The sequence below is a fragment of the Pantoea sp. T14 genome (genome assembly GCF_036663535.1).
Lineage (GTDB): Bacteria > Pseudomonadota > Gammaproteobacteria > Enterobacterales > Enterobacteriaceae > Pantoea > Pantoea phytostimulans.
In genome coordinates, this window is sequence record NZ_JAWUEB010000015.1 from 115344 (window position 1) to 173014 (window position 57671).

At 51.5% G+C, this 57671-nt stretch carries 56 protein-coding genes and 1 other RNA gene (2 of these 57 cut by a window edge); 30 read left to right on the plus strand and 27 right to left on the minus strand.

Features of this window, described 5'->3' with window-relative positions; translation table 11 throughout:
* The 3 genes from SC127_RS06450 to SC127_RS06460 form a co-directional block, all read left to right on the plus strand.
* Positions 1-2130, plus strand: partial view of an ATP-binding protein gene (locus tag SC127_RS06450; protein WP_332625822.1) — the 3' portion only. The gene continues 1491 nt to the left of window position 1, outside the view; the window shows 2130 of its 3621 coding nt (coding positions 1492-3621); its start codon lies off the left edge, out of view; the stop codon is at positions 2128-2130.
* Between the two features lie 136 nt (positions 2131-2266).
* A complete protein-coding gene (locus SC127_RS06455) occupies positions 2267-2890 on the plus strand; it encodes a response regulator transcription factor (RefSeq protein WP_243078872.1) in 624 nt (207 codons plus the stop codon).
* A 323-nt stretch (positions 2891-3213) separates the two neighbouring features.
* The gene (locus SC127_RS06460) at positions 3214-5235 is read left to right on the plus strand and encodes an oxidoreductase (RefSeq protein ID WP_442955739.1); all 2022 of its coding nucleotides are present in this window, start codon (positions 3214-3216) and stop codon (positions 5233-5235) included.
* Between the two features lie 3 nt (positions 5236-5238).
* Here the strand turns inward: SC127_RS06460 and rlmG are convergent, their stop codons facing one another.
* A complete protein-coding gene (rlmG, locus tag SC127_RS06465; protein ID WP_332625825.1) occupies positions 5239-6357 on the minus strand; it encodes a 23S rRNA (guanine(1835)-N(2))-methyltransferase RlmG in 1119 nt (372 codons plus the stop codon).
* Positions 6358-6439: 82 nt separating this feature from the next.
* Between rlmG and SC127_RS06470 the strand changes: the two genes are divergently transcribed.
* Complete coding sequence (locus SC127_RS06470) at positions 6440-6943, plus strand: M48 metallopeptidase family protein (protein ID WP_215845529.1); 504 nt, start codon at positions 6440-6442, stop codon at positions 6941-6943.
* Here the strand turns inward: SC127_RS06470 and SC127_RS06475 are convergent.
* Entirely contained in the window at positions 6940-8628 is a 1689-nt protein-coding gene (locus SC127_RS06475; protein ID WP_332625826.1) for a chloride channel protein, read from the minus strand. The two genes, SC127_RS06470 and SC127_RS06475, sit on opposite strands and share 4 nt — an antisense overlap.
* A 144-nt stretch (positions 8629-8772) precedes the next feature.
* On the opposite strand from SC127_RS06475, the gene SC127_RS06480 reads away from it, so the two are divergent.
* The 3 genes from SC127_RS06480 to sstT all read left to right on the plus strand — a co-directional run bounded on the left by SC127_RS06480 (position 8773) and on the right by sstT (position 12446).
* Entirely contained in the window at positions 8773-9753 is a 981-nt protein-coding gene (locus tag SC127_RS06480) for a Gfo/Idh/MocA family protein (RefSeq protein ID WP_332625827.1), read from the plus strand.
* 257 nt (positions 9754-10010) lie between these two features.
* Complete coding sequence (locus tag SC127_RS06485) at positions 10011-10979, plus strand: TerC family protein (protein WP_215845528.1); 969 nt, start codon at positions 10011-10013, stop codon at positions 10977-10979.
* 234 nt (positions 10980-11213) lie between these two features.
* A complete protein-coding gene (gene sstT, locus SC127_RS06490; RefSeq protein ID WP_332625828.1) occupies positions 11214-12446 on the plus strand; it encodes a serine/threonine transporter SstT in 1233 nt (410 codons plus the stop codon).
* Between the two features lie 40 nt (positions 12447-12486).
* Here sstT and SC127_RS06495 read toward each other — a convergent pair whose 3' ends face one another.
* Genes SC127_RS06495 through uxaC form a run of 3 tightly spaced genes read right to left on the minus strand, consistent with a single transcriptional unit; the run spans position 12487 to position 16848 of the window.
* On the minus strand, positions 12487-13977 hold the full coding sequence (locus tag SC127_RS06495; RefSeq protein ID WP_332625829.1) for a UxaA family hydrolase: 1491 nt from the start codon (positions 13975-13977) through the stop codon (positions 12487-12489).
* Between the two features lie 4 nt (positions 13978-13981).
* Complete coding sequence (locus SC127_RS06500; protein WP_332625830.1) at positions 13982-15430, minus strand: tagaturonate reductase; 1449 nt, start codon at positions 15428-15430, stop codon at positions 13982-13984.
* A gap of 2 nt (positions 15431-15432) precedes the next feature.
* Complete coding sequence (gene uxaC, locus SC127_RS06505) at positions 15433-16848, minus strand: glucuronate isomerase (RefSeq protein WP_215845525.1); 1416 nt, start codon at positions 16846-16848, stop codon at positions 15433-15435.
* A gap of 399 nt (positions 16849-17247) precedes the next feature.
* On the opposite strand from uxaC, the gene SC127_RS06510 reads away from it, so the two are divergent.
* The 10 genes from SC127_RS06510 to SC127_RS06555 all read left to right on the plus strand — a co-directional run bounded on the left by SC127_RS06510 (position 17248) and on the right by SC127_RS06555 (position 24043).
* Positions 17248-18552: an MFS transporter gene (locus SC127_RS06510; RefSeq protein WP_243078867.1), complete on the plus strand. Its 1305-nt coding sequence runs from the start codon at positions 17248-17250 to the stop codon at positions 18550-18552.
* A gap of 105 nt (positions 18553-18657) precedes the next feature.
* Positions 18658-19431 (plus strand): transcriptional regulator ExuR, encoded by a 774-nt coding sequence (gene exuR / locus SC127_RS06515; protein ID WP_243078866.1) that lies wholly within the window; start codon positions 18658-18660, stop codon positions 19429-19431.
* Positions 19432-19755: 324 nt separating this feature from the next.
* Positions 19756-20430 carry a DedA family protein gene (locus SC127_RS06520; protein ID WP_215845522.1) on the plus strand — a complete coding sequence of 225 codons (675 nt, stop codon included), beginning with the start codon at positions 19756-19758 and terminating at the stop codon, positions 20428-20430.
* Complete coding sequence (gene mzrA, locus SC127_RS06525) at positions 20430-20777, plus strand: EnvZ/OmpR regulon moderator MzrA (RefSeq protein WP_215845521.1); 348 nt, start codon at positions 20430-20432, stop codon at positions 20775-20777. The genes SC127_RS06520 and mzrA overlap by 1 nt, the downstream gene beginning before the upstream one ends.
* A gap of 202 nt (positions 20778-20979) precedes the next feature.
* Positions 20980-21354 carry a DUF1090 domain-containing protein gene (locus SC127_RS06530; protein ID WP_215845520.1) on the plus strand — a complete coding sequence of 125 codons (375 nt, stop codon included), beginning with the start codon at positions 20980-20982 and terminating at the stop codon, positions 21352-21354.
* Positions 21355-21389: 35 nt separating this feature from the next.
* Positions 21390-21695, plus strand: coding sequence for a DUF883 family protein (locus SC127_RS06535; RefSeq protein ID WP_215845519.1), 306 nt, complete (start codon positions 21390-21392; stop codon positions 21693-21695).
* Between the two features lie 2 nt (positions 21696-21697).
* A complete protein-coding gene (locus SC127_RS06540; protein ID WP_215845518.1) occupies positions 21698-22093 on the plus strand; it encodes a phage holin family protein in 396 nt (131 codons plus the stop codon).
* Entirely contained in the window at positions 22093-22377 is a 285-nt protein-coding gene (locus tag SC127_RS06545) for a YqjK-like family protein (protein ID WP_215845517.1), read from the plus strand. Before SC127_RS06540 ends, SC127_RS06545 begins: the two co-directional genes overlap by 1 nt.
* A 204-nt stretch (positions 22378-22581) precedes the next feature.
* Positions 22582-22992 (plus strand): DoxX family protein, encoded by a 411-nt coding sequence (locus SC127_RS06550; protein ID WP_215848215.1) that lies wholly within the window; start codon positions 22582-22584, stop codon positions 22990-22992.
* Between the two features lie 76 nt (positions 22993-23068).
* The gene (locus SC127_RS06555; protein WP_215845516.1) at positions 23069-24043 is read left to right on the plus strand and encodes a glutathione S-transferase family protein; all 975 of its coding nucleotides are present in this window, start codon (positions 23069-23071) and stop codon (positions 24041-24043) included.
* Between the two features lie 8 nt (positions 24044-24051).
* Here the strand turns inward: SC127_RS06555 and SC127_RS06560 are convergent, their stop codons facing one another.
* The 3 genes from SC127_RS06560 to rsmI all read right to left on the minus strand — a co-directional run bounded on the left by SC127_RS06560 (position 24052) and on the right by rsmI (position 25596).
* Positions 24052-24282 (minus strand): hypothetical protein, encoded by a 231-nt coding sequence (locus SC127_RS06560; protein ID WP_332625831.1) that lies wholly within the window; start codon positions 24280-24282, stop codon positions 24052-24054.
* 38 nt (positions 24283-24320) lie between these two features.
* Positions 24321-24699, minus strand: an RNA gene (gene rnpB, locus SC127_RS06565) — RNase P RNA component class A.
* A gap of 33 nt (positions 24700-24732) precedes the next feature.
* Positions 24733-25596 (minus strand): 16S rRNA (cytidine(1402)-2'-O)-methyltransferase, encoded by an 864-nt coding sequence (gene rsmI / locus SC127_RS06570; RefSeq protein WP_215845513.1) that lies wholly within the window; start codon positions 25594-25596, stop codon positions 24733-24735.
* Between the two features lie 62 nt (positions 25597-25658).
* On the opposite strand from rsmI, the gene SC127_RS06575 reads away from it, so the two are divergent.
* The 4 genes from SC127_RS06575 to dolP are packed head-to-tail and all read left to right on the plus strand — an operon-like array spanning position 25659 to position 29237.
* Positions 25659-27692 (plus strand): penicillin-binding protein activator, encoded by a 2034-nt coding sequence (locus SC127_RS06575; protein ID WP_332625832.1) that lies wholly within the window; start codon positions 25659-25661, stop codon positions 27690-27692.
* Positions 27650-28045, plus strand: coding sequence for a YraN family protein (locus SC127_RS06580; RefSeq protein ID WP_243078862.1), 396 nt, complete (start codon positions 27650-27652; stop codon positions 28043-28045). The genes SC127_RS06575 and SC127_RS06580 overlap by 43 nt, the downstream gene beginning before the upstream one ends.
* A gap of 14 nt (positions 28046-28059) precedes the next feature.
* Positions 28060-28647, plus strand: a complete 588-nt coding sequence (gene diaA / locus SC127_RS06585; protein ID WP_215845510.1) for a DnaA initiator-associating protein DiaA — start codon at positions 28060-28062, stop codon at positions 28645-28647.
* A 17-nt stretch (positions 28648-28664) separates the two neighbouring features.
* Positions 28665-29237, plus strand: a complete 573-nt coding sequence (dolP, locus tag SC127_RS06590; protein ID WP_215845509.1) for a division/outer membrane stress-associated lipid-binding lipoprotein — start codon at positions 28665-28667, stop codon at positions 29235-29237.
* A gap of 106 nt (positions 29238-29343) precedes the next feature.
* Here the strand turns inward: dolP and SC127_RS06595 are convergent, their stop codons facing one another.
* Positions 29344-30048, minus strand: a complete 705-nt coding sequence (locus SC127_RS06595; RefSeq protein WP_243078861.1) for a pirin family protein — start codon at positions 30046-30048, stop codon at positions 29344-29346.
* 128 nt (positions 30049-30176) lie between these two features.
* Between SC127_RS06595 and SC127_RS06600 the strand changes: the two genes are divergently transcribed.
* The gene (locus SC127_RS06600) at positions 30177-31079 is read left to right on the plus strand and encodes a LysR family transcriptional regulator (RefSeq protein WP_243078860.1); all 903 of its coding nucleotides are present in this window, start codon (positions 30177-30179) and stop codon (positions 31077-31079) included.
* A 36-nt stretch (positions 31080-31115) separates the two neighbouring features.
* Here the strand turns inward: SC127_RS06600 and SC127_RS06605 are convergent, their stop codons facing one another.
* The 11 genes from SC127_RS06605 to pmbA form a co-directional block, all read right to left on the minus strand.
* A complete protein-coding gene (locus SC127_RS06605) occupies positions 31116-33026 on the minus strand; it encodes a BglG family transcription antiterminator (RefSeq protein ID WP_243078859.1) in 1911 nt (636 codons plus the stop codon).
* Positions 33027-33150: 124 nt separating this feature from the next.
* The gene (dagF, locus tag SC127_RS06610; protein WP_332625833.1) at positions 33151-33891 is read right to left on the minus strand and encodes a 2-dehydro-3-deoxy-phosphogluconate aldolase; all 741 of its coding nucleotides are present in this window, start codon (positions 33889-33891) and stop codon (positions 33151-33153) included.
* Positions 33888-35009, minus strand: a complete 1122-nt coding sequence (locus SC127_RS06615) for a DgaE family pyridoxal phosphate-dependent ammonia lyase (protein ID WP_332625834.1) — start codon at positions 35007-35009, stop codon at positions 33888-33890. The genes dagF and SC127_RS06615 overlap by 4 nt, the downstream gene beginning before the upstream one ends.
* Positions 34993-36123 carry an amidohydrolase/deacetylase family metallohydrolase gene (locus tag SC127_RS06620; RefSeq protein ID WP_332625835.1) on the minus strand — a complete coding sequence of 377 codons (1131 nt, stop codon included), beginning with the start codon at positions 36121-36123 and terminating at the stop codon, positions 34993-34995. The genes SC127_RS06615 and SC127_RS06620 overlap by 17 nt, the downstream gene beginning before the upstream one ends.
* Before the next feature lie 43 nt (positions 36124-36166).
* Positions 36167-36808: a DUF4310 family protein gene (locus tag SC127_RS06625; RefSeq protein ID WP_215845505.1), complete on the minus strand. Its 642-nt coding sequence runs from the start codon at positions 36806-36808 to the stop codon at positions 36167-36169.
* Between the two features lies 1 nt (position 36809).
* On the minus strand, positions 36810-37586 hold the full coding sequence (locus SC127_RS06630) for a DUF4311 domain-containing protein (RefSeq protein ID WP_243078857.1): 777 nt from the start codon (positions 37584-37586) through the stop codon (positions 36810-36812).
* A 143-nt stretch (positions 37587-37729) separates the two neighbouring features.
* Positions 37730-38029: a DUF4312 family protein gene (locus tag SC127_RS06635; RefSeq protein WP_215845504.1), complete on the minus strand. Its 300-nt coding sequence runs from the start codon at positions 38027-38029 to the stop codon at positions 37730-37732.
* A gap of 2 nt (positions 38030-38031) precedes the next feature.
* Positions 38032-38388, minus strand: a complete 357-nt coding sequence (locus tag SC127_RS06640; RefSeq protein ID WP_031376389.1) for an SFCGS family glycine-rich protein — start codon at positions 38386-38388, stop codon at positions 38032-38034.
* A 93-nt stretch (positions 38389-38481) separates the two neighbouring features.
* Positions 38482-38814, minus strand: a complete 333-nt coding sequence (locus SC127_RS06645) for a glycine dehydrogenase (RefSeq protein ID WP_243078856.1) — start codon at positions 38812-38814, stop codon at positions 38482-38484.
* A 294-nt stretch (positions 38815-39108) separates the two neighbouring features.
* Positions 39109-39495, minus strand: a complete 387-nt coding sequence (gene cybC, locus SC127_RS06650) for a cytochrome b562 (protein ID WP_215845503.1) — start codon at positions 39493-39495, stop codon at positions 39109-39111.
* 66 nt (positions 39496-39561) lie between these two features.
* Positions 39562-40902: a metalloprotease PmbA gene (gene pmbA / locus SC127_RS06655; RefSeq protein WP_215845502.1), complete on the minus strand. Its 1341-nt coding sequence runs from the start codon at positions 40900-40902 to the stop codon at positions 39562-39564.
* A 115-nt stretch (positions 40903-41017) separates the two neighbouring features.
* On the opposite strand from pmbA, the gene yjgA reads away from it, so the two are divergent.
* Positions 41018-41560, plus strand: coding sequence for a ribosome biogenesis factor YjgA (yjgA, locus tag SC127_RS06660; RefSeq protein WP_215845501.1), 543 nt, complete (start codon positions 41018-41020; stop codon positions 41558-41560).
* A 52-nt stretch (positions 41561-41612) separates the two neighbouring features.
* On the opposite strand, the gene mpl is transcribed toward yjgA, so the two are convergent.
* Positions 41613-42968 (minus strand): UDP-N-acetylmuramate:L-alanyl-gamma-D-glutamyl-meso-diaminopimelate ligase, encoded by a 1356-nt coding sequence (mpl, locus tag SC127_RS06665; protein ID WP_215845500.1) that lies wholly within the window; start codon positions 42966-42968, stop codon positions 41613-41615.
* Between the two features lie 168 nt (positions 42969-43136).
* On the opposite strand from mpl, the gene fbp reads away from it, so the two are divergent.
* On the plus strand, positions 43137-44144 hold the full coding sequence (gene fbp, locus SC127_RS06670; RefSeq protein WP_215845499.1) for a class 1 fructose-bisphosphatase: 1008 nt from the start codon (positions 43137-43139) through the stop codon (positions 44142-44144).
* Positions 44145-44179: 35 nt separating this feature from the next.
* On the opposite strand, the gene SC127_RS06675 is transcribed toward fbp, so the two are convergent.
* Positions 44180-45739: a methyl-accepting chemotaxis protein gene (locus SC127_RS06675; RefSeq protein WP_243078854.1), complete on the minus strand. Its 1560-nt coding sequence runs from the start codon at positions 45737-45739 to the stop codon at positions 44180-44182.
* A gap of 175 nt (positions 45740-45914) precedes the next feature.
* On the opposite strand from SC127_RS06675, the gene SC127_RS06680 reads away from it, so the two are divergent.
* The 3 genes from SC127_RS06680 (at position 45915) to ppa (ending at position 47477) form a co-directional block, all read left to right on the plus strand.
* Positions 45915-46325: a lysozyme inhibitor LprI family protein gene (locus tag SC127_RS06680; protein ID WP_332625836.1), complete on the plus strand. Its 411-nt coding sequence runs from the start codon at positions 45915-45917 to the stop codon at positions 46323-46325.
* A gap of 71 nt (positions 46326-46396) precedes the next feature.
* Positions 46397-46846 (plus strand): DUF441 domain-containing protein, encoded by a 450-nt coding sequence (locus SC127_RS06685; RefSeq protein WP_215845496.1) that lies wholly within the window; start codon positions 46397-46399, stop codon positions 46844-46846.
* Between the two features lie 100 nt (positions 46847-46946).
* Entirely contained in the window at positions 46947-47477 is a 531-nt protein-coding gene (gene ppa / locus SC127_RS06690; protein ID WP_215845495.1) for an inorganic diphosphatase, read from the plus strand.
* A 51-nt stretch (positions 47478-47528) separates the two neighbouring features.
* On the opposite strand, the gene SC127_RS06695 is transcribed toward ppa, so the two are convergent.
* The 3 genes from SC127_RS06695 to tamA are packed head-to-tail and all read right to left on the minus strand — an operon-like array spanning position 47529 to position 53391.
* The gene (locus tag SC127_RS06695) at positions 47529-47882 is read right to left on the minus strand and encodes a gamma-glutamylcyclotransferase family protein (protein ID WP_215845494.1); all 354 of its coding nucleotides are present in this window, start codon (positions 47880-47882) and stop codon (positions 47529-47531) included.
* Positions 47883-47884: 2 nt separating this feature from the next.
* Positions 47885-51655 carry an autotransporter assembly complex protein TamB gene (tamB, locus tag SC127_RS06700; protein ID WP_332625837.1) on the minus strand — a complete coding sequence of 1257 codons (3771 nt, stop codon included), beginning with the start codon at positions 51653-51655 and terminating at the stop codon, positions 47885-47887.
* Positions 51652-53391, minus strand: coding sequence for an autotransporter assembly complex protein TamA (gene tamA, locus SC127_RS06705; protein WP_436976278.1), 1740 nt, complete (start codon positions 53389-53391; stop codon positions 51652-51654). Before tamA ends, tamB begins: the two co-directional genes overlap by 4 nt.
* A gap of 494 nt (positions 53392-53885) precedes the next feature.
* Here tamA and SC127_RS06710 point away from each other — a divergent pair, with 494 nt between their 5' ends.
* Positions 53886-55208, plus strand: coding sequence for a hemolysin family protein (locus tag SC127_RS06710; RefSeq protein WP_243078852.1), 1323 nt, complete (start codon positions 53886-53888; stop codon positions 55206-55208).
* A 62-nt stretch (positions 55209-55270) separates the two neighbouring features.
* Here the strand turns inward: SC127_RS06710 and SC127_RS06715 are convergent, their stop codons facing one another.
* Positions 55271-55477: a DUF1107 domain-containing protein gene (locus tag SC127_RS06715; RefSeq protein ID WP_215845493.1), complete on the minus strand. Its 207-nt coding sequence runs from the start codon at positions 55475-55477 to the stop codon at positions 55271-55273.
* Positions 55478-55792: 315 nt separating this feature from the next.
* Between SC127_RS06715 and SC127_RS06720 the strand changes: the two genes are divergently transcribed.
* A complete protein-coding gene (locus SC127_RS06720; RefSeq protein WP_243078851.1) occupies positions 55793-56350 on the plus strand; it encodes a YtfJ family protein in 558 nt (185 codons plus the stop codon).
* A 41-nt stretch (positions 56351-56391) separates the two neighbouring features.
* Here the strand turns inward: SC127_RS06720 and cysQ are convergent, their stop codons facing one another.
* Positions 56392-57135 (minus strand): 3'(2'),5'-bisphosphate nucleotidase CysQ, encoded by a 744-nt coding sequence (gene cysQ, locus SC127_RS06725; protein ID WP_332625838.1) that lies wholly within the window; start codon positions 57133-57135, stop codon positions 56392-56394.
* Positions 57136-57428: 293 nt separating this feature from the next.
* Between cysQ and SC127_RS06730 the strand changes: the two genes are divergently transcribed.
* Positions 57429-57671, plus strand: partial view of a bifunctional 2',3'-cyclic-nucleotide 2'-phosphodiesterase/3'-nucleotidase gene (locus SC127_RS06730; RefSeq protein ID WP_332625839.1) — the 5' portion only. The gene runs 1707 nt beyond the window's last position; 243 of the gene's 1950 nt are visible here — the first part of the coding sequence; its start codon is at positions 57429-57431; its stop codon lies beyond the right edge, outside the window.

Sequence of the window (57671 nt, forward strand, 5' to 3'; positions counted from 1 at the left end):
GCTTTACTGGCCACACCACCCCAAACGTTATTCAAGCTGCTGGCAGGATGGCGTCAGGCCGAAACGCCCTTATTAATCACCTCATGGCAAAATTATAAGCAAACCATTTTACTGGTAATCACTATTTCTGCCGGGTTAATGCTGCTGGTCATTCTGTGGAATTACCATTTACGTCAGGTCATTCAAAAGCGAACCCAAGCTGAAAATGCCCTGAAAAATCAGCTTAATTTTACTCACACACTATTTAATGATTCGCCTGTTGCCATGTGCATTCGTGACAAGCAAATGCGGCTGGTTGACTGCAATAAAGCTTATCTCCGCTTTTTTAATGTCGATGAGAAAGATGTGCTAGGTAAAAAGCTTTCAGACATTATCGATAGCAATAATGCGATGATCGACAGCATTGAACAAAGCTACCAGCAAACTTTACTCAGTGGCGAAGTGGTTATAAGCGATATTGAAGTGAACGTTGAGGAACACACTTACTCGCTCTATCACTGGACATTGCCGTTCCGCGATCGGCTTGAAGAGGTTGTGGGTGTTATTGGAGGTTGGGTTGACGTTAGTGAGCGCAATGTTTTACTTCGTGAACTGCAACTGGCAAAAGAAGAAGCTGAAAAAGCTAACCAGTCTAAAAGTGATTTTCTGGCCAGTATGAGTCATGAAATTCGCACCCCACTCCATGCCATTATCGGTCTGCTGGAAATGGAGAACCGCCAGCATCCTGAAAACCTATCAGAAAATGTAAAAGTTGCTTATGGATCCGCACGCGCGCTGCTGGCCTTGTTAGGCAACATTTTGGATCTTTCTAAAATCGAATCAGGGCTTCATCAGCCGACATTAGAAACCGTTTATTTGCCCGATGTGGTCAATAAAATCGCAGCGCTTTTTTACGCCAAGGCGAGCAACAAAAAATTACAGCTTCTGTGCGAGATCGATGTCAATACAGGCTGGATCAAAACCGATCCGCTTATTCTCAATCAAATTCTGTCCAATTTATTAAGTAATGCGATTAAGTTCACCGATCAAGGCGCGGTCAGCATCGTGCTAATACAGGGTATTGACGAAGAAGCCGGCTACGGTGAATTTGTCGTTGAAGTCAGTGACAGTGGCTGTGGGTTAACCGAAGAGCAGCGACAGGCGATTTTTGAGCCCTTTGTTCAGGTTGGATCGCGTCAGCAGCAGCAACTGGGAACCGGATTAGGCTTGAGTATTTGTCGCCATCTGGCCGACCTGCTGAACGGAGAGCTTCGCGTGGAGAGCGAACCAGGGGAAGGATCCGTTTTTTCTTTCGCCTTTCGCGCTTCGCATAGCCAGCCCTCAGAATTTGTTTTCCAACCTGTCGACGCGTCGCCTCATCCAGAACAGTTATCGATTTTGATCATTGACGATCATGCACCAAATCGTCTGTTGCTGGGTAAGCAACTGGAATTCGCCGGTCATCAAGTCATGGTGACTGAAAGTGCCTCGCAGGCGTTAGCTGTGTGGAATGAAGATCCGCAGCGCTTTGACTTGATCATTACCGATTGCAATATGCCCGGCATGAATGGATTCGAATTTGCCCGCGCCTTACGTAAAGAAGAAGCTGAACGCGGCTTAATGCCCGCTACGCTTTATGGGTTAACTGCATCGGCTGAACGTCAAACCATCCAGCGCTGCCTTGACGCCGGTATGGATGATTGCTTATTCAAGCCGTTGGATTTGGGAGCGCTGCAAAATTATCTTACTCGGTGCACCCATAAACGTTCAGGTGAACCCGCGTCAAAACAGTTAATTTCACCACCGGTGAAAGCACCAGGAGAGGCAAACTACACAACACTTTTCTCTCCTCTGCTGACACAACTTGCTGAAAAAGATCCTGCCGGATACCTAATGATGCTGCAAAGTATTCAAACCAGCCATGCAACGTTGCTGAAGGCGATACAACAATCCACCGATCGCGATACGCTCTCAGAGTTAGGCCATAAGCTAAAAGGCGGCGCACAAATACTTAATGCTACCGTGCTTGAACAATTGGGGCGTGAGCTGGAAAACAATCGTACAAACGAGGTTGCGTTAGCGCCATTAATTGAAAACATTACGAATGAAATTAAAAATATCGATCAACAACTGATTAATTCTCAAGGGTGATGCAACTGAGTTAGTTGTAAAATAATAATTTTTTATCGGGACGTTTCTCGATTCATAAAATTAATCTCAAGGAGATAATATTTTAAAAATATATAATCCCTGGCACCCCTGATCGTGCCAGCGGAAAGGGGAAGTTATGTTTAATGCAAAAATACTCATCGTCGATGAGCATCGCTTAGTTTCATCGGGTATCCAGGCCCTATTATTAATGTCTGGCTTTAAGTATGTCGATGTTGTGAATACTGTTAACGATGGGATAAACGAAGTAACCCATCATCACGTTGATATTGTGATTCTTGATCCTGAATTTAAACATAATAATGGCATTGCCTTTTTACGCGACATCGTAAAATCAAAGCGATACATTAAAGTAATCTTGTTAAGTCAAAGCAGTAACGAAAACTTGATTATGCAATCTGTTCTCAACGGTACTAATGGCTTTGTCTCAAAACATGAGCACATCCAAACACTGATTACAGCCATTAGTTGTGTCTATAACTGCGTAGACTACTTACCGGTCGAACTGGTTAAACGTAAAAAAGATTATTTAGGTGAACAACATTTACTGTCAAAATTAACCACACGGGAAATGTTGATTCTTCGCCAACTGGCCATGGGGAAAAGTAATAAAATGATTGCGAGTGAACTGGGTTTACACAACAAAACCGTCAGTACCTATAAAACAAAAATATTCCAAAAACTTGAAACTAAAAACTTGGTGGAAATTATCGAGCTGGCTCGCAGGAATGGAACCTGTTAGGTCATTAATTGAGACAGGTCTTGCTGAATATTATCAGTTCACAGATTATGATAAATCATACTGATTTATTTCAGTGTTAAATGCCAGGTTATATTGAAAACAGGAATTCATTACAAACAGAGCTAATCTTATTAGCCGGTCTTCATGCTTTTACAGGGTTCTGAGTATCTTCCCGTGCCTGTACGACAGAAATCCACTTCTGTCGCCTGCGACTCAGAACCCTGCTCTTTTTTGATATCTCTCACAACCTCATATCGTCCTCCTGTTGTTTAATGCAGAACTCGCTAAAGTAAACTCATCCGACCACTTATTTGAGAGTGATGATGACTGAGCGCAATGCATCTTATCCCGCATTATTTTCCCCACTGGATTTAGGCTTTACCCGGCTAAAAAACCGTTTCCTGATGGGTTCAATGCATACCGGGTTGGAAGAACATGCTGAAGGTGCGGCTCGGCTAGCTGCATTTTATGCCGAGCGTGCACGCGAAGGTGTTGCGCTGATTGTCACCGGCGGCATTTCACCCAATGCACAGGGGGTTGGCATGGCACATGGCGCCCTGCTGACTCGTGAAGATCAATGCGCCTGGCATCAGCAAATAACCGAAGCTGTTCACCAACATGACGGGAAGATTGCCCTACAGATCTTGCATACGGGCCGCTACAGCTATCAAAAAGATTTGGTGGCTCCCTCTGCTCTTCAGGCTCCTATCAATGCCTTTATCCCCAAAGCGATGAGCGATTCAGAAATTATGCAAACCATTGCAGATTTTGCCCAGTGCGCGCGCCTCGCCCAACAAGCGGGCTATGATGGTGTTGAAATCATGGGTTCGGAAGGCTATCTAATAAATCAGTTTTTGGTTAAACACACCAATCAACGGGACGATCGCTGGGGCGGCGATTTCAATCAGCGCATGCAGTTCGCACTCGCTATCACACGTGCAGTCCGCCAGGCAACCGGCGACAGATTTATCATTATTTTTCGTCTGTCGATGCTCGATCTTATTCATCAAGGCAGCTCTCTGGAAGAGACGTTATTACTGGCCCATGAACTTGAGCAGTGCGGCGTGACACTCTTCAATACCGGTATCGGCTGGCATGAAGCACGCATTCCCACCATTGCTACTTGTGTACCGCGGGCCGCTTTTGCCTGGGTGACCAAGCGCCTGCGCGCCCATGTTTCTGTACCGGTGATCACCACCAACCGTATTAATCATCCTGACGTCGCTGAACAACTTTTGCAGGATGGCTGCGCGGATATGGTCTCGATGGCGCGCCCTTTTCTCGCTGATGCCGCCTTTGTCAGCAAAGCACAGCGCAGCGAACCAGACAGTATTAATAGCTGCATTGCCTGTAATCAAGCCTGTCTCGATCAAATCTTTGTCGGGAAAGTGACCTCTTGCCTGGTGAATCCACGTGCCTGTCATGAAACACTGATGCCCGTGCTTGCCAGCGAAGCGCCGAAAAACCTGGCCGTTGTGGGCGCGGGTCCCGCAGGCATGGCGTTTGCTTTACAGGCGGCACAGCGTGGTCATCAAATCACCCTTTATGAAGCCGCATCTGAAATCGGTGGGCAGTTCAATATCGCTCGCCAAATCCCTGGTAAAGAAGAATTCAATGAAACGCTGCGCTATTTCCGCCACCAATTAGCTGCGGCGGGTGTGACAATAAAAACTGCCTGTCGAGCGGATATCGCGCTGTTAAAGGATGCTGATGAAGTGATTTTAGCGAGTGGTATCAAGCCGCGTACGCCGCTAATTCCAGGCATTAATCATCCTAAAGTGCTCACTTATCTTGATGTAATTCAGGATAAAAAACGGGTCGGAAACCGTGTTGCGATTATTGGCGCAGGCGGGATTGGTTTTGATACCGCAGAATATTTATCGAAACCCAACGGTGAAGAGTCCTTGAATACCTTTTTTGCCGAGTGGGGAATTGACCGCTGCCTGACGCAACGCGGCGGACTGACCGCTCCGCATCCGCATCCGTCAACGCGACAAATCTGGCTGTTACAGCGTAAAGCGGGTAAACCCGGCGCAACACTGGCGAAAACCACGGGTTGGATCCATCGTGCCAGCCTGCAATCTCGCGGCGTACAGATGTGGGGCGGCGTTGAATATCTATTGATTGATGATGAGGGTCTGCATATTCGGCGAGAGGGAGAAGTGGTGCTGTTACCCGTTGATAATGTGATTATTTGCGCTGGGCAAGAGCCGCAGCGCGAGCTGGAAGCTGCGCTGCGTGAAAATGGGAAAACGGTAAGACTGATTGGCGGTGCTGATGTAGCAATGGAGTTAGATGCGCGACGCGCCATTGCACAGGCAACGCAACTGGCATTAACTATCTAAAATTTAACGCATTTTTACTGCACGCAAGATAACGAACTTTTGATTCGATGCCACCAGGGTGCAGTTGCCAAACAGTTTTTTCAACTTATGGTGATAATCGAGGTGGCGGTTACCGACAATGCGCAGTTCGCCGCCATATTGCAGGCAACGTTTGGCATCACGGAACATTTGCCATGCCAGATGATCGGTAACGGCGTGCTGCTGGTGAAACGGCGGATTGCACAACACCGCATGTAAACGGTCAGAAGGATATCCGCTCAACACGTTATTCACGCGGAACTGGCAACGCGCCAGATCGTCTGGACGATTGATCTCTACGTTCAGGCGGCTGGATTCAACCGCCATGTAGGACTCATCCAGGAAATGCACTTCAGCCTGCGGGTTGCGTTCCAACGCCATCAACCCAATCACACCGTTGCCGCAACCTAAATCAACAATTTCACCTTCAATGTTCTCAGGCAGATGCTGCACAAACAGTCGCGCACCAATATCCAAAGAGGATCGGGAAAAGACGTTGGCATGGTTGTGGATCTGGTAAGGCGTATCATCCAGCGGCCAAACGGTCGTGAGCGGTTGCTCACGCAAAGCGGGCTGAGTAAAGGTGCTGTAAATCACTCGCGCTTTTTTCCACGCCAGCGAAGTTTTGGTTTCACCAATGATCTGCTCAAACAATTGCAGCGTCGAATTGTGAATTTCCTTGGCACGCGCGGCAGCCAGAATTACCGTTTCCGCGGTGATTACCTGACGTATTGCACGCAGCTGCTGCTCCAGCAAGGCCAGCGTTTTAGGTACCTTAATCAGTACCGCCGCGGGCGCGGCAGGCAATGGCGCAAGGCTATCAAGGAAATGGACTTCACCATCATCAAGTTCATTAAAAATCAGGTTTTGACGCGTCGCCTGCTGGCTTAGCCATGAATCGCTGATATGCCAAACCGGACGGGGATTCAGCGCACACGTCAGCGCACCGAAGCTGTCGTTAAATACCAGTATCGGACCTTCTGGCAGCGCCTGCTGCAAAAGGTATTCATCAGCCGCATCCCAGGCTTGTAACGGACTTTCGTCACGCATCTGCGGGAAACGATGCAGGATCAGTGTGCGATCGTTCAGTTCAAGTTGGCTCATGAATTCTCCGGCATGGTACACTTTGGTTGATTTTCGCCCCAAAAAGGGGGCGCAGTATACTGTCTTTCACCGGGAATCCCTAATGTCCTCACTGATCTACCTTCAGGGTTATCCTGAGCCCATTCTTGAGCAGGTTCATACGTTGATTGAACATCAGCGTTTAGGGACATTTCTGCAAGAACGGTATCCCGATACGCACAATGTTATCAGCGATAAAGCCCTGTATGACTTTACGCAATCGCTTAAAAACCGCTTTATGCGAAATGCACCACCCATCAGTAAAGTCATTTGGGATAACAAAATTAAAGTGATGAAGCATGCATTGGGTTTACATACCGCCATTTCTCGCGTGCAGGGCGGCAACCTTAAAGCCAAGGCGGAAATCCGTATTTCCACCTTCTTTCGTATGGCGCCCGAACCCTTTCTGCGCATGATTGTGGTTCACGAGCTGGCGCATCTTAAAGAGAAAGAGCACGACAAAGCTTTTTATCAGCTCTGTTGTCACATGGAGCCAGATTACCACCAGCTCGAATTTGACGCTCGCCTGTGGATGACCGATCAAGCCATGCGCGGTAACGCCGCTTAAAGAAACTCCTGCGCTTTCTGAATCAGACTGGTTTTGGTTAGCGCCCCCAGGAAGCGGCGTTCGTGTGGATTATTGAGCACCGGCAAGCGCTCCAGCGTCACCAGCGCGAAGGCTTCCCAGCCTTCTCGCATACTTTGATTCTGATAAACGCAGGGGAAGTTGTCATCCATCACCTGCTGTACCGGCGAATCCAGCGTAATTTCCTGTGCCAGCACTTTGCGCGATATTTCGTGAATCGATACCACGCCAAGAAACGCGCCCTCGTCATTAATCACATAGACATAACGCTCACGCTTTAGTGAGCTCACGGCCAGCGCTTGCCCAACCGACTCTTGGGGTTTCAGGGCCGCGCCAGGTATGATCAGCTCAGCCACTCGCATATTATCAAAGTCATATTTGGCTTCTGAACGGTTGAAATGATTGCTCACGACCGGATAGGTACTGGCGGATTGCAGGCGATAAACCACCATCGATGCCAATACTGCCGCAATCATCAGCGGGAACAGCAAACTGCTGTTGAGCGTCATCTCCAGCACCATTAATATCGCCATGAGCGGCGCCTGGCTAACCGCAGCCAGCACCGCCGCCATACCAATTGCGGCATACAACAAGCTATTACCAAGGGGCAAATGCAACGCCAGTCCGCACGTCGCCAACACCACACCTAACAACGCGCCAATCAACAGCGATGGCGTAAATAGCCCCCCTACCGCATTTGATCCCACCGACAAACTGGTCGCCAGCGTTTTCAATACCAGCAGCAATAGCAATCCCGGCAACAGATAATCTCCCGCCATGACTTTAACGATGACTTCATATCCGTTACCCAAAATATCGGTTGAGACGATCGCCAGTAAACCCACCGCAAAACCCCCTGCGCCTAGCCGCAGCGGCAGCGAGCTAACACGGCTAAACAACTTTTTGCTGCGCGCAATCAACGTGATCAACAGCCAACCTGCCAGCCCGGCGCAGAGACCGATAATCACCGTCATGAATAAACTGCTGGCGTCCATGTGGAAGTTAACATCAGCCAGCGGGTAAAGCGCGCTGCGAAAACCCAGCGTCCACATTGTCATGACCGCGACGGCAGAAGAGATAATGAGTGGGATAAGGCGCTGAAGCGCTGAAATACCAAAGGCGATCTCAGCCACAAAAATCGCCGATGCCAGCGGGGCGTGATAAACCGAAGAGAGGCCAGCCGCAGCGGCCATTGCCACTACATCACTGTTTTTGAGGTTCAGCGAGGCGGGCAAAAATTTCCCTATCATGCTGCCGCACAGCGCTGAAAGCTGCACCATCGGCCCTTCTTTACCGATAGAAGCGCCGCTACCGATACTGGCAATCGAGGATAACGCCCGAAACAGCGACGTTTTCGTCGGCACCGCATCAAGCCGTGCGTTAATCACTTCGAGATAATCAGTTTTAAGCGTTTGCTGCTGCTCAATGTTCACGGCATAACGCAAGAAAAACCCTGCCAGCAATCCACCTGCACCCACCAGCAGCGGCCAGAGGATCCACGGCCAGACATGCATCGCCTCGGTAATTTCACTACTGCTACCAAAAAGCAGATGATTAATCAGCTCAATAATGCCGCGAAAAGCCAGCGTAACCAGTGATGCAGCGAAGCCGACCGGAATGGCAATTAACAAGGTGGTCCAGTTTAGTGCGTGTTTACTTCCTTTCACCTGCGCCTCTTCTTTCTGCCATAAACCGTTGCTTGATCATAATATTGGAATGCGGATCGCAGGATCAAATTCACATTGGTCGACTGCGTTGCGTGACACGTGGGACATGCTACTCTGCCGCTTTACCTCTGCAGGAGAACCATCGTGATTCGTTTTGCCATTGTGGGAACCAACTGGATTACTCGCCAGTTCATTGATGCCGCTCATGAGAGCGGAAGCATGAAACTCAGCGCGGTCTATTCGCGCAGCCAGCAGCAGGCAGACGCATTTATTGAAGATTATCCCTGCAACCAGACGTTTACCTCACTGGAGGCGCTGGCAGCCTGCGCGGATATTGACGCCGTTTATATCGCCAGCCCTAATGCGCTGCATTGCGAACAGGCATTGCTGTTTCTCTCGCACGGCAAACATGTGATTTGCGAAAAACCGTTGGCTTCTAATCTCAAAGAAGTTGAAGCGATGATCGCCTGCGCGCGTGAGAATCAGGTAATCCTGTTTGAAGCCTTCAAAACCGCCAGCTTACCTAACTTTTTGCAGCTGCAACAGGCGCTGCCGCAGTTGGGGAAATTGCGTAAAGCGCTGCTCAATTATTGTCAGTATTCCTCGCGCTACCCACGCTATCTCAACGGCGAAAATCCTAATACCTTTGATCCGCGTTGGTCCAACGGTTCAATTATGGATATTGGCTATTACTGCTTAGCCAGCGCCATCACGTTGTGGGGTGAACCGAAAAAAGTTCAGGCACAGGCCACCTTACTGGATACCGGCGTCGACGCACATGGCGTCGTGGTTTTAGATTATGGTGATTTTGACGTAACCATTTTGCACTCCAAAGTCAGCGATTCCGCCCTTCCCAGCGAAATTCAAGGTGAAGCGGGCGCGTTAGTTATACAAAAAATCTCCGAATGTCAGCAAATTAGCTTTATTCCGCGCGGCGGCGATAAACAAGATCTGACTCAGCCGCAGCACATTAATACGATGCTTTATGAGGCTGAAGCCTTTGTGCGTCTGGTTGAACAACGTCAGGTTGATCATCCTGCGCTGGAAATTTCACGCATCACTGCCGCGCTATTGACTCAAATTCGTCAGCAAACCGGGGTGATATTTCCAGCCGATCAGGGTTGAGTGTAAATATTTCTAAATATGACTGGCCGCGATTGCTTCCTGTCCGTGAAGCCCGTACTTTACGGTTTGCAAAGGGGAGTAACTTGTAAGCTGATTGATCGTCATTACGGTGCGCAAGCATCCGGTCATCAGGCAACCTGGAATAACATTCTGTGTTGTAAGTGAGACCTTGCCGGAAGGCGAGGTTTGCTTACATCAAAATAAGCGGCTGATGTCTTCTGACTTCAGCCTTTTTTATTTCTAAACAGGATACGATTATGCAAACTGTAGGAACGCCATTGCTTTGGGGCAGTTTTGCAGTGGTTGTGCTCATCATGCTGGCGATCGATCTCTTATTGCAGGGACGTCGTGGCGCACAAACCATGTCATTTAAACAAGCTGCCATTTGGTCGTTGATCTGGATTTCCGTCTCGCTGCTGTTTAGCGCCGCCTTTTGGTGGTATCTCGAAGGAAGCGCAGGTCGCGAAGTCGCGAATACACAAACTCTCGCCTTCCTGACCGGTTATGTGCTTGAAAAAGCGCTGGCGGTCGATAACGTGTTCGTCTGGCTGATGCTGTTTAGCTACTTCTCTATTCCCGCCAACCTGCAACGCCGAGTGCTGATTTACGGCGTGTTAGGTGCCATCGTTCTGCGTACTATCATGATTTTTGCTGGCAGTTGGCTGGTTACGCAGTTCAGCTGGATCCTTTACGTCTTCGGTGCGTTCTTGCTGTTTACAGGCTTGAAAATGGCGTTTGCAAAAGAAGATGAAGGTGGCGTCGGAGAGAAGCCGGTGGTGCGTTGGTTACGCAGTCATCTGCGAATGACGGATTCGCTGGAAGGTGAAAAATTCTTCACCCGTAAAAATGGGGTGTTGTTCGCAACGCCATTGCTGCTGGTGTTGATTATGGTTGAGCTGAGCGACGTCATCTTCGCGGTCGACAGTATTCCGGCCATCTTTGCTGTTACTACCGATCCGTTTATTGTTTTAACGTCTAACCTGTTTGCGATTTTGGGCCTGCGCGCCATGTACTTCCTGTTAGCGAACGTGGCGGAACGCTTCTCGATGCTGAAATATGGCCTGGCGATCGTGCTGGTCTTCATCGGTATTAAGATGTTGATTATTGATCTTTACCATATCCCAGTAGGCATCTCGTTAGGTGTGATTGGCGCTATTCTCGCCTCAACGCTGCTGGTTAACGTCTGGGTTAACCACAGAAACGACCAAAAGAAAATCTCGAAATAATTATCTACAGGGGCAGCTTCTGCCCCTGTTTTATTTTGCATCAGCAAAATCAGTCATTCCTTATCTCTGTCACACTTCCTTTATCCAGCATAATAAAAATTCGACATGGCCCACATTGGCGGAATTATCTCTTTTCTCAACAGATCTTTTCCTTATACTCCGCCAGGCAAACCGTTTTGGCCGCAGGATAGATCGCGACTAAAGCTACATCCCGCGACAAATACAGAAAAAACTATGCAGAAAACACTCTCCGCACGTCTGGCCGCACTGTTCGCAGGAAGCCTGGTAAAACAAATCATGATCGGGCTGATTGCCGGTATTGCTCTGGCCTGGTTTTCACATGATGCCGCTTTAGCCGTTGGTCTACTGGGCGATCTGTTCGTTAACGCATTGAAGGCCGTAGCGCCTTTACTCGTATTGGTGCTGGTCATTTCATCAATTGCGAACCATCAGCAGGGCCAAAAAAGCAACATCAGGCCCATCGTCATGCTTTATCTGCTCAGCACCTTTTTTGCCGCTGTTGTCGCCGTGATATTCAGTCATTTGATGCCACAAACGCTGACGCTGGCGGTAGGCACCACCGAAATTACGCCGCCATCAGGCATTACTGAAGTGCTGCGCGGTCTGCTGATGAGCATGGTAGCTAACCCGATTACGGCATTAATGAACGCCAACTATATTGGCATTTTAGTCTGGGCGATCGGTTTAGGACTGGCTTTCCGTCACAGCCAGCCCAGCACGCGTGCGTTTTTAAATGATGCATCGAACGCAGCAACCTGGCTGGTGCGCTGTGTGATTCGCTGCGCGCCGATCGGTATTTTTGGATTGGTTGCGTCGATTCTGGCATCCACCGGTTTCGGTGCGCTGTGGCAATACGCGCATCTGCTGACGCTGCTGATTGGCTGTATGGTGCTGATGGCATTAGTCGTCAATCCCCTGCTGGTTTACAGCAAAATCCGCCGTAATCCTTATCCGCTGGTGTTTACCTGCCTGCGTGAAAGTGGCGTAACCGCCTTTTTCACCCGCAGCTCTGCGGCCAACATTCCGGTCAACATGGCTATCGCCAAACGCCTGGGTTTGGATGAAGACACCTATTCAATATCCATTCCGCTGGGCGCCACAATCAGCATGGCGGGTGCATCAATCACCATTACCGTGCTAACGCTGGCGGCGGTGCATACATTAGGTATTAGCGTGGATGTACCCACCGCGATTCTGTTGAGTCTGGTGGCATCATTGTGTGCGTGCGGTGCGTCGGGCGTGGCGGGTGGTTCACTGCTGCTGATTCCTGTTGCCTGCAATATGTTTGGTATTCCCAACGATTTGGCCATGCAGGTTGTTGCCGTAGGATTCATCATCGGCGTGCTGCAGGATTCTGCCGAAACGGCGTTGAACTCCTCAACGGATATTTTATTTACCGCAGCCGTTTGTCAGTCTGAAGCGGAGCGCGCGCCAAGTCGCGCTTAAAACAGATGGCGGCCTACTCAGGCCGCCATTTTTATACGCTTTATAGCGTGACGCCGCTTTTAAAAATCGCCAATTCCCTGAAATCATTCTTCTCATTATTTGTCGCCTGACCATTCGCAATGGTTACGATGGTATCGACAAAATCTGCCAGCATCTCATCCATGCTCATGCCGTGGATCAACCGTCCGGCGTCAAAATCTATCCAGTGTGGTTTTTTCTCAGCCAACGGCGTATTGGTTGCGAGTTTGACGGTAGGCACAAATCCTCCGTAAGGCGTGCCGCGTCCGGTGCTGAACAACACCATATGACATCCTGCTCCGGCCAGCGCGCTGGTGGCAACGGCGTCATTACCCGGCGCGCTCAGCAGATTCAGACCCGGCGTTTTCAGTCGCTCGCCATATTTCAAGACATCAACAACCTGGCTTTGCCCCGCCTTTTGCGTACAACCCAGCGACTTCTCCTCCAGCGTGGTGATGCCGCCCGCTTTGTTGCCAGGAGAAGGGTTCTCATAAATCGGCTGTTGGTGATCAATAAAGTACTGCTTGAAATCGTTGATCATCGCCACGGTTTTATCAAAAGTGCTTTCATCGCGGCAGCGGCTCATCAAAATGCGCTCTGCACCAAACATTTCCGGTACTTCCGTTAACACTGTCGTGCCACCGTTGGCGATCATCTGATCGGAGAAACGCCCCAGCAGCGGGTTGGCAGTAATACCCGAAAAGCCGTCAGAGCCGCCACATTCCAGGCCGAACTTAAGCTCGCTGAGTTTGCCTGGCTCACGTTGGTCGTGACGCATTTTTTCATACAATGCATGCAAACGCTCAAGGCCGGCCTCCACTTCATCGTCATGTTGCTGGCAAACCATAAACTCTACGCGATCGCTTTCAAAACTGCCCAACGTGTCACGAAACGCATCAACCTGATTGTTTTCACAACCAAGGCCAATCACTAATACCGCGCCCGCATTGGGGTGCCGCACCATATTTTGCAGCATGGTGCGCGTATTGTCGTGATCCTGTCCCAGCTGTGAACAGCCAAAGGTATGGCTGAACAGGAACGCACCATCAATATCCGCAGCGTCCTGCGTTTCCTTCAGAAAACGTTGCAGGATTTGACGCGCAATGCCGTTGACGCAGCCGACGGTTGGCAATATCCATAACTCATTACGAATGCCAACGTCACCGTTGGCGCGGCGATAAATCTGTACCTCGCGGTCGCCCGGCTGAGGCGGCACATCAACGAATTCAGGTTGATATTCATACTCATCCAAATCGCTGAGGTTGGTACGCGAATTTTGTGAATGGATCACTTCGCCTTTGGCGATTGGCTGGGTAGCATGACCAATCGGCAGACCATATTTGATCACTAAATCGCGCTGCGCGATGGGTTGCAGCGCAAACTTGTGTCCTCGTCCAACCTCTTGTTGCAGCGTTACCGCCACATCAGACAATTCAACGGTGCTGCCTGCTTCTAAGTCGCGCAACGCCACGGCAACATTGTCGCGCGAATGAATTTTAATTGCGTCTTGCATAGCGTTATCTCAGTTGGCTCAGCGCCTCACGCGTCCCGTGAACGATGATGTTTTGCAGGTGTTGGGTAACCGCTGCGGTCAATCCCGGTTGCAGGGTTAAATCTTCTCCCCAGTGCTGCGCATTGCTTAAAACGTTGCGCACCAATTGTTCCGGAGAAATTTCATCCGCTTTCAATGCGGTCCAGCCTTCAGCGAAGCATTGCAGCCATTGCGTGTCGTCTTGCAACGGCCAGCTTTTCTCTTCTGACTCGCCGCGATAAAAAGCGATTAACGCAGCAAATGCGAAGGTCAACCGTGGCGGCCAGTTGCCAGTTTGCTGATGCGATGTCAGCAGCGGCGTCAGGAGGCGCGTGCGGAATTTAGTCATGCTATTCAGGGCAATCGACAGCAAAGCATGGCGGATAAACGGATTACGGAAGCGACGCTGTACCGCATCGGCAAAGGTGTGCAGCTCGTCACTCGGCAGATCCAGTGTCGGGATCACTTCATCACGCAGCAGGCGATCAACAAAGCCCGCAATTGCGGCATCGTCCATCGCTTCGCCCACGCTTTCTAACCCGGCCAGATACGCCACCGGCACCATAGCGGTGTGAGCGCCATTCAGGATCGCCACTTTTTGTGCTTTGTAGGGCGCGATGTCTTCAACTCTGCGCACCTGCGGGGCGAGCACATCCAGTTTAAGCTCATCAACCAGCGCGGCGGGGCCTTGAATCACAAACTGGTAATAGACTTCACCCGCAACCAGATAGCGATCTTCATAACCTAGCTCAGCTTCAATTTGCGCACTTTCCTGCGGAAAACCGGTCACGATGCGATCCACTAGCGTGTTGTAGAAGGCACAATGGTCGCTGACCCACGCTTTAAATTCTGACGAAAGCTGCCAGTGATCGGCATAGCGCAACACCGTTTCACGCAGCATGTCGCCGTTGTGGTCGATCAATTCGCACGGCACGATTAACCAGCCTTTATCGCTCGCACCGCTGAAATGGTTGAAGCGCGCCCACAGCAGTTGAGTGAGCTTGCCAGGAAAGCTTGAGGCGGGTTGATCGGTTAACGTATCCGACTCGACAAACGCAATACCTGCTTCGGTGGTATTGGAGAACACGAAACGCATCTGCGCATTTTCAGCTAATGCCAGAAAATCGTCGTACTGCTTGTAAGGCTGGATTTCGCGATTCAGGCTACGAATCAGGCGTGTTTCACTGACCTGTTCGCCCTGCTCGTTGAGGCCACGAATCAGCGTGGTGTAAAGACCCTCCTGCTGATTCAAGCTGTCGCTGACTTCACGGTTGCGCGGCCGCACCACTATAATCCCCGCATCGGTGCCGTGATGCTCATTCAGCCAGTCGATTTGCCAGTCGATAAAAGCACGCAGAAAGTTACCTTCACCGAATTGAATCACGCGATCGCTATAGCGGGTGCCGGGAAAATCGTTACGATTCAGCCGCTGCATAATCATGCTCCTAACTCAATGCCGAAATAGTCGCGGGCATTGTTGAAGCAGATGTTCTGCACCATTTGGCCTAACAACGCTTCATCTTCCGGCGCTTCGCCCCGCTCAACCCAATTTCCTATCATCTGGCACAGCAGGCGGCGGAAATATTCATGACGCGTATATGAGAGGAAGCTGCGACTGTCGGTCAACATGCCGACAAAGCGGCTTAACAAACCAATTTGCGCGAGTTGTGTCATTTGACGCTGCATACCATCGAGCTGATCGTTAAACCACCAAGCCGATCCAAACTGCATTTTTCCTGCTTCGCCTTCACCCTGGAAATTGCCCGCCATGGTGGCCAGCACTTCATTGTCGCGTGGATTCAGGCAATAAAGAATGGTTTTTGGCAACGCGTTATGGAGATTTTGCGCACCTAACAAACGCGCCAGCGGTTCAGCCACTGGATGGTCGTTAATAGAGTCAAAACCCACATCCGGGCCAAGCAATTCAAATTGACGTTGATTGGTGTTACGCAGCGCACCAATATGATATTGCTGCACCCAGTTGCGACGTGCATATTCGCCGCCCAGCCAGACCAGCACCGCTGTTTTGAACTGTGCAATCTCCTGTGGATTTGGAGCTGTACCCTGCAGGCGACGCGATAAAATGGCATCCAGCGTGGCTTCATCTGCCTCGGCGTAACAAACTACATCTAAAGCATGATCGGAGACTTTGCAGCCATGTGCGGCAAAGTAATCAAGGCGCTTGCTCAACGCACGCAGTAAGTCATCAAAACGCTGCACGTTAACGTCAGCAATGCGCTCCAGCTTCTGAACCCACGGTAAAAATGTCTCGGCTTCAATATTGAACGCTTTATCGGGTCGCCAGCTCGGCAGCACTTTGACATCAAAACTGGCGTCATCGGCGAGTGCGCGATGATGGGACAGATCGTCGAGTGGATCGTCGGTAGTGCCAACCATTTTTACATTCATCTGCTTCATGATGCCGCGTGTTGTGAATTCATCCTGCGCCAGCAAATCATTACAGCGATGCCAAATAGTGTCGGCGGTTTTCTCAGAAAGCAGCGTGCCGGTGATACCGAAGGGGCGACGTAATTCGAGGTGAGTCCAGTGATAGAGTGGATTACCAATGGTGTGCGGCACGGTACGCGCCCAGGCATTGAATTTTTCATGATCGCTGGCTTCACCAGTACAAAATGACTCTGGCACACCGTTGGCTCGCATCGCTCGCCATTTGTAGTGGTCCCCTTTCAGCCAGATATCGTACAGATTAGCGAAGCGATAGTTTTCAGCAATCTGCTGCGGTGGCAAGTGGCAGTGATAATCGAAAATTGGCTGATCTTTCGCATAATCGTGATAAAGCCGACGAGCGAATTCGGTATCCAGCAAAAAATCCTCGGTCATAAAACGCGACATGCTTACTTCCTCTTAGGCTGAACCTTTCATGGCTCAAAGTTATCATACCAATTTTAGCCAACAGCAGAATTCTTTGCGATCACGCTCACATAAACGGCAGTAAATAGCCGAGCTTATGGACGCTTCTGTCGCCGGCAGCAGGCTAAATGGCTGTCTTGACGTGGGTTTAAAGTATCCCACAGGCCTGAAAGGGTTTTTGTGATGGCTCTCAACTTTTAAAGTTGTATAACAAGTTAGGCTCTCGCTCCGTCATTCGTTGTTCAGTGAATGCACTTAAAAGGCAAGGTAAACAAAGGTCGCTAATACGACCTGCGGGCGTGAGCAGAGCTGTATCACGGGTTGTCCCGCTCCAGATAACAACAGCGGCAAGACCGCATACATAACTGGAAGAGGTAGAGAATGCGTAAGATCAAAGGGCTACGCTGGTACATGATCGGCCTCGTTACATTGGGCACGGTACTGGGCTATCTGACAAGAAACACCATCGCAGTGGCAGCACCGACGCTGCAAACTGAATTACATATCACCACTCAACAATACTCCTACATCATCGCCGCTTATTCGGCTTGTTATACCCTGATGCAACCTGTCGCTGGCTATGTATTGGATTTACTCGGCACAAAAATTGGCTACGCGGTATTTGCCGTCATGTGGGCAATTTTCTGCGCCGCCACCGCCATGGCGGGCAGCTGGGGCGGATTAGCTCTGGCACGTGGCGCGGTAGGCGCGGCGGAGGCCGCCATGATTCCTGCGGGACTTAAAGCCAGCAGCGAATGGTTTCCTGCCAAGGAGCGCTCGGTCGCGGTAGGCTATTTCAACGTGGGTTCTTCGATTGGCGCCATGCTGGCACCGCCGTTGGTCGTGTGGGCGATCATGGCGCACAGCTGGCAAATGGCGTTTATTATCACCGGCGTTTTAAGCATGGTTTGGGCGCTCTGCTGGCTGGTATTTTATAAACATCCCAAACAACAAACCAAACTCAGCGCAGAAGAGCGTGATTACATTCTTTCAGGCCAAGAGGCGCAGCATCAAACCGGCAATAATCGCAAAATGTCTGCGATGCAGATTGTGCGTAACCGCCAGTTCTGGGGCATCGCGCTGCCGCGTTTTCTTGCTGAACCGGCATGGGGAACCTTTAATGCCTGGATCCCGCTGTTTATGTTTAAAGCCTACGGTTTCAATTTGAAAGAGATTGCACTCTTTGCCTGGATGCCGATGTTGTTCGCTGATTTTGGCTGCATTCTTGGTGGATATTTGCCGCCACTGTTTCAGCGCTGGTTTGGTGTAAATCTGATCGTGTCACGTAAATTAGTGGTTACGATGGGCGCGGTCCTGATGATTGGCCCAGGAACCATTGGTTTATTCACCAGTCCTTATGCAGCCATTGCGCTGCTGTGTGTCGGCGGTTTTGCACACCAGGCTCTTTCAGGCGCGTTAATCACGCTTTCTTCAGACGTATTTGGCCGTAATGAAGTCGCCACGGCTAACGGATTAACCGGTATGGCAGCCTGGACTGCCAGCACGATGTTTGCCTTGGTGGTGGGTGCGCTGGCAGATACGCTGGGCTTTAGCCCGCTGTTTGCCGCGCTGGCAGTCTTTGATTTGTTGGGTGCAATTGTGATCTGGACGGTGTTGAAAAATAAACCGGTCTCAGAACTTGAGCAGAAAGTGCGCGCACCCGCCGTTGCAACCGCTCGCAGTTAATCCCTCGGGTGGGCTGAGCGGGTTAACGCCAGCCCAACCCACCCATTTCCTCGCCCGACGCTAAGTGGTATAACAACTTACCCGTTTGTCATTCTGGACTTTGCCATGGACATCATCGAATCCCGCCGTCTTTATCAACAGCTGGCCAGCGAATTAAAAAGCCGCATTGAAAGCGGGAGTTACTCCATCGGTGATAAATTGCCTGCCGAACGCCTGATAGCAGAAGAGATGGAAGTCAGCCGCACCGTGGTGCGTGAAGCCATTATCATGCTAGAAGTTGAAGGCTATGTTGAGGTGCGCAAAGGTTCAGGTATTCACGTTATCGCCAGTCAACAGCAGAATCGGGTAGCGACATCCAGCCAGCTGGAATTTGCCTCTTTTGGCCCTTTTGAACTGTTGCAGGCCCGCCAGCTCATCGAAAGTAATGTTGCGGAATTTGCGGCCACACAGGTGACGCGCCAGGACATTATCGAATTGATGGCGATTCAGGAAAAAGCCCGTCAGGAAGACCATTTCCGCGACTCAGAATGGGACATGCAGTTCCATGTTCGCATTGCGCAATCCACGCAAAACAGCGCGCTCGCCGCGATTGTCGAAAAAATGTGGCTGCATCGCCTGCATAATCCTTATTGGCTCAAACTCCATGAACACATCGATCAGCGCAGCATCATCAGCTGGTGCGACGATCACGATCATATTCTGAAAGCACTAATGCGCAAAGATCCCGCCGCCAGCAAACTGGCGATGTGGCAACATTTGGAAAATACTAAACAAATGTTGTTTAACGCCACCGCTGATGATTTCGAATTTAACGTCGACCGCTACATGTTTGGTGAAAATCCGGTGATCCTGCCAGATGGCTCCAATAACCCGCGTTAAAGCCGCTGAAATCCTGCTCAAATCGGTCAGTTAATCTGCAATAATGTCAGGTCGTGTAAAGCTACTTTTTACATACTGTCTCACAGGGTAAAACTCCGGGTCGTCGGGCAGTTTCTCCTGTCTCGTGTGCATGATTTTTGTTACAGTTATCGCCCTTTTCTTACCCTTTGCGACAGGGCTTTATAAAGTCGCTGATTTAACAATCAATTTCGGAAGGATCCGGAAAATCCTGCTCAGGCTGCGCTCCTAAAATCGATAACTCAACGCCGGTCTGCGCTTAAGTCCCTTGGGGACATGTTTAACAATGACGTTCAGGAATGATTGATGGATATCTTGCAAGCGTTGCTGCATGCCTTGTGGCAACAGGATTACGAAACCCTTTCCGATCCCACGCTGGTCTGGGCAATTTACGGCGTTTTGTTCATGATTTTGTTTTTGGAAAACGGTTTATTGCCTGCCGCTTTTCTGCCCGGTGACAGTCTGCTGATTTTAGTCGGTGTCTTGATCGCCAAAGGAACAATGAGTTTTCCGCTGACCATTCTGGTTTTGACCACCGGCGCGAGCCTTGGCTGTTGGGTAAGTTACATTCAGGGCCGCTGGCTCGGTAATACGCCCACCGTACAAAAATGGTTGTCGCACCTTCCCGCGCAATATCATCAACGTGCGTACAGTTTGTTTCATCGTCACGGCTTATCGGCGCTGCTTATCGGTCGCTTTATCGCTTTCGTTCGGACTTTGTTACCCACCATCGCGGGTCTTTCTGGCCTGAGCAATACGCGCTTTCAATTTTTCAATTGGGTGAGTGCATTTTTGTGGGTGGTGATTCTTACTGTGCTGGGCTTCGCTTTAGGTAAAACGCCAATCTTCCGCCGTTATGAAGATGAACTGATGTTCTTCCTGATGATGCTGCCGCTGGTGCTGCTGGTGATTGGTTTAGTCGGATCTTTAGTCGTTTTATGGCGTAAACGTCAGGCCAATCAAAACGGGAAAGCCGAGTAATGAACATGCTGAAAGGTTTTCCTAAACGCTGGCTGCCTTGGCTAGTCGGCGGTGCTTTTGCGCTGATCGCGTTAAGTTTGGTTCCCACGCTAATGCGCCATGAAACGGTAGTACAGATTCGCGTATCCCACGCTGGCGCACCTTTGCCTGATGGTTTTTATCTGTACCAGCAGCTGACTGCGCAAGGTATTCGCATCAAAAGCATTACGCCTTCGGGTGATGCGCTGGTGATTCATTTCGACAGTGAAGAGCAAAGTCTGGCAGCGCAAAAAGTATTACGTCGCCTGCTGCCGCAAGGCTTCATCGTCGCGCAACACGATCAGGCCGAGCGCCTGTCGCTGGCCTGATCACGCCATCTTTCTTCCCTTCAAGAATCCAGACTGCACTGCAAGATCGCATTGTGGTCTGGAATTTTCTGTATCTCCCGGTGTTCTTTGAACTTTTTCCCGCTGATGTCTATGCTTAACCGATGGCTAGTGTAAAGACAGCCTGGGTCTTCTCTTGTCCGGTAGGTCGCAGGTTAAGTCACAATGGAAGGTAATCAGCCTGATGAAACATAAATTACTGCTGGGATTCGCACTCTTTTCGCTTTCAGGATCGTTGATGGCTGCGGAGTCGCTGTGTCAGCAAAAAGAGCAGGATATCAAGCTTGAAATCGATGTGGCGCAGAAGCACAACAATCAGCGCCGCGTTAATGGTCTGGAGCGCGCGTTAACGGAAGTTCGCGCAAACTGTACCGACAAAAAACTTGAAGCTGCGCATCTTGAAAGAATCAATACGCAGAAACAGAAAGTCGCCGAACGTGAACGTGAACTCAAGGAAGAGCGCCAGGACGGCGACGACAAGGATAAGATTGTTAAACGTGAAGAAAAATTGGAAGAAGCACGCCATGAACTGAAAAAGTTGCAGGCGGAGCCTTATTAACCGTATTCAATCTACTGATGTTAAAGGAGTATTTCATGTCAAAAGATACAACGTCTGAACATTTGCGTGCCGAACTGAAAAATTTAGCTGACACCCTGGAAGAAGTGCTGAGCAGCAGCACAGAAAAATCGAAAGGTGAACTGGATAAGCTACGCAGTAAAGCGCGCGTCGCTTTAGACAGTTCACGTGAGCGTCTTGGTGAATCAGGCGAGCGTCTGGCAGCCACTACGCGCGAAGCAGCACAGAAAGCCGAAGGCTATGTGCGTGAAAATCCCTGGCATGGTGTGGGTATCGGTGCAGCCATTGGCGTCGCGCTGGGCATCCTCATCTCTCGACGTTAATTATGGCTGAATCACAGCAGAACCACGGCCCGGGCAAAGGGGTCATCAACATTGGCCAGCGCATCGTTACTACGCTGGTTAGCATGGTTGAGACGCGCGTTCGTCTTGCAGTGGTAGAACTTGAAGCAGAGAAAGCAAACCTGATTCAGTTATTAATCATGGTTGGCTTAACGATGCTGTTCACCGCTTTTGGTTTGATGAGCCTGATGGTTCTGATTATCTGGGCGGTTGATGCACAATATCGCTTGATGGCGATTGGTATCACTACTGCGGTGCTGTTTGCACTGGCGCTAATCATCGGAATCTGGACCTTGCGCAAATCACGTCAATCTACGCTGTTGCACCATACGCGCAAAGAGCTGGAAACTGACCGGGTATTGCTTGAGGAGGATCGCTGATGAGTCGTCGCGAGCGTGAGAAACGCATCCATGAACTGCTTAATCAGGTGCAGCAACAGCGTTTGGACCTGAGCGCAGGGCGCCGTGACTGGCTTTACGGTACGGCGCATTATGATCGTGGTTGGCAAACTTTCCTCGGCCTGCGACGTTATTTGGCAGTGGGCAGCAGCGCTTTGGCAATCTGGTCTGTGCGCAGTCCGAATAAAATTTTGCGTTGGGCCAAACGGGGCTTCGGTTTATGGAGCACTTGGCGCATGCTTAAAACGGCTCTTCCACAGCGTTAACCTCTGTTAAAGCTGGCCCTTTTTAGGGCTGGCTTCACTTCATCAGAATTTCTGAAAAACATCGACAGTATATCTCGCTTACAACCTTTTCTCTGCGCGACTATCATCTCCCTCCATCAGCCCAATGAACTGCAAAGGTGCTTTCAGCGGGAATAATCGATGCAGGCACGTATGCCCTGCCACTTTTTAGCGTTGGAGTAGATGATGAAAAAATTCGAAGATACAGGTTTATTGCTGGCTCGCATCCTGATGACCATTCTGTTCATTACCGCAGGTTGGGGCAAAATCGTGGGTTACAGCGGTACACAACAATATATGGAAGCGATGGGCGTCCCGGGCTTTATGCTGCCGCTGGTGATTTTGCTTGAATTTGGTGGTGGCCTGGCGATTCTGTTTGGTTTCCTGACTCGCTTTACTGCGCTGTTCACTGCTGGCTTCACCATTCTGACTGCATTTATGTTCCACAGTAATTTTGCAGAAGGTGTTAACCAGTTGATGTTCATGAAAAACCTGTCAATTGCCGGTGGTTTCTTGGTATTAGGTTTAGTCGGTCCAGGCGCTTACAGCATTGACCGTCTCCTTAACAAAAAGCCGCAGCCTGCATTAGCGCGCTAATATTACCAACGGCGAAATGCCACATATACTTAGCAGGGCGGGGACTTTTCCTCGCCCTGTTTGCATGGGAGGCGATATGGGCCAATTAATTGAAGGTGTCTGGCATGACACCTGGTACGACACCAAGTCAACCGGCGGACGATTCAAACGTTCAGAATCTGCGTGGCGTAACTGGGTTACAGCAGACGGCAGCGCCGGCCCCAGCGGTAAAGCGGGCTTTGCAGCCGAGCGCAACCGTTATCACTTATATGTTTCACTGGCCTGCCCATGGGCGCATCGCACTTTGTTAATGCGTAGCTTAAAAGGGCTGGAAAATATGATTGATGTGTCGGTGGTTCATCCGCTGATGCTAGAAAATGGCTGGACCTTTGATGATGGGTTCCCGGACACAACCGGTGACAGCCTTTATCAGAACGAATTTCTTTATCAGCTCTATCTGCATGCCGATCCACACTACACCGGGCGTGTTACTGTGCCAGTGCTGTGGGATAAACAGCAGAATACCATTGTCAGTAACGAGTCTGCCGATATCATCCGCATGTTTAACAGCGCGTTCGACGGCGTTGGTGCGCGCGCTGGCGATTATTATCCGCCTGCATTACGTGAAAAGATTGATGAACTGAATGGCTGGATTTACGACACGGTTAACAACGGTGTTTATAAAGCGGGCTTCTCGACTTCGCAGCAAGCTTACGATGAAGCGGTCACGGCTCTGTTCCACTCATTATCGCGTCTTGAACAGATTCTGGGTCAGCATCGTTATTTGACGGGCGATCAGTTAACAGAAGCGGACCTACGCTTGTGGACGACATTGGTGCGTTTCGATCCTGTCTATGTCACCCATTTCAAATGCGATCGCCACCGGATCAGTGATTTTCTTAATCTGAACGGGTTTCTACGCGACATTTATCAAATGCCTGGCATAGCCGAAACGGTCAACCTGCCGCATATTCGCCATCATTATTACTGCAGCCATAAGACCATTAATCCGCATGGTGTGATTTCTGTCGGCCCTGCCTTTGATTGGGATGAGCCGCATGGCCGCGGATAACAGTGCAGTTAAGTAACAAAGCAAAAACCCCGCCGAAGCGGGGTTTTCAGTAAAAAATCGAAGCTGACCGTCAAGCCGCCTTCTTTTATAAAAAGCGTCGTGGACAGGCATTCATCTGCCGGCTGCACAAAGCAAAAACCCCGCCGAAGCGGGGTTTTTAGTAAAAAGTCGAAGCTGACCGTTAAGCCGCCTTTTTTTATAAAAAGCGTCGTGGACAGGCATTCATCTGTCGGCTGCACAAAGCAAAAACCCCGCCGAAGCGGGGTTTTTAGTAAAAAGTCGAAGCTGACCGTTAAGCCGGGTTCTGTCGTGGACAGTCATTCATCTAGGCCAGCAATCACTCACTGGCTCAAGCAGCCTACCCGGGTTCAGTACGGGCCGTACCTTGTGAACCCCTATTTGGCCTTGCTCCGGGTGGAGTTTACCGTGCCACGAACTGTTGCCAGTCGCGCGGTGCGCTCTTACCGCACCCTTTCACCCTTACCTGATCCCATTACTGGGCCATCGGCGGTTTGCTCTCTGTTGCACTGGTCGTAGGCTTGCGCCTCCCAGGCGTTACCTGGCACCCTGCCCTATGGAGCCCGGACTTTCCTCCCCTTTGCCCGTCTCCCCACAAGTGAGGACGACGACAAAGCGGCGACTGTCTAGTCAGCTTCGGCGGCGGATGATAGGACATTCGCCCGCGTTTGTCACGCCTCTTGCTGATCTAGCGCGAAGCGATAGAGTGCGTTTTTCTTCACACCGTGGATCTCAGCGGTTAACGCCGCCGCTTTTTTGAGCGGCAACTCTTTTTGCAATAACGCTAAAGTGCGCAGTGCATCTGCCGGCAAGGCTTCCTCATCCGCTTTATGGCCTTCGACGATCAGCACCATTTCGCCTTTACGGCGATTTTCATCCTCTTTCACCCACGCCAGCAGTTCGCCGACTGGTGCACCATAAATCGACTCCCACGTTTTTGTCAGTTCACGCGCCAACACCACGTAACGATCTGCACCCAGTTCCGTGACCATATCCTGCAGGCTGTCTAACAGGCGATGGGTCGATTCGTAGAAAATCAGCGTGCGCGGCTCCTCTACCACGGCGCGCAACGCATCGCAGCGGCCCTTGGTTTTAGCCGGCAGAAATCCTTCGTAACAGAAACGATCGGACGGTAATCCCGCAGCGCTTAATGCTGCTATCGCCGCGCAGGCGCCAGGCAGCGGCACAATACGAATGCCCGCTTCACGACAACGGCGCACAAGATGATAACCGGGATCGTTGATCAGTGGCGTACCGGCATCGGAGACCAATGCTATGCTTTGACCTTCCTGCAGCTTCGCCAGCAGCAGCTCGGCTTTCTGCTGCTCGTTGTGGTCGTGAAGTGCGAAGAGCCGCGCATTGATGGCGAAATGTTGTAGCAACAGCCCGGTATGACGTGTATCTTCCGCAGCGACCAGATCGACGCTCGAAAGCACCGTCAGCGCCCGCTGGGTGATGTCACCCAAATTACCAATCGGGGTTGGAACGATGTAGAGCGTGCTGGCAGAAATGTCTGCCCGATCGTGTTGTTTCATTGTTTCATCCGAATTGCCGATTTAATATTGAGCATCTTGAAAAAAACATCACTGGATACAGTATGCTTCCTTCAAAAATCGTTCGTCATAAAGCAGGACGCTTTGTGCCTGTCCTTCTTGCAGCGCTAATTTTAGCCGCGTGTAGTGGTCAAGGTCCGCAAGCCCCAACCGTTAATATTCAAGGCCCCGCTACGGGCGCATCCGCTTACTATCTGCAGCAAGCGCAGCAAAGCAGCGATGATAGCAAGACCGACTGGCAATTACTTGCAATCCGCGCCTTGTTGAAGGAAGGAAAGTATCCGCAAGCTAACCAACAGTTGAATCAACTCCCCTCGCAGCTCTCGGATATCCAACAACAAGAGTTGCTGCTGTTGAAAGCGCAATATCAGATCGCGCAACAAAATAGGAACGATGCGTTACAGCTGCTGGGCCAGGTAAAAACCGGTGCCCTGTCGAAGGATGAGCTGGCGCGCTATTACGGTTTGCAAATTGCCGCCTCACAAGGCCAACCTTCTCTGGCGCTGCTGCGTAACTACATTGCACAAGAGCCCTTGCTCTCCGGGACCGATCATCAAAACAACATTGATGCGATGTGGCAAACGCTGACGCAAATGCCTCAGCAACAGGCAAATAACCTGGTTATCAACGCTGATGAAAACGTCCTGCAAGGCTGGCTCGATTTACTGGCGGTTTGGCGTGCCAATACGCAAGATGCTGAAATGCTGAAAGCCGGTATCAAAGACTGGCAGACGCGCTACCCGCAAAACCCAGCGGCGAAAAATCTTCCGACGCAACTTACTCAGGCGCAGAACTTCACTAAAGCCTCAACCAGCACCATTGCCTTGATGCTGCCGCTGAATGGTCAGGCACAGGTATTTGCCAATGCGATTCAAAAAGGCTTTAACGATGCGAAAAATGGCGTCCTGACTGCTGCACCGCAGCCGGCTCCAGCCCAACCTACATCCACCGATCCTAACGCCGCTGCCCAGCCCAACGCTGATCCGAATGCGGTTGTCAGCCCTTCAGCGCCAGAAGCCACGCCAGCAGACCAGCAGAATAGCGCTGAGACGCAGCCACAAGCGCAGCCCGCTGTTGCCAGCGATCCCGCCAGCAACGCTCAGGTCAAGGTCTATGACACCAGCAGCCAGCCGATTCAGCAGCTGTTACAGCAAGCCCAGCAGGATGGTGCCACCCTTGTGGTCGGCCCCTTGCTTAAAAGTAACGTTGAAGCGGTCGCCAATAGTCAAACACCTTTAAACGTGCTGGCGCTTAACGAACCCGAGCAGATCCAGAACCATCCGAATATTTGTTATTTTGCGCTTTCTCCTGAAGACGAAGCGCGTGATGCCGCGCACCATATCTGGGATCAGGGCAAACGCCAGCCTTTGCTGCTGGTGCCGCGTAACAGCTTTGGCGATCGCGTGACTAAAGCCTTTGCGCAAGAGTGGCAAACGCTGGGCGGTAGCACTGCAATGCAGCAGCGCTTTGGTTCCGTTTCTGAGTTGAAACAGGGCATTAACAGCGGCGCAGGCATTGCCTTAAGCGGCACGCCGATTAACGTGACGCCAGACCAGCCGCAAGGGATTGCCATTGCGGGATTAACCATTCCGGCACCGCAATCGAGCACGCCGGATGTGGCCTCTACCAGCGGTGGCGGCAATGTTGATTCGGTGTATATCGTCTCAACGCAAGAAGAAATGCAACTGATCAAACCGATGATCTCCATGCGCACCGGCAGCCGCAGCAGCGTTTCGCTGTACGCCAGCTCACGCAGCTTCCAGGCGGGCGCAGGCCCAGATTTCCGTCTGGAGATGGATGGTTTGCAGTTTAGTGATATTCCGCTGCTTTCGGGTACTAATCCGGGCTTAATGCAGCAGGCGACAAAATCGTTTAATAATGATTATTCTCTGGTGCGCCTGTATGCCATGGGCATTGATGCCTGGAAGCTGGCGAATCACTTTAACCAGATGCGTCAGGTGCCTGGATTTGCGCTGGATGGCAATACAGGCAAACTCAGCGCCGACACGGATTGTGTGATCAACAGGAAGTTGACATGGAACCAGTACCGCCAGGGCGAAATCAGGTCGGTGAACTAAACCGCCGACAGATTGGTGCCGAGCAAGAACAACGCGCCCGCCAGTACCTTGAGCGGGCCGGGTTAAAATGGGTAGCCAGCAATGTTCACAGTCGCGGTGGTGAACTTGATCTTATAATGCGCGACGGACATTGCTGGGTATTTGTTGAGGTGCGCTATCGGCGCGATGCGCGTTTTGGTGGTGCCCTTGCCAGCGTTACCCGCCAGAAACAACATAAGCTGCTACGTGCTGCTGCTTTTTGGCTGGCGCAACGTGGCGGCAGTTTTGAAACAGTGAATTGCCGTTTCGACATCATTGCTATTACCGGCACGGCGCTTGAATGGTTGCCGAATGCCTTTAATGCAGACGTTTAGAGCCAGGTGGTCGTGTGCAGGAAAGAATTAAAGCGTGTTTTACTGAAAGTATTCAAACTCAAATTGCCGCAGCCGAAGCGCTGCCCGATGCGATTTCTCGTGCGGCAATGACTCTGGTGCAATCGTTGTTAAACGGCAACAAAATCCTGAGTTGTGGTAATGGTGCCTCTGCGGCTAATGCTCAACATTTCGCGGCCAGCATGATCAATCGCTTCGAAACCGAGCGCCCAAGCCTGCCCGCGTTGGCGTTGAGCGCAGATAACGTCATGTTAACGGCCATTGCTAACGATCGTCTTCACGATGAGATCTACGCCAAGCAGGTACGCGCGCTGGGTCAGGCGGGTGATGTGCTTTTGGCCATCTCTACGCGTGGCAATACACGCGACATTGTTAAAGCGGTGGAAGCGGCCGTCACGCGTGATATGACTATCGTTGCGCTTACCGGTTATGATGGCGGTGAGCTTGCTGGATTGTTGGGGCCGCATGATGTGGAAATTCGCATTCCGTCACATCGAAGCGCACGTATTCAGGAGATGCATATGTTGACCCTCAACTGTTTGTGCGATCTTATCGACAACACACTGTTTCCACACCAGGAATGACTGAAGGAGCAATAATAATGAAAGCATTGAACGCTGTAGCCATTCTTTTAACCGCCATGATGTTGCAGGGCTGTGTCGCTGTCGTCGCGGGTAGCGCCGCTGTTGCAACCAAAACCGCTACTGATCCGCGCTCAGTAGGAACCCAGGTTGATGATGGCACGCTGGAATTACGCGTTACTAACGCATTGGCGAAAGATCAACAGATCAAATCTGATGCACGCATTATTGCAACGGCTTACCAGGGCAAAGTCTTGCTGACCGGCCAATCGCCTACGCAGGAAATTGCTAACCGCGCCAAACAGATCACCATGGGCGTAGATGGCGCGACTGAGGTTTATAACGAAATTCGCATTGGCCAGAAAGTCACGCTCGGCACTTCATCTTCTGATACCTGGATTACGACTAAAATCCGTTCGCAGTTGTTAGGCAGCGATCAGGTGAAATCCTCAAACGTGAAAGTCACGACTGAAAACGGTGAAGTGTTCTTATTAGGTCTGGTTACACCACAAGAAGCGCAGGCCGCAGCCGATGTTGCCAGCCGCGTCAGTGGTGTGAAGCACGTTACGACCGCCTTCACGATGCTGAAGTAAATTAAAAAAACAGCAAGGGCGGCCACTGGCCGCCCTTTTTTTATGCCTGAATTTTATAGCAGAGATCTTACACCAACGCTTTAAGCAGGCTTTTTATACCCACTCTTTATACAGGGATATCAATCACCAGCGCCCGCGTCGGCGTGGTCGCTTCTAGCCTGATTTGATGTTCTTCCTGCAAAAACGCCCCATCACCACAGCTCAGTTTTTCCTGATGATCTGCACCCGTTGAAGCAGACAGCGAGCCATGAATTGATTGCAGATAAGCGCGAGGACCATGCAGCGGCAATTGATGCTGCTCGCCTGGAGCCAGTTCAATCTGATGAATCCACACCTGCTGGCGCAGCTGCAAGCTGCCTTCAACACCGTCTGGCGAGGCCAGCAGATGCGTGCTTTGTCCTGCCGGCAGCACTATTTTCTGCATACGTGGACTTTCACGCTCCGGGCAGGCTGCCAGCCACAGCTGCATACGCGTTAACGGGCGGTCTTTGCTGGCATTGATTTCACTGTAGCTGACGCCTTGCTGCGTAGAGAGCAGTAAGGCTTCCCCCTCGCGCACCGTGATGTGATTGCCTTCACTGTCGCGGTATTCCGCTTCGCCCTGCAACACAATGTTAAGCACATCGACTTGCGGATAGGTACGCGGTTGAAAAGCAGCGCCGGGTGCCAGCACTTCCTGATTCAAAACGCGTAACGAGGCATAACCCATCAACTTGGGATCAAAATAGTGTCCAAAAGAGAAACTGTAGCGCGCCTGCAACCAACCGAAATCGGCCAGACCACAAGCGGATGCACTGCGTGTCGTAATCATGTTTACCTCCAGCGTCCTGCGACAAAAGGCGGCCGCAGACTTTATACACTTATGGTAAAAGGCTGGACGCCGGATTGTTAGCCAGTTAATCTGCCCAGCATGTTCAAATTTCCTGAAAGAGAACCGGGATGTCCAAAGAACGTGCGTTAACCCTTGAAGCTTTGCGTGTGATGGATGCGATTGATCGACGTGGAAGTTTCGCTGCAGCGGCTGATGAGCTAGGACGTGTCCCTTCTGCTCTCAGTTACACCATGCAGAAGCTGGAAGAAGAGTTGGATGTGGTGTTGTTTGACCGTTCAGGTCACCGTACCAAATTCACTAATGTCGGACGCATGCTGCTTGAGCGCGGCCGCGTGCTGCTAGAAGCGGCAGACAAACTCACCACCGATGCTGAAGCGTTAGCGCGCGGTTGGGAAACGCACTTAACCATCGTGACAGAAGCGTTGGTGCGGACAGAAGCGCTGTTTCCGCTGGTGACAAAGCTGGCAGATAAAGCCAATACGCAGATCTCATTAGTGACTGAAGTGTTAGCAGGCGCGTGGGAAAGACTGGAGCAAGGCCGGGCAGATATCGTGATTGCACCGGATCTCCATTTCCGGGCATCGACTGAAATCAACACCCGCAAGCTCTACACCATGATGAGTGTCTATGTCGCCAGCGCAGATCACCCGATTCACAACGAGCCAGAACCGCAATCAGAAGTCACGCGAGTGAAATATCGCGGTATTGCGGTGGCGGATACCGCACGTGAGCGCCCGGTTTTAACCGTGCAATTGCTGGATAAACAGCAGCGCCTCACGGTAAGCAGCATGGATGATAAACGGCGCGCCTTGCTGGCAGGGCTGGGCGTTGCGACTATGCCTTATCCGCTGGTAGAGCAAGATATTGCCGAAGGACGCCTGCGCGTAGTGAGCCCGGAATATACCCGTGAAGTGGATATCATCATGGCGTGGCGACGCGACAGCATGGGCGAAGCAAAAGCCTGGTGTTTACGTGAAATCCCACGCTTGCTGGCAAAAAAGAACGGATAGTTTTAGGGATGCGCTCAGCATCCCGCTCTCGCATACCTACAAACGACTTAAACAATCCATCGCTACCGCTTTAAAACTGCCAAAATCAGCGCTGTCACGTAATCGGGTCATCGCACGCTCACGCAAGAAGGTCACGAACAGATCATAAATTGCCATCGCCTCTTCATATTCGCTTTTACTGATCGCCAGCAGGAAAATCACATACGCCGTATCATCGCCCCACGCAATGCCTTGCGGAGCCAATACGGTATAGACAACGGTTTTCTTCGCCAGTAAACCCAGCGAGTGTGGCAGCGCAATGCCTTCACCCAACATGGTACTGACAATCGCTTCACGCTCCTCTACCGACGGGTAAAATTCAGCATCAACAAACCCTTCCGCTTCTAACTGTTTGCAGAGCTGACCGAAGAGCTGCGACTGTGTCATCGGACGATCAACAATCAAGAAGTGCTGGGCATCAAAAAATTTCTCTAACATATAGGGACGCGTGCGATCCACCAGCACCAGTTTGCCTATCTGCTCAAGTTGAAAACCGGTGGGAAAAGGCGACATCACCACCACCGGCTTCTCTTTCTCACTGAGACGAATGGTCGAAATGACAAAATCTTCGTCAATGCGCGTGCGCGCCTCATATTCCCGCTGTGATAAACGTGCCGTCACCTGCAACTGCGGGTATTTACGCATCAGCATCGCTTCGATCATTCGTAGCGTTGAATTGCCGCTATCGCAGACCAGCAGCACTTGCGGATGACGCTGATATCCCACGTCATAATGTCGCTCCAGCCCTACGCCGATATGCAGCACCAGGAAGCCAATTTCATTTTCGCTGATGACGTAAGGCGTATATTTCCCCCAGCTGGTTACGGCCGCCAGCGTCACATCATAGGCCATTGGATAATGCTGCTTGATGTTATCTAACAGCGGGTTAGGAATATGAATTTGGTAGCGCACCCGCGTAATCATGGTTTTGATATGCGTAAGCAGGTCGGCGCGCAGTTGTTCATCGCTTTGCAGGTTGAAGTTGTAATGGTTATTGATGTAGCTGAGCAGATAATCCACCAGCGCGTCGGCATCATCGGCATTGATAGCGCTGGGCGCAACATCCTGAATTCGCCGCGCTGCAATATTCACCCGTAGCCAGTTCTCTTCCGCCGGAGAAATAGGTTTGCTTACCAGCGGGCGCAGTTGATTAATCAGATCATGTGCTGCTTCACGCACTTCATCGCCAATATCTTCCGCGCCAGGATCGTTGAGCGGATAACCTTCACTGATCCGCCGTACCGCTACTGCGCAGTAAAGCCGCAAATAGCGCTCACCTTCATCGCTGAGGCGAATGTTGTGACAGGCAAAACAGCGTTGCAGCATCGGCTGTAGGCTCGCCAAAATGCCGCGGTTCAACGCTTCAATTGTCACTAGCGGACTGTCGGGTTGTTCCTGATCGATTTGCCACAGCAGGTCAGTTAAGCAGGTACGAATCGCGACCTCGCTACCAAACAGCTTCATACCGTAATGCGGCTTGCTTTCAATGGTGAGGTGATAACGCCCCAGCCATTCACGGACTTCAGCCATATCGTTCTGAAGCGTGGCGCGGCTGACAAACCACTCTTCTGCCAGATCCTCTAGCTTGAGTGAATAGGCGGCGGTCAGAAAGCGAGTCAGTAGATAGCGAATCCGGTCTGGTGAAGTTCGCGGCACCCGCAGCGGCGAACGGGTTTGCTGCTGCAGATGCTGGAAACGCTGCGCATCGTCCACTTTTAGCTGATAACCCGCTCCGCGATTCAGGACAAACTGTGCGCCATGCTGCTCCAGTAATGCATTGAGCGCGGTGATGTCGGTGCGCACAGTACGCGTTGAAACGGCAAAGCGCCGCGCCAGTTCATCCTGCGGCAGCGTTTCGTTTTTCAAGGCGTCAAACAGTTGCGCAAGGCGTTGATTGGGAAATCTCACAATATTGTCCCTGTTGCAGCAGTTGGAAAAAAGGCTTCCAAAACGTTAGCTTACGGTTATGAAAAATCCAACGTCCATGTTGCTGTACGCCCTCATATTGTGTGTGAAGGCGCGAGATTGATCGTCAAGCCAACAGTTTCTTGCATATCGCCAGAAGCTGGCGCACATCTTCTACGCGCGTTTCGCCGCTGGCTTTATCAATGATCGCGCTGTAGACGTGTGGGATCACTTTGCTGACGCCCGCGTCTAACGCAATACGTAGGATCTCTTCTACGTTTTCCAGATCGATGCCGCCAGTGGGTTCCAGCCAGAAATCGTGTTTGGCGCAGGCTTCTGCCACCGCACGATACTCATCCACAGCCTCCAGTCCGCCCATCGGGAAATATTTCACCGAGCTGCCGCCCATGTCTTTCAGCAGCGCGATAGCTGTTTCAATCGGCACAATGCCATCACTGCTTTGCGCGCTGAGCGGCCCGGTAGAGATTTTGACTTTACCTGGCGTTCCGGTCGGTGAAATCAAGCCATTTACCACAGTTTGTGATTGCCCCAACAGGGCGCGGCTGGTGCCCACACCGGTGAAAACCTGGTTGACGTGCTGCGGTTGCAGCACTGCGGAAATCTCGCTCACCATCATGGATTGATGAGGATCGCCCGCCCCTAATCCCACTGACAGCGCGTTATCAATCAGCGCCGCGTACTCGCGCATATCGGCTATCGCCGCCTCATTGCTGGCGTAGTTTTTCGACAGCACACCGACCAAAACATGCCCTTCTGCCGCTTGCCAAATGGCGCGCGCATTCTCTTTCGATCCTGCCAGCACGTTGAGGCACAAACGATCCTGATAAAAATTGGGTGTCAGCGTCATGCTTTTTTTGCCTCGTTTAACAGTGCCTGAATAGACGTGAAAATAACCTGTAACTGCTCGGCACTGACGCTGCGAACATCAGCTTCGATGATGCCTTCGTTGGCTTTATAGCCGCGGAAGTAAATGGCAATGTCGCCGGTTTTCAGCGCCTGAACCAGATCGCCGGTGCGCTGGTTGATCACTGACTCATCAAATTTGATTTCAGCGCGCGCAATATCTCGTCCAGCGGCGTCCCACACCACACGCGCTGTGACGCCGCTGAGGGTGTTGAGATTTTCAATGAAGGGCGTCATTTTTTCTACCATCTGCGCACCGCTGGTTTTCTCGTGTGTCAGATAGTTTTCAATCGCCTGCGTCAGGCCAAGAATGCCCTCTTTGCCGACTTTCATTGCGCGGCCAATGCCGTTGCTCTGGCGTTTTACCCATTCCACATAATGTTTTTTGCCAATCACCAGCCCGCTGGTAGGGCCTTCAATGGCTTTTGCACCGCTATAGATCACCAGATCTGCACCGAACTGGTAATAGCACTGCAAATCCTCTTCAGCGGCGGCATCAACGATTAACGGTACACCATGCTTACGCGCTACCACAGCGGCCTGCTCAACGCTGAGATGGCTTTTTTGCACGCAGTGATGGGATTTAACATAGAGGATCGCTGCCGTTTGCGGCGTGATGGCTGCTGCCAGCTGTTCAGGCGAGCACTCATTGCTGTAGCCCGCTTCCACTAGCTTACCGCCACCCAACGCCACCATACTGCCCACCGGCGCGCCATAATTCACGTTATGCCCTTTGGGTACGACGATGTCGTGCGGCACGTTAAGCGGCGCGGCATGCAGATTATCCAACAGCCAGTCGTTGTCTTTGACAATAACCGCTGCCACGCTCTGCGCAATACCGGCTGAAGCACAAGACACCACCACAGCATCTTCAACCTGCAGCAAACCGGCAATATAAGCACCGGTCTTGTTCACCAGATCTTTCATTTCGAAGTAGTGATCGAGGCCATACTTAACCGTATCAATGACGTCGGCTGATGGCGTAGAAACGCCAAGGATCGTCATGCGCCCCGAGGCGTTGATGACCTGCTTAAGGCCATATTTTTCATATAGTAGAGACATTGGCTTTCCCTTCTTCAGTCAGGATCCACTCTCCAGCCACAACAGCGGCTAGCGGAATCAGATGTTTCTCGCCCTCAACCCGTTCGCCTTCTGAATCGACGAACGGGTGAGCTTCCTCTTTGACGGTAAAAATGGTCAGGTCGGCGTCAAAACCGACCTCAAGGCGTCCTTTGTGCGTCAGGCGTAAGCCATCCGCAGCTTTCCAGGTTACGCAGTCGATCACTTGCGGCAGCGTCATGCCAACGCTGAAAAATTTCGACATCACGTGCGCCAGGTTATGCACGGGGCCGTTCAGGCGATTGCGACAGTAAATGTCAGAGCTGATGCTGTCGGGTAAAATGCCCTGCGCAATGGCCACCCGCGCCACGTCAAAGCTGAAGCTGGCGCTGCCGTGCCCCACATCCAGCCGCACACCACGAGCCAGAGCATTTTTCACGGCTGCCTTGAGTTCACCCTGCGGCGTTAAAATGCGATTGGGCTTGCCGTTGTAACAATGGGTGATGATGTCGCCAGAAGTGAGCAGATCGGCAATCTCGTCGAGATCGGGCGGGTTATTGCCGATGTGTACCATTAGCGGCAGATCGCCAACCGCTTTTTGAATCGCCTTGGCTTTGACCAACGGTTGAATGCCGTTTTCACCCACCACGCTGCTGCTCATCCGGGCTTTCAAACCAACAATAAAATCGGGCAGGCGCGCCACGGCTTGCTCAACCGCGGGGCCATCAATCTGCGTCATGTCCGCGAGTTCGTTCTGGGTGACGATACCGGTACGCGCGATATTAATCAGGGCATAAACCTGAGTTTGTGCCGCACGCGTCAACTGGTAGAAGTCGTCAATGTGTTGTGCGCCGGTGCTGCCCGCATCAATCACCGTGGTCACGCCGTGGTTAACGCCAATGGCATCGGCTTCATCATGGTATATCGGTGATTTGGGATAACAGTGAACGTGGGAATCGATCCACCCTGCGCTGAGGTAATAGCGTCCCGCCAGATTGCGTTCGCTTTTCGCTTTGCCCTGCACATCACCAATGGCGGCGATTTTTCCGTCCAGCACGGCGATATCGACCCGCTGCTCATCGCTTAATCGCGCGTCACGAATAATCAAGTCGAACATGGTTACTCCTTAACGGCGGCCCCCTGACGAGCCGCCTGATGCATCAAAGCGCAATCGGGAAAATGGCACCCAAAATCATCGCGCCGAGAATCGCGCCACCGGTAATCGGTTTGTTCCAGAGATAGAACAGCAACGCGCCCAGCAGCGAACCCAATCCAATAGGAATCGACGCCGCCATGGCAGAAAGAATGATTAAAGGGCCGAGAAAGCGGCCAGAAGCGTTACCGGCACCCATCATCACGTCCGCACCGTAAGTAGAGTCGCTTTGATTGATGGTGAATTTACGTGCCAGAATGATCAGGTAGCCGATCGCCAGGCCAATCACCAAACCGGTTACCAGCGAAGCTGCAAAATTCGCCACTGGAAACACAATGCCCGCCCCCAGCAACAGCGCCGGAACGCCGAGGCCAACGCCGGTTTGAATCGCACCACCGATGTCGAGAATGCCCACCAGCGAACCTTCAATAATGCGAGCGAACAAGAAGCTGGCACCAAACGCCGCCACCGCGCCGTAGACGCCGGTTTCCATGCCGGCACGCAGCATCGAGACAAACGCCACTTCGTTGAACGCACCGATCCCGTAAAGGTAATACATGTGCGTACCGGCGAAGACGCCAGAAGAGAGCAGACCGACAAAAATCGGGAAGGACCAATCGGCGTACCAGAAACTTTTATTTTCGTTCATCTTATTTGCCACTCATGGAGTTGTGAATGGAATCGAGCCAGCCCGGAATGCCTAACTGGAAAGATTGCAGCAGCTTCATGTCGAAGCCACGGAAGAAGCCGCTGAGCACGAACAGCAGAACGATGACAAACATCATGACTTTGGTAACTTTGTTCCAGCCGCTCTCTTCTACCCCTTTACCAATCAGAATACCCAGCACCAACCCCGGTACAGCATTGCCCATGATCAGCTGCGCCAGGCCGCCAAAAATCGTGGCCCAAAAGCCCGATTTCTTGCCCGCATCGATGGCTGCCAGCCAGAAGATCACCGGCATCACGGTGTTCACCAGCAGATTGGCTGCAGGTACTAATACTTTTACCGCCGTGACCTGCAATGCCGCGGGCACCGCCGATGCGGTTGAGTTAAGAAAGGCCACCACGATCATGCCGATAATGCCGCAGGCGATAGCCATTTTTTTCGGATCGTGCAGCGTTTCTGCCACGTTGCGATTCTTCACCATCAACGCTGCCGCGCCCCAGTTTGGAATGATGCGATGATCAACATCTTGCGTGAAGGAACCCGCCGCAACGGAAGAAGCCCAGGCGTTAAAGAAAAAACCGAGACCAAAGGAGAAGTGGGAAGCGGGATCGCCCTCACACGAGTTCAACTCGCCTAAGGTACGAAAAGCGCCCATGCCCTGCGTAGTGGGCGCATGGAACATACGTGCCGCACCCGCGCCAACGCCTACCCCCACTAATCCACCAATGATCAACGACTTAAACAAAATGATTAAAAACATATTTTTTTTACCTTTGTTGTCGTCACTTACCCAAATACTCTGCGTTACTTAAAGGCGGCCAGCCTGAACCTCCACGCGTTGACTCAATAAAGGAGTGGGACGCGAAGCTAACACCTCTGCAACCTGGAATTTGACGGGTAAATTTAGGGAGCCGCCGTGAACGCAACCTGTTCGGTATCGATCACGGTAACGCTGACGGTAATCTCCAGTTCAACGCTGTAGCTCCGCCGTTGGCGCGCCAAAAAGAAAAACAGGAATTTTTCGTTTTTAACGCTTTCCTGCGCACGTAAAACCCGCACATCTTCGGGCTCAATGCGCAACAGAATCTTTTGCGTCGCGCGCAGAACCTGGTTCTGCACGTGACTCAGCGCATCGGCGAATGCTTTCGCTTTGGTCTCGCCTTTACCCTGCACCGTCACCTGAGTAACGTATTGTTCTTTCATGGTTAGCTGCCGTATTTCTTGTTCCACGCCTGCACTAAGCGCTCGCCTAACTCTTCTTTGTCCATGAAGCCAAAACCTAAAACGGTTGCACCTTCATTAATGGCGGTAACGCCTTCGTCAATCGAACGCATGCCGTGCTTCGCTTTGTAGCCATATTTGTTCTGTGCGGTGATGGCACCTGCGCCGCCGCTGCCACAGAAGGAGATGCCAAAATCAGCGTTTTCCGCTTTCATGACGTCGCCTAACTTCATATCTGCCGCAACACCAGGAACAACCACCGCCCGGCCACCGGCTTTCTCAATGCCTGCCGCCACTTTCTGACCTTTACCTAAACGATCGCCAATCACTACAGTTACCATGTTGTGTTCCTCGGGTTATGTCTGCCTGGGCCGGATGTTTCTGCCCGTAACGTTTTCTTCGAGTCTTCACCGTCTTTGGTGAAGCCAGGTGAATTAATGGGTGCGTGCCACTTCGATATGAACGGACAGTAACCACGCCTCTTCGCGCGGCAAATTGCCAAACAGATCCACCACCTGCTGCGACAGTTGCATGGTTTCTGGAGAGATATCCTCAAACAAGTCAGCTTCAACCTCTGGCAGCGGCTCGCCGGTTAACGAGCGCGATGCCATCGCACGTACGTGAGAAACCAGCATTTGCTGCTGAACCGCATTGGGTTGAATACCGTGTTGCGCATAGATCACAGCGATCTGCTGCAGTACTTTGTCTGCCAGCTGCTGGACTTCCTCCGGGGGTGCGTCTTGCACCTGGACGCCGTTTTTACTCACCTTGCTACTCCTGTTGAAACCGGATAATTCGCGTTGAAAATAAATTACGTGGAAGCAGGCAAGCTTTGGAGACGCATCTTTTTCAGATGGAAGTGGAAATCGACGTGAGCACAGTGCGCCAGATCGCAGGCTGCATGTTTAGTGTGATAAAGGTCGCGTTATGCGTGATGTGCTGAAAGGAAGCGATGATTATGCGTAAGTCATGCAGGTGAATTCGATTGGCAACCTGTTGAAGCGTGAGGAAATAAGCAAAAGTTATGACAAAAAAAGCCGGTCAGATGACCGGCACAGGAATTAGCGAAACTTCTTATGGTTAGCCGTGCGAATATCGTCCAGCTTTTTTGCTTCCGTTTTGGCGCCATCAATATTGTTTGATTTTGCCAGCTCGTTCACCACGTCGATCTGAGCAATTAGCGAATCCAGACCCGCGTGGAAATCTTTGATCTGTGCACTGTCAGCCGGTTGGCCTTCCAGTTTTTCTGGCGTTGATTTCTTCGCATCCTGCGCCGCCGAACGCATTTCACTTAACGCTTTTTGCATCTCCTGCGCATCGTCAGTTTTCTTGACGATTTTAAGATTGGCATTCAGCGTGTCCATATCGTGTTCCAACTCAGCCGCGTAGAGGCTGGCGCTGGAGAAGAGCAGAGAGAGAGACAACATTGCAATCACATGCTTACGCATCGTTTTTTCCTTTTTATTGTGGTCAAAAAAAAGCAGCCAATTGGCTGCTTTCAGGAATCGATGTCTTTATTGCCCGGCAATTTTCATCTCAGGCAGTAATACCGAGCCGCACTGAATATTGCTGCGGGTTTCGATATCGTTACCGACAGTGACCATGTTGCGCCACATATCCTTGAGATTACCGGCGATGGTGATTTCGCTTACCGGATACTGAATCTCACCATTTTCCACCCAGAACCCTGCGGCACCGCGTGAGTAATCGCCGGTAATGGCGCTAACGCCTTGCCCCATCAGCTCGGTTACCACTAAGCCAGTACCCATTTGCTTCAGTAAATCGTCAAAGCTATGGCCCTGTCCGGCGATGCGCCAGTTATGAATGCCGCCCGCGTGACCGGTGCTGGTTAAACCTAACTTACGTGCGGAATAGCTGGTCATCAGCCAGGTTTGCAGCACACCCTCTTTGATGATGTCACGCGCCTGGGTGCGCACGCCTTCGCTGTCGAACGGCGTAGAAGCCAGCCCTTTCAGCAGATGCGGCTGCTCATGAATGGTGAGCCATTCAGGCAGGATTTGCTGACCCAGTGAATCCAACAGGAAAGTGGATTTACGGTAAACGCTGCTGCCGCTGATAGCGCCAACCAAATGACCGAACAAGCCGGTCGCGACTTCAGGGGCGAAGATCACCGGCGCTTTCATGGTAGAAAGTTTACGCGGTGCCAGACGCGACAGCGTACGCCGTGCGCATTCTGCACCGACCCATTCGGGGCTTTTCAGATCCTCGAAAGCGCGACCAATGGTGTAAGCGTAATCACGCTCCATGTTGCCATCCTGCTCAGCAATCACACAGCTGGAGAGCGAATGGCGGCTTGAGCAATAGCTTTGCAGCATGCCGTGGCTGTTGCCAAAAACTTTGATCCCGACGTGGCTGTTAAAGCTGCCACCTTCGGTATTGGTGATGCGCTTGTCCGCTTGTAAAGAGGCTTGTTCCGCCTGCGCGGCCAGCTCAATAGCGCGATCGGCATCGATCTCCCACGGATGGTAAAGATCGAGATCCGGTGCGTCATAGGCCAGTAGATCGGCATCAGCCGGACCGGCAAAGGGATCGGGGGACGTGTAACGCGCAATATCAATCGCTGCCTGCACAGTACGCTTGATAGCGTCTGGGCTGAGGTCAGTCGATGAAGCGCTACCTTTACGATTTTGATGATAAACGGTGATGCCAAGCGCGCCGTCGCTGTTGAATTCGACATTTTCCACTTCACCGTAGCGCGTGCTGACACCGATGCCGGTCGTTTTACTTACCGCCACTTCTGCGCTGTCAGTACTTGCTTTAGCCAGTTCGAGCGCCTGTGCAATCGCCTGTTCCAACACTTTACGCTGTTCTGCAACTTGAGTAGATACGTTCATCGACCTGCCGTCTAATCTTATGGTTGAATAATTTGAGTCTATCAGAGTCAGAGAACAATTTCGCAGTCACCCGATAAACTGGTAGGATTAGCCTCTTTTTTTTGGGAGCCCAGAAATGACCAAACAGCCCGATGAGTGGCTCGACGATGTGCCAGATAATCAGGAAGAAGAAGATGAAGAGATTATTTGGGTCAGTAAGAGCGAAATTAAACGCGATGCTGAAGAGCTAAAACGCCTGGGTGCCGAACTGGTCGATCTGGGCAAAAATGCCCTCGATAAGATTCCGTTGGATGAGCGTTTGCGTGCCGAGATCGAACTGGCGGGGCGAATTAAGAAAGAAGGTCGCCGCCGTCAATTGCAGTTAATCGGTAAGATCATGCGCAGCATGGACGTAGAACCGATCCGCCAGGCGCTGGATAAGCTGAAGAACCGCCACAATCAGCAGGTTGCGCTGTTCCATAAGCTGGAAGCGCTGCGTGACCGTATGATCGAACAAGGCGATGACGCAATGACAGATGTGATTGCGCTCTATCCCCATGCTGATCGTCAGCAGCTGCGCAGCATGATCCGTAATGCGCAGAAAGAGAAAGCCGCTAACAAGCCGCCTAAATCCGCACGACTGATTTTCCAGTACTTGCGTGAGTTAGCTGAAGGTTAAAAAAATGGCGGGTTAATAAACCCGCCATTTTTCTTTTTATTGAGCTACGACGCTATTTTTGTAACCTATCCAGCAGTTTCTGATGTATCCCACCAAATCCGCCGTTACTCATCACCAGAATCGAATCACCGGGTTGTGCAGCTTTTGCCACCATTTCCACCAGCGTATCAATATCTGCCGTGCAGTGTGCCGGTTGCATGCAGGCTTCTGCGACATCTGAGACTTGCCACGGAATGTGATGCGGCTGGAACAAGAAGACTTCATCGGCGCGTGCCAGCGAAGGGGCTAACTCGTTTTTATTCACGCCCATTTTCATGGTATTGGAACGCGGCTCCAGCACCGCCAGAATGCGTGCCGTACCACCGACTTTACTGCGCAGCGCGGCAAGCGTTGCCAGAATAGCCGTCGGGTGGTGAGCAAAATCGTCGTACACTTTGATGCCATTAACATCACCGCGCAGCTCAAGGCGACGGCGGGCATTGATAAAGCTGTCCAGCGCCTGGCCCGCATCTTCTGGCCTTACACCGACATGACGGGCGGCAGCGATCGCCATTAAACCATTATGCATATTGTGTTCGCCAACCAGCGCCCAGTTCACCTCACCTACTTTTGCGCCATCGAGATAGATTTCCCAGTGTGACGCATCAGGTTTCAGCTTTTTCGCCTGCCAATGACCATTATCGCCAACGCTCTCTTGCTCGCTCCAGCAACCCATCGCCATCACCTGCTTCAGGTTATTATCGTGTTCTGGCAGCAGGATCTTGCCCTGGCCCGGCACGATGCGGATCAGATGATGAAACTGCTTCTGGATCGCTTTCAGATCGTCAAAGATATCGGCGTGATCGAATTCGAGGTTATTCAGGATCAAGGTGCGTGGGCAGTAATGAACAAACTTGGAACGCTTGTCGAAAAACGCGCAATCGTACTCATCCGCTTCAATCACGAAGAATGGACTTTTTCCTAATTTTGCCGACACATCGAAGTTGCCCGGTACGCCACCGATAATGAAGCCCGGTTCGAGGCCGCAAGACTCAAGAATCCACGCTGCCATGCCGGCTGTGGTGGTTTTCCCATGGGTTCCGGCGACAGCCAGCACCCAACGATCGCGCAAGACAAAATCATGCAACCATTGCGGGCCGGAGAGGTAAGGAATGTTACGTTCCAGTACCGCTTCCACACAAGGATTGCCGCGCGTCATCGCATTGCCGATGATCACCAGGTCCGGTGCCGGATCGAGCTGGGCGACATCGTAACCTTCTGTTAATTCAATGCCTTGCTGCTCAAGCAGCGTGCTCATTGGTGGATAAACGTTGGCGTCTGATCCCGTCACCTGATGACCCAACGAACGCCCCAGCATCGCCAATCCGCCCATAAAAGTGCCACAAATCCCAAGGATGTGAATGCGCATATCAAAGTCCATTACCTAAAAGTTCGGCGCACAGTGTAACGCCGGTCGCAGACGGAAGAAACGGATTAGGACTATGGTTTTTAAAGTTCAATCGGCTAAACTGCGTACGCATACGTTGGTGGTTTGTTACGCATGCTGCCACTCCATCGAAGATTCAGGGAATGTGTTATGAAAACGTTAGGCGAATTTATCGTCGAGAAGCAACACGACTTTCCGCACGCCACAGGCGAACTGACCGCATTGATTTCAGCGATCAAGCTTGGGGCCAAAATCATCCACCGCGACATTAACAAAGCCGGCTTAGTGGATATTCTGGGCGCAAGTGGTGTTGAAAATGTTCAGGGTGAACAGCAGATGAAACTGGATCTGTTCGCCAACGAAAAACTGAAAGCAGCATTGAAAGCACGTGGCATTGTTGCTGGTATCGCGTCTGAAGAAGAAGACGAATTCGTTATTTTTGAAGGTGAAGAGAACGGTAAGTATGTGGTGTTGATGGATCCACTGGATGGCTCTTCCAACATCGACGTTAACGTTTCTGTTGGCACCATCTTCTCGATTTATCGCCGCGTGAGCGAGCCCGGCACGCCCGTTGTCGAAGCTGACTTCATGCAGCCAGGAAACAAGCAGGTTGCTGCGGGTTACGTGGTTTACGGCTCATCCACCATGATGGTTTACACCACCGGTTGTGGCGTGCATGCGTTTACTTACGATCCGTCGCTCGGCGTGTTCTGCCTGAGCCACGAACGCATGACCTACCCAGAAAAGGGTTACACCTATTCTATCAACGAAGGGAATTACATTCGTTTCCCACAGGGTGTGAAAAAGTATCTTAAATTCTGTCAGGAAGAAGATATTGAGACCAAGCGCCCTTATACCTCACGCTATATCGGCTCGCTGGTGGCGGATTTCCACCGTAACCTGCTGAAAGGTGGCATCTACCTTTACCCGAGCACGGCCAGTCATACCAAAGGTAAGCTGCGTTTACTGTACGAATGCAACCCAATGGCGTTTCTCGCGGAGCAAGCAGGCGGTAAAGCCAGCGATGGTCAAAACCGTATTCTGGACATTCCTCCTGTCACGCTGCACCAGCGTTGCCCGTTCTACTGTGGCAATGAAGCGATGGTCAATGATGTGGAGCGCTTCCTGCGCGAATTCCCAGATTGCCGTCAAGGTTAATCATGAAGGGCGCGATGATCGCGCCCTTTTTTGTATCAGGCTTCCTGCAATCGAAATTGCGCCATCGTTGCCTGTAGATGTTCAGATTGTGCCTCAAGCGATTGCGTTGCCGCCGTTGCCTGCTCCACCAGCGCCGCATTCTGTTGCGCCACTTCATCCATTTGCGTCACCGCCTGATTAACCTGCTCGATACCGCGACTCTGCTCTTCAGATGCCAGCGAAATCTCTTTCATCAATGCTGTCACGCGCATCACTTCGCCCGAAATCTCATCCATGGTTTCGCCCGCTTTGGTCGCCATATCGCTGCCTTCTTTAACGCGCGTCTGCGAATCACTGATCAAGGTACGAATTTCTTTCGCCGCATTAGCACTACGTTGTGCTAGCGTGCGCACCTCATTGGCAACGACGGCAAAGCCTCGTCCTTGTTCGCCCGCACGTGCGGCTTCTACAGCCGCATTCAGCGCCAGGATATTGGTCTGGAAGGCGATGCCATCAATCACGCTAAGAATGTCACCAATGCGATGGGCACTTTCAGTGATTTCACTCATCTTCTCCATCACATAACTCACCACTTCCGCGCCGCGATCGGCGGTATCAGAAACGCTCTTGGCCAATTGGTTCGCTTGCTGCGCATTGGTAGCGTTGAGGCGCACAGTGGCGGTTAACTGTTCCATACTGGCGGCGGTTTGCTCCAGCGAGGCTGCAGATTCCTCAGTACGCTGCGAGAGATGAACATTGCCTGCCGCCAGCTCCCGGCTGCCAACGTCAATTTGCATGCTGGCTTCACGCACCTGATTTACAGAGGTACGTAACGCTTGCTGCATCTCGGCCAGTGCATTATTCAGACGCCCTAATTCGTTGTTACCCGCCAGCGGCAAGGTGTGCGACAAATCGCCAACCGCCACTTGCTCCAGATGCAAGATGGCGCTGTTCAGCGGCTGCAACAACATGCGGCGCAACAGCTGCCAGGCCAACACCAATAGCAGCAGCGAGAGCGCCACCGCGACGGCGATCAGCACTTTCATCTTGGTTTCGTTATAGGCCGCCTGCTCCAGCTGCGCAGCGGTGACGCCATTGGCGTATTGCCCAAAATCTGCCACCGCTTTGCTGTATTTGTCCGCCAGCGTAGGGAGATCGCCTTCCAGCAGCTGGTAATATTCGTCATTGTACTGTTTATCCAGCGCGCTCATCATCGGTGTGATGCCCTGCTCCAGATAGGCTTTGTAGCTCGAGACCACCGCATCAGCCAGTTTTTTGCCGTGCTCAGTAACAGTGCCTGCATCAATAAACTGTTTTAGACTTTTTTGCGAATCGATGACATCGGCTTGCGCCTGTTTCGTCACGACTGCGCCCTCGTCCAGCAAACCAATTTCAATTTTTCGCACGGCCAGCGCCGCTAAAGTGCGGGCGCGCATCAGCTCAGCATTGCTCTGGTAAAGATTGTTCAATTCGATGCCCTGAATGCGATTGATTACATCCAGCGATCGGTTCCCTTTGTTGATTGCCACAATTCCCATAAAACTCACCGCCAACAGCAGCAGTGTCATAAACGCCAGCATAGCCAGCAACCCGGTGCGTAGTGATAACTGTTTCATCTCGATAGATTCCATGTGTGTAGTAAAGGCAAAAAAAATCCAAAAGCCCTAAAACGGGAAAGGTATCGGCTATTACGTGGCGAAACTTTAACCTTGATAGATGGTCAGCTGCTTGACCATCACGGATACATCAATCAAGCTGAACTCTGCCTCATCATTTAGAAAGAGAATGACAATGAAAAAATGGCTTCCTTTGGCGCTGACTCTCGTTAGCAGCAGCGCGATGGCGCAGAAATCCGCGATTGACGATACGCTGGATCACTGCATGGAAGGCGCATCCACAACCTCAGCAATGACGCAATGCTACGGCGATGCAAATCAAGCCTGGGACAAAGAGTTGAATAATCAGTATGGGAAACTGATGAAAAAATTGAGTGGTGAGCCTAAAGCCAAATTACGTGCTGCACAGCGTAATTGGCTAACTTATCGCGACAGTTGGCTGGACGCCGGTCGCAGCCGTTATCGCGATCAGGGCACCTTGGGCACGGTGTCGCTCAGCGCGCAAAGCGTCAGTGTGGTGCGTAATCAGGCGATGCTGCTGCAATCAATGAATAATGGGAGTTGCGCCAACCCTGATGATTGTTGATAAATGGACGCGGTAAAATCGCGTATGTGCTGACATGGGTTGGCACACTCATCCATTTTCAGGGAGAAAACATGGCTGCTTATGCCTCGACTTTTATTTTAATCTGCCTTGCCGTCCTCAGTTATTTCGTCCACAACAGCGCCGTGACGATTTCCATTCTGATTTTACTGGTGATCAAAATTACGCCCCTGGCACAATTTTTCCCCTATGTGGAAAAACAGGGCATCACGTTGGGCATTATTATTCTTACCGTTGCTGTGATGGCCCCGCTGGCCAGCGGTTCACTGCCCGCCTCAAGCCTGATTAAATCTTTTGCTAACTGGCAATCACTTGTGGCGATTGTGGTGGGCATTTTTGTTGCCTGGCTCGGTGGACGTGGCGTGAGTTTAATGAGTCTGAACCCTACCATTATTGGCGGATTGCTCATTGGCACAGTGATTGGCGTAGCCTTCTTTCGCGGCGTACCGGTCGGACCACTGATAGCTGCGGGCATTGTCTCGCTGTTTGTCACGCAGAAGTAGCGTTGAGGCGCATTCCGAAACGCCAAAAAGGGGGCATACTTTCAGAGTCAGTTGGCTATAATAGCCGACACTCAACATACGACTACTGAAGGAATGCCCGATGAGTTTGAACCAGGTGCCAGCAGGTAAAGACCTGCCAGAAGATATCTACGTAATCATTGAGATCCCGGCCAATGCCGATCCGATCAAATATGAAGTTGATAAAGAGTCTGGTGCCCTGTTTGTAGACCGCTTTATGTCTACCGCCATGTTCTATCCGTGCAACTACGGCTACATCAACCACACCTTATCTTTGGATGGTGATCCGGTTGACGTGCTGGTACCGACCCAATATCCACTGGTACCAGGCTCCGTAATCCGCTGCCGTCCAGTTGGCGTGCTGAAAATGACCGACGAGTCTGGCGAAGATGCCAAACTGGTTGCGGTTCCGCACACCAAACTCTCTAAAGAGTACGATCACATCAAAGATGTGAACGACCTGCCAGAACTGCTGCGCGCACAGATCACCCACTTCTTTGAACACTACAAAGATTTGGAGAAAGGCAAATGGGTGAAAGTTGACGGCTGGGATAACGCCGAAGCTGCGAAAGCAGAAATCATTGCCTCTTATGAGCGCGCTCAGAAGAAATAATTCTGTTGCCGAGCCATAAAAAAACACCGTCCAACTGGACGGTGTTTTTGTTTAGGCTTCTGGTTCCTCATCGCGCTTTAGCCAGTCGCCGCTGGTGATACGCTGGCGTCCAGCCACCGAGCGTTGATAAACATAAAGCCATGCACTGCCAAACGGCGTCTGCATGAGATGACGTTTGTACTCTCCACCCTTGGTACGTAGCGCATCCAGCTCGCCAAGAGTGGAAGCATCGATGCGGTACACTTCGCAGTGTACCGTTCCATTGCCCTGGATGACGCCGGGATAATGACCAAGACTGTAGAGCTCGAAGCCCTCAATCGGGTAATCACCCAGCCATTGCGCGTTCGTCATCCAATGACTGTTTCCCTGTTTGCGCCTTAAACTGCCGTAAACAATTATTCGCATTGCTAAAACTCAAACTGATAGAGCAAATCGAGAGCCTGGTCCACGCCGGACACGGCTTCCAGATAGAGTTTGGGCATCAGGCGGTAACGCAAGGTTAACGTCGCCAGTGAATCAAAAATGCCAACACCGTATTTTACTTGTAGACCCGGCAGCACATAACCGCTGACCTGCACCTGCTGGCTGTCGCCAACACCTGCGGTATCAAGGGCAAGGTTGCTGACACCGAATGTCTCGCCGATTTTACCCACAACCTGCCCACTTTGTGCAACCCCTAAGCCAACCAATGCTGAAGTCAGTGCATTACTGTCACCATCACTGTTGAGTCCCTGACCGCGTAAAAGGTAAGAAAGCGCTTCCTGCTGGGACATCGCCGGATCAGCAAAGACCTCGACTTTCGGCTCATCCGCCAGACCAGTAACACGCAGGCCCGCCGTGACATCATCCTCTGTGGCTTCCGGGTTACGAATGGCTTCAAGGTTGACGTAAGGTTGATCGGGTGGTCCGGCAAACTGCAACTCACCTTTACGCACAATCAGATCCTGACCATACGCATGGAAACGACCAGAAGGAATATTGATTTGTCCGTTTAATCCCAATCCTGACTTATCCTGCACCAGTTTCAGATCGCCGTTCAGTTTCGCTTTCAAGCCAAAAGCAGAAAGCCGCACATCGTTGCCGACGTTAATAACCAGATTACTGTTGATCGGAATCGAGGCGGTTTTCGGCTGAATAGGTTTGAGGTTTTCATCCAGCATCACTGCATCGGATGAAACGCCGGTCGCACTTTCAGGTACTTCTTGCACCGTGATACGCGCCCAAGGAATATCAACACGTCCATCCAGACTGAAAGCAGCAGGTGTGGCTTCGAATACCAGATCCGGTGAGACATCCATGCGCACCATTGGCGGCACGGTAACGCGTATGCGGCTACCTTGCGCGGCGACTCGGGCGCGCCAGTTATCCAGCTGGCTCCAGTCAGCATTACCATTCAGGTTGATGTTACCCTGCGCGGTTTGGATCAACCCATTGAGCGTTGAACTCATGCCATTGAACACCAGGTTTAGGTTCGCCGCAGTGAGATCAACGGGCATGAAGCTGCCATCAACATCGACATCCTGCAGGCCAAGCTGACCAAACACCTGCGGCTGCCGCACGCTGCCGCCAAGGCGCAAACTGCTGTTGAGCTTGCCTTTGATCTGCTCGCCCTGCATCAGGGCCGGATTGATCATCGCCAACGAAATATTGCGAATGTTGACGTTACCGCCCAGCGTACGGCGATTTTCAGGATCGTTGATTTGGACGTTGCCATCGAGCTGACCGTTATTCGCGATGCGAATCAGCCAGTCGAGCTGCGCGCGACCGTTGCGCAGTGCGGCATTTAGATTAAGCGTATCGAAGGCAATGGGCAGCGTGTTGCCCTGCACATCCTGCTCAACTTTGACGCCATTACCCTTCAATGCCACTGTGCCGGTTGGCAAGCTACCGTCAGCACTCCAGTTTACGCGCGCATCACCGCTGAACACGCCGTTGAGTTTGGTCGCATCGGGCATAAACGGTTTGATCATGGCCAGATCAAAGCGATTAAGCACCACATGCGCTTTTCCGCTCGGGCCCGCTTCAATCGGCTCCGGCACGCACAACTGCGCATTGGGGTTCTGCCAGCAATGCGCGCCAATAGTGGCGGTTTGTTTGGCGTTGAGATAATCGATCGCCATCGCCCGTGTCAGTCGCCATTCGCCTACTGGCGTGTCGAAGTGCGTGTTGTTCAGTGAGCCTTTCCAACGCTGCTGCTGGCGATCAAAGCTGCCGCTCAACGCCAGCTGACCGGAAACCGGTTTACCCTGAACGTCGAGTTTGAGCTGATGCTGCTTTTCGTTACCGTCGGCGTTCAGCGTCAACAGGTTAATACTCAAGGCATCCTGCTTAAGCTGTTCTACGCGTAATTGCAGCTTGCCAGCGATTTGATCGCTGGAACGCACGTCACCATTCAGCGTAACGCGGTTGATTTGCAACTGTTGCCAACGCAAACCGGTGGCATTGAGGTCGGCCAATACCTGTGGCGCCTGCAATGTTCCGCGTGCTTTAAGGGTGCCTTTCACCACGCCGCCTAAGCCCGGCAAGGCATTATTGAGCTGTGGCGCATCAATGGTTGCGTCGAGGTTTACCGTATCGCCTAGCGCACCTTTTACGTCTAAATGGTTGCGGCCTAATGCCAGCTTGATACCGGGCACCGTCCATTGATTGTAGCTGTTGCCGCTCAGTGAGCCGTCTGCGGTTACTGCGTTTTGCTTCACGTTTCCTTTCAACTGCAACTGCGGCACGCTGACTTGCCAGGTTCCGCCATACAGGCTGCCGCGCGTAGCGATCTTGCCATCCAGCTTCGCCGGCCAATCGGGATACTGTTTTGCAGTATCAATTCCTGACAAGGTCAATTCGCTGCGCCAGCTGATCGCTTTGCTCCAATCCACCAGCGCGGTGAGATCGACATTGCCTTGCAGCGCGGCGACACGCAATTTATCCAGACTAAACTGCTGCACGTTGCCTTTGCCGTCGAGCGAGATCGTTGCTGGTGGCACCGCTTCGCCTTTCACTGCGGTACGCAGCGACATCACGTAATCAGTGGCTTTGCCTTTGAATTGATAATCAAGATTGTCAGCCTGATACAACACCGGACCGGTTAACGGCCAACGCAACTGTGGGCTGGTAAGTTTCAGCGACAGCGGTAAACCCGCTACCGCTGGTTGCGTGGTCGCATCAAGTTGCGCACGCACCGGGCCGGATAAATTCAGCGCTAACGTCAATTCATCACGCATCGCCCCGTTTAGCTTCAATACGATGTTTTCGCCTTTAAGCGGAGCCACGTTTGCCGTGCCGTTGAGCGAGAAATCCACCGGCCAGTTATCCGCTAACGTAGCCTGACCGCTGCCGTTGAGCTGCCCCAGATTAGAATCAACCTCCAGCGTGTGCAGCTGCATCTGGCGATCGGTGGTTTTCGCTTTTACCAGCAGGCGTTTAACGGAAATATCGGTGTCGCCAGTAATGCGCAGCTGTTCGCCCAGGATCGCCTGCACATCAATATCCAGCGGCAGCTGAAAATCGGGTAGCTCTGGCAGTAGCGGTTTGGCAAACATCGCCTGCAGCGTTTCACCCAGCGGTTTCTCATCTGGCTGCGGTTGCTGAACTTTGGGCTGAATCACCTGCTCATTAGCCACCTTCGCCGCTTTTGGTAAGGCGATCAGCAGACTTTGAATATGGGTTGGACTCAACGTTAACGCTCGATCCTGCCACTGCAAGCCGGTGGTGAAATCCATCAGCGAAATCGCTGTATCATCCACTTTGACATTGACGTTGTGCAGGCCAAGATGGCGCAAGGTGATCGGATAAGGCGTGCTGAGATTGGTGCTACCGCCCTCTTCTTCTGGCGGTGGCGCGCTGGATGGCGTCATTTTTTTGCTGTCGACCACCACGCTAATATCTTTGAGCGTGACGTCATTAACGCACACCGACGAGTGCAGCAGGCAATTTAAATCCACCGCTAAATGGATATTGCCAGCATCAACGCTGACGCCGGGCATTTCATAACGCAGACCGTTAATCGACAGATTACGCCAGCCGCCTTCGACCTGTTTGATCGACAAGCCCGGCACCCAGCGTGATGCGCCATTTAGCACCAGATGTAAACCTGGTGTGGTGCCAATCAGAAATGCCACACCACCCACTAACAGCACCAGAAAGATCAGAATACCTATCAGGACCTTTTTCCACAGCTTCATAGTTCAGGCCCCAGTCCTACGTAAAATTGCAAACCATGTTCCTCGCGATCGCCAATCGGTCGGGCAATGTCGAACTTAATCGGCCCTACCGGCGATGACCAGCGCACGCCAACACCTGCGCCAGTTTTGAAATTACTCTGTTTGATGTCGTTAACGGCTTCACCAGAATCGACGAAGACCGCACCCCACCATTTTCCTGTCACGTTGTATTGATACTCCAGCGATCCTGTCGCCATTTTTGATGCGCCCGTTAGCTTGCCGTCATCATCACGCGGAGAGATATCTTTGTATTTGTAACCGCGAATACTGCGATCGCCCCCCGCAAAGAAACGCAGATCGGGCGGCACTTTTTCGAAATCGTTGGTTTCAATCCAGCCAACATTACCGCGTGCGACAAAGCGGTGATTATCGCCCAAGGTACGGATCCAGACGTTTTGTGCCTGAAGGATCAGGAAATCTACGTCTGAGCCCCAAGTTGTGTCAGAGACGTCCACGGAATAGCGCTGTGAATCGCCCCACGTTGGCATCAGGCCGCCACGCGAACGGGTGCGGTTCACGCTAACGCCCGGATAGAGCAACATTGTGGTGTTAGTTACGCTGCCTTGGGTAAAGTGATCGAGGCTCCAGCGCAGGTTAACCGCTCTTTGCCAACCGGAACTGCTGTCCCAGTTACGCGAAACGGCTAACGTTGATGTATCAGATTGCGTGTCGTTGAGATCGGTACGCTTCAACCCGCCCGAGAAGGTGTAATACTGCTCCAGCGGACTTTTCAGCAGGGGAACTTTATAGCTGAGATCGAGCTGCTGCTCCGGTGCAGACACATAGGCGCTGGCTACCAGGCTATGACCCCGATCGTTTATCCAGGGTTTTCTCCAGGTGCCTTTCAGACGGGGACCGACGTCAGTGGAATAGCCAACACCGGTTTCAATGGTATTTTCGGTACGTGGCGACACCACCGCGCTCAGCGGCAGCACTTTGGTTTTTCGGCCTTCATTAAATTCTGGCGCCACCACCACGGAATTAAACCAACCGGTTGCAGAAAGACGACGGTTGAGTTCGGCTAAATCACGTGAGCTGTAGTAATCGCCCTTTTTGAAGGGCACCAGATTGCGCAGGTATTCGTCACGGATTTGCGATTTTTCGAACGTCACGTCGCCAAAACGATAGCGCGGGCCGCTGTCGTAATCGATATCCCAAAAGGCTTCACGCCGTTCTACAGATATGCCGAGCTGGCTCTGTTTGAAATCACCGTCGAAGTAACCGTTACGAAGAGCAAGGTTGGAAAAACCGCTTTTGAATTTGTCATACTGGCCGTGATTCAGCTGGGTGCCGACTTTCGGGCGGCCTTGTTCAACCCAGGCTTTGTAATCGGCATCGTTTCTGGCATCGCCTTCAACCACAATGGTGCTGCCGCCGATTCTTACCGGCTCTCCCGGCTTCACATGGGCAATCAATACTGGGCGGCCGCCCTGTGCAGGTGCCGGACGTGATTCAAAATCGATATCGGGTTCATAATAACCCAGTGCACGCAGCCCTTCTTTTACCGCTTCCGAAACGCGCGCGCGGAAACGGCCATCATTTGAGACCTCATCGCTGCCAATGGTGGACAAGCGCGCTCTGACATTTTTTTGCAAATCCCCGGTTAACCCTTCTACCTGCAATCGTACTGTCGCAGCCCCAAGGGAAGGCGCGGCAAGCAGCAGGCTGGCCATACAATAAATATGAAATCGTGGCACGGGTACTCCTGTTAATCATGCCGGCCCCTTTTCCGCAGGGCACTCATTAATCTTCTTTGCCTGCTCTTACGGCAAGGCAACACCATCATCATAGCCACACTTTTTTGCTAACGGTGGCGTAAAGGCGACATCTAAGTCAAATCGCCGACTATTGTCGGTAAATGCCGGGATCGATACAACAACCGTGCGGCCGATCGGCTTGTTCAGGTGCCTCACTCAGATTAATCTTACGGTTCTGTTCCCGGTTTCGCCTGACACTTCCCGCTTATGCTGCTATTCGCCCTCTGGCGGCAACATTGTGGCTGCTGCTATAATCAGCCACCACAGGCATATCGCCTGTTTTCATTTCTGCCCCGACAGTGATTTTCTTTGTCGAATTGGCGCAGACATTTTTGGCACGGATAGCCCAGATCGATGAGTAAGTACATGAAGTACGATCTTACCTCGCGCTGCCCAGGCCAAAAATGACAAGTGGATAACCCTTTGGATCTCATATGTTAGATAGCTTGCTTGTCATTCTTTTGCTGATCGTAATCAGTGCTTTTTTCTCCCTCTCGGAAATCTCGCTGGCCGCCGCCCGCAAGATCAAACTGAAACTGCTCGCCGATGAAGGCAACATTAATGCACAACGTGTGTTAAAGATGCAGGAAACGCCCGGAATGTTCTTCACCGTAGTGCAAATTGGTCTGAATGCGGTGGCTATTCTCGGCGGTATCGTCGGTGACGCGGCTTTTTCTCCCGCTTTCAACAGTTTGTTTAGCCGTTTTGTTGCCCCGGATCTCGCCGAGCAGCTCAGCTTTATCTGCTCCTTCACCATTGTCACCAGTCTGTTTATTTTGTTCGCCGACCTGACGCCAAAACGCGTCGGCATGATTGCGCCGGAAGCCGTTGCCTTGCGTATCATCAACCCCATGCGCTTCTGTTTAATGATCCTGCGCCCGCTGGTGTTTTTATTTAACGGTTTGGCTAACGTCTTCTTTCGCATCTTCAAGCTACCGATGGTGCGCAAAGATGACATCACCTCTGATGATATTTATGCGGTAGTTGAAGCCGGTGCGCTGGCGGGCGTGTTGCGTAAGCAAGAACACGAACTGATTGAAAACGTGTTTGAACTGGAATCACGTACCGTTCCTTCTTCAATGACCTCACGCGAAAATATCGTCTGGTTTGATTTGAATGAAGAAGAGAACAGCCTGAAAACCAAAATCGCGGAACATCCACATTCTAAGTTTTTAGTCTGTAGCGGCGACATTGACCACATCGTTGGCTACGTCGACTCCAAAGAACTGCTGCTACGCGTGTTGGGCAACCAAAGCATGACGCTGAACAGCGGGCTGCAAATTCGTTCGGCGTTGATTGTGCCAGACACGCTGACGCTTTCGGAGGCGCTGGAAAGCTTCAAAACCGCTGGTGACGATTTTGCCGTGATCATGAATGAATACGCGTTAGTCGTCGGTATCATCACGTTAAACGACGTTATGACCACGCTGATGGGCGATTTGGTTGGCCAAGGCATGGAAGAGCAAATTGTGGCGCGTGATGAGAATTCATGGCTGGTTGAGGGTGGTACGCCAATTGATGATGTGATGCGTGTGCTGCATATCGACGATTTTCCACAGTCCGGTAACTACGAAACCATTGGCGGCTTCATGATGTTCATGCTGCGCAAAATCCCGAAACGTACCGATTTCGTGAAATTTGCTGGCTTCAAGTTTGAAGTGGTGGATATCGATAGCTATCGCATCGACCAGCTCTTAGTGACGCGGATAGAGGAACGTCCGCCGGTCTTAAACCTCACAAAAACCACTGAAGAGTAAAAATATTAAGGGCGCCGTTGGCGCCCTTTCTTTTGCATACTGCTTACTGCTATTTTTTTTGATTAGTTGAACTCAAGCTTCAGACGAACAACCTGACGGTTAATTTCTGACATTACGCTCAGATGCTGTTTGTCTTTGACGCGGGGAATCAACACTTTTCCCTTGTCGAACTCGAACGCGCCAACGTCCTTGATATACAACCTTCCTCGGAACAGCGTTTTTACGTATTTCGCTATTTGCAGCGGATTATAGCGCTGGAAGATCTTCATTCTGTCTAACTCCTAAATTTTTATAAACACGCTTCGCCGTTGCCAAAATCGGTACGAGCCCTTGAAGCGCAAATTGCGGATAAACTATAGAACACTGTGCGTTACTCGTGTTCCGAAAATTGAATTTATTTACTGAGTTGACACACCATTACAGAACACTCTGTTACTGCCGTGACACAACCCAGTATAAACCTTCAGTCGTTAAGGAATTGTGGCGTTGATAACAAACCTGACACTTTGCCGCGACAGCTGCATCATCACTGCCTACTATTGCAATAAAATGACTAACTGGTCTGATCACTTAAGGATGTGTTTATGCGGACAACATGGGCGGCGATATTTTTAACCCTGATAATGCCGGTTAGCGCACTTGCTCACGATATCAAACAGGGCGAGCGCGTTCCCGCAGTAGGCATTAACGACAAAGGCGAACTGCTTTGGCATCAAAATGAGTTTAGCTATAAAAGTTGGAACAGTGCACAGCTGATCGGCAAAGTACGCGTGATTCAGCATATTGCCGGCCGTTCATCAGCAAAGGAAAAGAATGCTGCGCTGGTAGAAGCGATCAAAGCCGCGAAATTTCCGCACGATCGTTATCAAACCACCACCATCGTCAATACCGATGACGCAATTCCGGGCACCGGCATGTTTGTGCGCAGCAGCATTCACAGCAACAAACAGCAGTATCCGTGGTCGCAGTTTATTATTGATAGTAAAGGTAATATTCAAAAAGCCTGGCAGCTTGAAGAAAGCAGTTCGGCGATTGTGGTCGTAGATAAGACGGGACAGGTTCGATTTGTAAAAGATGGAGCGCTCACGCAGCAAGAGTTGCGGCAGGTAATGATATTGCTGAAAACGTTATTAAAAGAATAAGCAGTGTTAATAAACGGGAGGAAAACCTCCCGTTTTGCCTATCAGAACAGGGACACACGGAAACCCGGATTGAGGAAAGATTCACGTGGCGCGTAATCCAGTGTTTTACCCTGCCAGTCGTGAACATGCGCACCCGCCGCCATCGCTACCGCGTGACCCGCTGCGGTATCCCAGATATTGGTTGGCCCAAAACGCGGGTAAAGCTGAGCTTTACCTTCTGCGACCAAACAGAATTTCAATGAAGAACCGGTAGCAACTGTTTGGTGCTCGCCCAGCTGTTTCAGGTATTGTTTCATCTCATCATCATCGCCATGTGAGCGACTGACCACCACCAGCGGCGGACGTGCATCCTGCGCCTGAATTTGCACATGCTGACCGCCCTCTTCTTTCCAGGCTTTACCTTCTACGGCGGAATACATCACGCCCAGCGCGGGCGCATATACCACCCCCATCACCGGCTTACCTTGTTCAATCAGTGCAATGTTGACGGTGAACTCGCCGTTGCGTTTGATAAACTCTTTGGTGCCATCCAGCGGATCGACCAGCCAGTAATGCTGCCAATGCTGGCGAACATCCCAACCTTGCGGATCTTCTTCTGATAATACCGGCACATCAGGAGAGAGCTGTTTTAAACCCTGAATAATGACGTTGTGTGCGGCGATGTCTGCCGCCGTCACAGGCGAGTCATCGGATTTGTGAGAAACGTCAAGCGGTGCCGCGCCATTATAAACGTGCATGATGGCATCGCCCGCTTCACGCGCCAGTTGGCAGATTTGCTCTAACATTTTTCACCTCGTTTTATGCGGCTGTTGCGCGTATGACTCAACGCCAGACCGATTACATGTCAACAGTTCCGCTATCTGCGCCGACTTTTCGGCATGCAGCGGAGCATTTCATAGATATATCAATATCATAGTTCATACAGCATCGCTATGCTTGCCACGTGGCGGCAAAATCTGAATTCTGCGAGCCGCCTTCCAAAGCCTGAAAGCGTTACATCCATCACGTTTTAAAATGACCATTGATCAAGCTTTTACATTATTTTGAGAGCTTCGATCTTTTGGGAGCAGGAGCCTACATGTTTAAGCCTGGCATAACGTTACTGGCGCTTGGAATTTCCAGCGCATTATCGGCAGCAACCGTGGATTTGCGCGTACTGGAAACCACCGATTTGCACAGTAATATGATGGACTTCGATTACTACAAAGATACGCCCACCGAGAAGTTTGGCTTGGTACGTACCGCATCGCTGATTCATGCTGCACGTCAGGAAGTTAAAAACAGCGTGCTGGTTGATAATGGCGATATTATTCAGGGCAGC

Coding starts and splice junctions, on each gene's coding strand:
- SC127_RS06455 (WP_243078872.1), top strand. CDS start 2,267: ATGTTTAATGCAAAAATACTCATCGTCGATGAGCATCGCTTAGTTTCA.
- SC127_RS06460 (WP_442955739.1), top strand. CDS start 3,214: ATGACTGAGCGCAATGCATCTTATCCCGCATTATTTTCCCCACTGGAT.
- rlmG (WP_332625825.1), bottom strand. CDS start 6,357: ATGAGCCAACTTGAACTGAACGATCGCACACTGATCCTGCATCGTTTC.
- SC127_RS06470 (WP_215845529.1), top strand. CDS start 6,440: ATGTCCTCACTGATCTACCTTCAGGGTTATCCTGAGCCCATTCTTGAG.
- SC127_RS06485 (WP_215845528.1), top strand. CDS start 10,011: ATGCAAACTGTAGGAACGCCATTGCTTTGGGGCAGTTTTGCAGTGGTT.
- sstT (WP_332625828.1), top strand. CDS start 11,214: ATGCAGAAAACACTCTCCGCACGTCTGGCCGCACTGTTCGCAGGAAGC.
- SC127_RS06495 (WP_332625829.1), bottom strand. CDS start 13,977: ATGCAAGACGCAATTAAAATTCATTCGCGCGACAATGTTGCCGTGGCG.
- SC127_RS06500 (WP_332625830.1), bottom strand. CDS start 15,430: ATGCAGCGGCTGAATCGTAACGATTTTCCCGGCACCCGCTATAGCGAT.
- uxaC (WP_215845525.1), bottom strand. CDS start 16,848: ATGTCGCGTTTTATGACCGAGGATTTTTTGCTGGATACCGAATTCGCT.
- SC127_RS06510 (WP_243078867.1), top strand. CDS start 17,248: ATGCGTAAGATCAAAGGGCTACGCTGGTACATGATCGGCCTCGTTACA.
- exuR (WP_243078866.1), top strand. CDS start 18,658: ATGGACATCATCGAATCCCGCCGTCTTTATCAACAGCTGGCCAGCGAA.
- SC127_RS06520 (WP_215845522.1), top strand. CDS start 19,756: ATGGATATCTTGCAAGCGTTGCTGCATGCCTTGTGGCAACAGGATTAC.
- mzrA (WP_215845521.1), top strand. CDS start 20,430: ATGAACATGCTGAAAGGTTTTCCTAAACGCTGGCTGCCTTGGCTAGTC.
- SC127_RS06530 (WP_215845520.1), top strand. CDS start 20,980: ATGAAACATAAATTACTGCTGGGATTCGCACTCTTTTCGCTTTCAGGA.
- SC127_RS06535 (WP_215845519.1), top strand. CDS start 21,390: ATGTCAAAAGATACAACGTCTGAACATTTGCGTGCCGAACTGAAAAAT.
- SC127_RS06540 (WP_215845518.1), top strand. CDS start 21,698: ATGGCTGAATCACAGCAGAACCACGGCCCGGGCAAAGGGGTCATCAAC.
- SC127_RS06545 (WP_215845517.1), top strand. CDS start 22,093: ATGAGTCGTCGCGAGCGTGAGAAACGCATCCATGAACTGCTTAATCAG.
- SC127_RS06550 (WP_215848215.1), top strand. CDS start 22,582: ATGAAAAAATTCGAAGATACAGGTTTATTGCTGGCTCGCATCCTGATG.
- SC127_RS06555 (WP_215845516.1), top strand. CDS start 23,069: ATGGGCCAATTAATTGAAGGTGTCTGGCATGACACCTGGTACGACACC.
- rsmI (WP_215845513.1), bottom strand. CDS start 25,596: ATGAAACAACACGATCGGGCAGACATTTCTGCCAGCACGCTCTACATC.
- SC127_RS06575 (WP_332625832.1), top strand. CDS start 25,659: ATGCTTCCTTCAAAAATCGTTCGTCATAAAGCAGGACGCTTTGTGCCT.
- SC127_RS06580 (WP_243078862.1), top strand. CDS start 27,650: ATGGAACCAGTACCGCCAGGGCGAAATCAGGTCGGTGAACTAAACCGC.
- dolP (WP_215845509.1), top strand. CDS start 28,665: ATGAAAGCATTGAACGCTGTAGCCATTCTTTTAACCGCCATGATGTTG.
- SC127_RS06595 (WP_243078861.1), bottom strand. CDS start 30,048: ATGATTACGACACGCAGTGCATCCGCTTGTGGTCTGGCCGATTTCGGT.
- SC127_RS06600 (WP_243078860.1), top strand. CDS start 30,177: ATGTCCAAAGAACGTGCGTTAACCCTTGAAGCTTTGCGTGTGATGGAT.
- dagF (WP_332625833.1), bottom strand. CDS start 33,891: ATGACGCTGACACCCAATTTTTATCAGGATCGTTTGTGCCTCAACGTG.
- SC127_RS06615 (WP_332625834.1), bottom strand. CDS start 35,009: ATGTCTCTACTATATGAAAAATATGGCCTTAAGCAGGTCATCAACGCC.
- SC127_RS06620 (WP_332625835.1), bottom strand. CDS start 36,123: ATGTTCGACTTGATTATTCGTGACGCGCGATTAAGCGATGAGCAGCGG.
- SC127_RS06625 (WP_215845505.1), bottom strand. CDS start 36,808: ATGAACGAAAATAAAAGTTTCTGGTACGCCGATTGGTCCTTCCCGATT.
- SC127_RS06630 (WP_243078857.1), bottom strand. CDS start 37,586: ATGTTTTTAATCATTTTGTTTAAGTCGTTGATCATTGGTGGATTAGTG.
- SC127_RS06635 (WP_215845504.1), bottom strand. CDS start 38,029: ATGAAAGAACAATACGTTACTCAGGTGACGGTGCAGGGTAAAGGCGAG.
- SC127_RS06640 (WP_031376389.1), bottom strand. CDS start 38,388: ATGGTAACTGTAGTGATTGGCGATCGTTTAGGTAAAGGTCAGAAAGTG.
- cybC (WP_215845503.1), bottom strand. CDS start 39,495: ATGCGTAAGCATGTGATTGCAATGTTGTCTCTCTCTCTGCTCTTCTCC.
- pmbA (WP_215845502.1), bottom strand. CDS start 40,902: ATGAACGTATCTACTCAAGTTGCAGAACAGCGTAAAGTGTTGGAACAG.
- yjgA (WP_215845501.1), top strand. CDS start 41,018: ATGACCAAACAGCCCGATGAGTGGCTCGACGATGTGCCAGATAATCAG.
- mpl (WP_215845500.1), bottom strand. CDS start 42,968: ATGCGCATTCACATCCTTGGGATTTGTGGCACTTTTATGGGCGGATTG.
- fbp (WP_215845499.1), top strand. CDS start 43,137: ATGAAAACGTTAGGCGAATTTATCGTCGAGAAGCAACACGACTTTCCG.
- SC127_RS06675 (WP_243078854.1), bottom strand. CDS start 45,739: ATGAAACAGTTATCACTACGCACCGGGTTGCTGGCTATGCTGGCGTTT.
- SC127_RS06680 (WP_332625836.1), top strand. CDS start 45,915: ATGAAAAAATGGCTTCCTTTGGCGCTGACTCTCGTTAGCAGCAGCGCG.
- SC127_RS06685 (WP_215845496.1), top strand. CDS start 46,397: ATGGCTGCTTATGCCTCGACTTTTATTTTAATCTGCCTTGCCGTCCTC.
- ppa (WP_215845495.1), top strand. CDS start 46,947: ATGAGTTTGAACCAGGTGCCAGCAGGTAAAGACCTGCCAGAAGATATC.
- SC127_RS06695 (WP_215845494.1), bottom strand. CDS start 47,882: ATGCGAATAATTGTTTACGGCAGTTTAAGGCGCAAACAGGGAAACAGT.
- tamB (WP_332625837.1), bottom strand. CDS start 51,655: ATGAAGCTGTGGAAAAAGGTCCTGATAGGTATTCTGATCTTTCTGGTG.
- SC127_RS06710 (WP_243078852.1), top strand. CDS start 53,886: ATGTTAGATAGCTTGCTTGTCATTCTTTTGCTGATCGTAATCAGTGCT.
- SC127_RS06715 (WP_215845493.1), bottom strand. CDS start 55,477: ATGAAGATCTTCCAGCGCTATAATCCGCTGCAAATAGCGAAATACGTA.
- SC127_RS06720 (WP_243078851.1), top strand. CDS start 55,793: ATGCGGACAACATGGGCGGCGATATTTTTAACCCTGATAATGCCGGTT.
- cysQ (WP_332625838.1), bottom strand. CDS start 57,135: ATGTTAGAGCAAATCTGCCAACTGGCGCGTGAAGCGGGCGATGCCATC.